Annotated in this window: 56 protein-coding genes (1 of these 56 cut by a window edge); 31 read left to right on the top strand and 25 right to left on the bottom strand. The window is 63.9% G+C overall.

Annotation, left to right across the window (positions count from 1 at the left end; genetic code table 11):
• A protein-coding gene (locus tag R3X27_RS18705) for an aldehyde dehydrogenase family protein (RefSeq protein ID WP_317710404.1) crosses the window boundary here: on the top strand, positions 1-622 show its end. Its footprint begins 818 nt before the window's first position; 622 of the gene's 1440 nt are visible here — the last part of the coding sequence; the start codon falls outside the window, past its left edge; it ends in the stop codon at positions 620-622.
• 75 nt (positions 623-697) lie between these two features.
• Here R3X27_RS18705 and folE2 read toward each other — a convergent pair whose 3' ends face one another.
• The 3 genes from folE2 to R3X27_RS18690 all read right to left on the bottom strand — a co-directional run bounded on the left by folE2 (position 698) and on the right by R3X27_RS18690 (position 3560).
• Entirely contained in the window at positions 698-1804 is a 1107-nt protein-coding gene (gene folE2 / locus R3X27_RS18700; RefSeq protein ID WP_317710403.1) for a GTP cyclohydrolase FolE2, read from the bottom strand.
• 109 nt (positions 1805-1913) lie between these two features.
• Positions 1914-2654 carry a glutamine amidotransferase gene (locus R3X27_RS18695; protein ID WP_317710402.1) on the bottom strand — a complete coding sequence of 247 codons (741 nt, stop codon included), beginning with the start codon at positions 2652-2654 and terminating at the stop codon, positions 1914-1916.
• 51 nt (positions 2655-2705) lie between these two features.
• On the bottom strand, positions 2706-3560 hold the full coding sequence (locus R3X27_RS18690; RefSeq protein ID WP_317710401.1) for a helix-turn-helix transcriptional regulator: 855 nt from the start codon (positions 3558-3560) through the stop codon (positions 2706-2708).
• A 123-nt stretch (positions 3561-3683) separates the two neighbouring features.
• On the opposite strand from R3X27_RS18690, the gene R3X27_RS18685 reads away from it, so the two are divergent.
• Complete coding sequence (locus R3X27_RS18685) at positions 3684-3893, top strand: DUF2061 domain-containing protein (RefSeq protein ID WP_317710400.1); 210 nt, start codon at positions 3684-3686, stop codon at positions 3891-3893.
• A 116-nt stretch (positions 3894-4009) separates the two neighbouring features.
• On the opposite strand, the gene R3X27_RS18680 is transcribed toward R3X27_RS18685, so the two are convergent.
• Both R3X27_RS18680 and pheT read right to left on the bottom strand, forming a co-directional pair.
• Complete coding sequence (locus R3X27_RS18680) at positions 4010-5776, bottom strand: trypsin-like peptidase domain-containing protein (protein ID WP_317710399.1); 1767 nt, start codon at positions 5774-5776, stop codon at positions 4010-4012.
• 273 nt (positions 5777-6049) lie between these two features.
• On the bottom strand, positions 6050-8458 hold the full coding sequence (gene pheT / locus R3X27_RS18675) for a phenylalanine--tRNA ligase subunit beta (protein WP_317710398.1): 2409 nt from the start codon (positions 8456-8458) through the stop codon (positions 6050-6052).
• A gap of 153 nt (positions 8459-8611) precedes the next feature.
• Here pheT and R3X27_RS18670 point away from each other — a divergent pair, with 153 nt between their 5' ends.
• Both R3X27_RS18670 and R3X27_RS18665 read left to right on the top strand, forming a co-directional pair.
• Positions 8612-8911 carry a hypothetical protein gene (locus R3X27_RS18670; protein WP_317710397.1) on the top strand — a complete coding sequence of 100 codons (300 nt, stop codon included), beginning with the start codon at positions 8612-8614 and terminating at the stop codon, positions 8909-8911.
• Between the two features lie 132 nt (positions 8912-9043).
• Entirely contained in the window at positions 9044-9307 is a 264-nt protein-coding gene (locus tag R3X27_RS18665; RefSeq protein ID WP_317710396.1) for a hypothetical protein, read from the top strand.
• A gap of 148 nt (positions 9308-9455) precedes the next feature.
• On the opposite strand, the gene R3X27_RS18660 is transcribed toward R3X27_RS18665, so the two are convergent.
• Positions 9456-10232 (bottom strand): 3'(2'),5'-bisphosphate nucleotidase CysQ, encoded by a 777-nt coding sequence (locus tag R3X27_RS18660; RefSeq protein WP_317710395.1) that lies wholly within the window; start codon positions 10230-10232, stop codon positions 9456-9458.
• On the bottom strand, positions 10219-11565 hold the full coding sequence (locus tag R3X27_RS18655) for a TldD/PmbA family protein (RefSeq protein ID WP_317710424.1): 1347 nt from the start codon (positions 11563-11565) through the stop codon (positions 10219-10221). Before R3X27_RS18655 ends, R3X27_RS18660 begins: the two co-directional genes overlap by 14 nt.
• A 140-nt stretch (positions 11566-11705) precedes the next feature.
• Between R3X27_RS18655 and R3X27_RS18650 the strand changes: the two genes are divergently transcribed.
• Positions 11706-13088 carry a trypsin-like peptidase domain-containing protein gene (locus R3X27_RS18650; protein WP_317710394.1) on the top strand — a complete coding sequence of 461 codons (1383 nt, stop codon included), beginning with the start codon at positions 11706-11708 and terminating at the stop codon, positions 13086-13088.
• 82 nt (positions 13089-13170) lie between these two features.
• Here the strand turns inward: R3X27_RS18650 and hmgA are convergent, their stop codons facing one another.
• Entirely contained in the window at positions 13171-14532 is a 1362-nt protein-coding gene (gene hmgA, locus R3X27_RS18645) for a homogentisate 1,2-dioxygenase (RefSeq protein ID WP_317710393.1), read from the bottom strand.
• A gap of 190 nt (positions 14533-14722) precedes the next feature.
• On the opposite strand from hmgA, the gene R3X27_RS18640 reads away from it, so the two are divergent.
• The 3 genes from R3X27_RS18640 to bktB all read left to right on the top strand — a co-directional run bounded on the left by R3X27_RS18640 (position 14723) and on the right by bktB (position 17463).
• Positions 14723-15559 (top strand): amino acid ABC transporter substrate-binding protein, encoded by an 837-nt coding sequence (locus R3X27_RS18640; protein WP_317710392.1) that lies wholly within the window; start codon positions 14723-14725, stop codon positions 15557-15559.
• 221 nt (positions 15560-15780) lie between these two features.
• A complete protein-coding gene (locus R3X27_RS18635; protein WP_317710391.1) occupies positions 15781-16212 on the top strand; it encodes a MarR family winged helix-turn-helix transcriptional regulator in 432 nt (143 codons plus the stop codon).
• A gap of 75 nt (positions 16213-16287) precedes the next feature.
• Positions 16288-17463 (top strand): beta-ketothiolase BktB, encoded by a 1176-nt coding sequence (gene bktB, locus R3X27_RS18630; protein ID WP_317710390.1) that lies wholly within the window; start codon positions 16288-16290, stop codon positions 17461-17463.
• A 247-nt stretch (positions 17464-17710) separates the two neighbouring features.
• On the opposite strand, the gene R3X27_RS18625 is transcribed toward bktB, so the two are convergent.
• The gene (locus R3X27_RS18625) at positions 17711-18397 is read right to left on the bottom strand and encodes a response regulator transcription factor (RefSeq protein ID WP_317710389.1); all 687 of its coding nucleotides are present in this window, start codon (positions 18395-18397) and stop codon (positions 17711-17713) included.
• 164 nt (positions 18398-18561) lie between these two features.
• On the opposite strand from R3X27_RS18625, the gene ribA reads away from it, so the two are divergent.
• From ribA to R3X27_RS18610, 3 genes are all read left to right on the top strand, one after another.
• Entirely contained in the window at positions 18562-19644 is a 1083-nt protein-coding gene (ribA, locus tag R3X27_RS18620; protein WP_317710388.1) for a GTP cyclohydrolase II, read from the top strand.
• Positions 19641-20135 carry a L,D-transpeptidase gene (locus R3X27_RS18615; RefSeq protein WP_317710387.1) on the top strand — a complete coding sequence of 165 codons (495 nt, stop codon included), beginning with the start codon at positions 19641-19643 and terminating at the stop codon, positions 20133-20135. The genes ribA and R3X27_RS18615 overlap by 4 nt, the downstream gene beginning before the upstream one ends.
• Before the next feature lie 270 nt (positions 20136-20405).
• A complete protein-coding gene (locus R3X27_RS18610; protein WP_411572513.1) occupies positions 20406-22001 on the top strand; it encodes a Ppx/GppA family phosphatase in 1596 nt (531 codons plus the stop codon).
• 71 nt (positions 22002-22072) lie between these two features.
• Here the strand turns inward: R3X27_RS18610 and R3X27_RS18605 are convergent, their stop codons facing one another.
• The 3 genes from R3X27_RS18605 to R3X27_RS18595 all read right to left on the bottom strand — a co-directional run bounded on the left by R3X27_RS18605 (position 22073) and on the right by R3X27_RS18595 (position 25438).
• Positions 22073-22726, bottom strand: coding sequence for a YggS family pyridoxal phosphate-dependent enzyme (locus R3X27_RS18605; protein WP_317710386.1), 654 nt, complete (start codon positions 22724-22726; stop codon positions 22073-22075).
• Between the two features lies 1 nt (position 22727).
• The gene (locus R3X27_RS18600; protein ID WP_317710385.1) at positions 22728-24200 is read right to left on the bottom strand and encodes a tetratricopeptide repeat-containing sulfotransferase family protein; all 1473 of its coding nucleotides are present in this window, start codon (positions 24198-24200) and stop codon (positions 22728-22730) included.
• A gap of 104 nt (positions 24201-24304) precedes the next feature.
• Entirely contained in the window at positions 24305-25438 is a 1134-nt protein-coding gene (locus R3X27_RS18595; RefSeq protein ID WP_317710384.1) for a porin, read from the bottom strand.
• A gap of 237 nt (positions 25439-25675) precedes the next feature.
• Between R3X27_RS18595 and R3X27_RS18590 the strand changes: the two genes are divergently transcribed.
• The 7 genes from R3X27_RS18590 to R3X27_RS18560 all read left to right on the top strand — a co-directional run bounded on the left by R3X27_RS18590 (position 25676) and on the right by R3X27_RS18560 (position 32921).
• A complete protein-coding gene (locus tag R3X27_RS18590) occupies positions 25676-26173 on the top strand; it encodes a DUF3576 domain-containing protein (RefSeq protein ID WP_317710383.1) in 498 nt (165 codons plus the stop codon).
• 80 nt (positions 26174-26253) lie between these two features.
• Complete coding sequence (gene leuS, locus R3X27_RS18585; RefSeq protein ID WP_317710382.1) at positions 26254-28845, top strand: leucine--tRNA ligase; 2592 nt, start codon at positions 26254-26256, stop codon at positions 28843-28845.
• The gene (gene lptE, locus R3X27_RS18580) at positions 28832-29329 is read left to right on the top strand and encodes an LPS assembly lipoprotein LptE (protein WP_317710381.1); all 498 of its coding nucleotides are present in this window, start codon (positions 28832-28834) and stop codon (positions 29327-29329) included. Before leuS ends, lptE begins: the two co-directional genes overlap by 14 nt.
• A complete protein-coding gene (holA, locus tag R3X27_RS18575) occupies positions 29326-30357 on the top strand; it encodes a DNA polymerase III subunit delta (RefSeq protein WP_317710380.1) in 1032 nt (343 codons plus the stop codon). The genes lptE and holA overlap by 4 nt, the downstream gene beginning before the upstream one ends.
• Positions 30358-30437: 80 nt before the next feature.
• Positions 30438-31043, top strand: a complete 606-nt coding sequence (locus R3X27_RS18570; RefSeq protein ID WP_317710379.1) for a glutathione S-transferase family protein — start codon at positions 30438-30440, stop codon at positions 31041-31043.
• A 46-nt stretch (positions 31044-31089) separates the two neighbouring features.
• Positions 31090-31719 carry a ribonuclease HII gene (locus tag R3X27_RS18565; protein WP_317710378.1) on the top strand — a complete coding sequence of 210 codons (630 nt, stop codon included), beginning with the start codon at positions 31090-31092 and terminating at the stop codon, positions 31717-31719.
• 89 nt (positions 31720-31808) lie between these two features.
• The gene (locus tag R3X27_RS18560) at positions 31809-32921 is read left to right on the top strand and encodes a site-specific DNA-methyltransferase (RefSeq protein ID WP_317710377.1); all 1113 of its coding nucleotides are present in this window, start codon (positions 31809-31811) and stop codon (positions 32919-32921) included.
• Between the two features lie 170 nt (positions 32922-33091).
• Here the strand turns inward: R3X27_RS18560 and R3X27_RS18555 are convergent, their stop codons facing one another.
• Positions 33092-34231 carry an alkane 1-monooxygenase gene (locus R3X27_RS18555; RefSeq protein WP_317710376.1) on the bottom strand — a complete coding sequence of 380 codons (1140 nt, stop codon included), beginning with the start codon at positions 34229-34231 and terminating at the stop codon, positions 33092-33094.
• 56 nt (positions 34232-34287) lie between these two features.
• Complete coding sequence (mutY, locus tag R3X27_RS18550) at positions 34288-35355, bottom strand: A/G-specific adenine glycosylase (RefSeq protein WP_317710375.1); 1068 nt, start codon at positions 35353-35355, stop codon at positions 34288-34290.
• Positions 35356-35437: 82 nt separating this feature from the next.
• On the opposite strand from mutY, the gene R3X27_RS18545 reads away from it, so the two are divergent.
• Positions 35438-35968, top strand: a complete 531-nt coding sequence (locus tag R3X27_RS18545) for a DUF721 domain-containing protein (protein ID WP_317710374.1) — start codon at positions 35438-35440, stop codon at positions 35966-35968.
• A gap of 14 nt (positions 35969-35982) precedes the next feature.
• The gene (locus R3X27_RS18540) at positions 35983-36639 is read left to right on the top strand and encodes a DsbA family protein (protein ID WP_317710373.1); all 657 of its coding nucleotides are present in this window, start codon (positions 35983-35985) and stop codon (positions 36637-36639) included.
• 3 nt (positions 36640-36642) lie between these two features.
• Here R3X27_RS18540 and lpxK read toward each other — a convergent pair whose 3' ends face one another.
• From lpxK to pyk, 9 genes are all read right to left on the bottom strand, one after another.
• Positions 36643-37632 (bottom strand): tetraacyldisaccharide 4'-kinase, encoded by a 990-nt coding sequence (gene lpxK / locus R3X27_RS18535; RefSeq protein ID WP_317710372.1) that lies wholly within the window; start codon positions 37630-37632, stop codon positions 36643-36645.
• Positions 37632-38885, bottom strand: coding sequence for a 3-deoxy-D-manno-octulosonic acid transferase (locus R3X27_RS18530; RefSeq protein ID WP_317710371.1), 1254 nt, complete (start codon positions 38883-38885; stop codon positions 37632-37634). Before R3X27_RS18530 ends, lpxK begins: the two co-directional genes overlap by 1 nt.
• A gap of 17 nt (positions 38886-38902) precedes the next feature.
• A complete protein-coding gene (locus R3X27_RS18525; RefSeq protein ID WP_317710370.1) occupies positions 38903-39145 on the bottom strand; it encodes a DUF4170 domain-containing protein in 243 nt (80 codons plus the stop codon).
• A 158-nt stretch (positions 39146-39303) separates the two neighbouring features.
• Complete coding sequence (gene pheS, locus R3X27_RS18520; protein WP_317710369.1) at positions 39304-40377, bottom strand: phenylalanine--tRNA ligase subunit alpha; 1074 nt, start codon at positions 40375-40377, stop codon at positions 39304-39306.
• Positions 40378-40476: 99 nt separating this feature from the next.
• Positions 40477-41547 (bottom strand): Hint domain-containing protein, encoded by a 1071-nt coding sequence (locus R3X27_RS18515; RefSeq protein WP_317710368.1) that lies wholly within the window; start codon positions 41545-41547, stop codon positions 40477-40479.
• 220 nt (positions 41548-41767) lie between these two features.
• Positions 41768-42130 carry a 50S ribosomal protein L20 gene (gene rplT, locus R3X27_RS18510; protein ID WP_317710367.1) on the bottom strand — a complete coding sequence of 121 codons (363 nt, stop codon included), beginning with the start codon at positions 42128-42130 and terminating at the stop codon, positions 41768-41770.
• A gap of 12 nt (positions 42131-42142) precedes the next feature.
• Entirely contained in the window at positions 42143-42343 is a 201-nt protein-coding gene (rpmI, locus tag R3X27_RS18505; protein ID WP_317710366.1) for a 50S ribosomal protein L35, read from the bottom strand.
• A gap of 309 nt (positions 42344-42652) precedes the next feature.
• The gene (locus tag R3X27_RS18500) at positions 42653-42886 is read right to left on the bottom strand and encodes a hypothetical protein (protein WP_317710365.1); all 234 of its coding nucleotides are present in this window, start codon (positions 42884-42886) and stop codon (positions 42653-42655) included.
• 46 nt (positions 42887-42932) lie between these two features.
• On the bottom strand, positions 42933-44381 hold the full coding sequence (pyk, locus tag R3X27_RS18495; RefSeq protein ID WP_317710364.1) for a pyruvate kinase: 1449 nt from the start codon (positions 44379-44381) through the stop codon (positions 42933-42935).
• Positions 44382-44513: 132 nt separating this feature from the next.
• Here pyk and R3X27_RS18490 point away from each other — a divergent pair, with 132 nt between their 5' ends.
• The 7 genes from R3X27_RS18490 (at position 44514) to R3X27_RS18460 (ending at position 49575) form a co-directional block, all read left to right on the top strand.
• Positions 44514-45257 (top strand): N-formylglutamate amidohydrolase, encoded by a 744-nt coding sequence (locus tag R3X27_RS18490; RefSeq protein WP_317710363.1) that lies wholly within the window; start codon positions 44514-44516, stop codon positions 45255-45257.
• A gap of 11 nt (positions 45258-45268) precedes the next feature.
• Complete coding sequence (locus R3X27_RS18485; protein WP_317710362.1) at positions 45269-45589, top strand: DUF1244 domain-containing protein; 321 nt, start codon at positions 45269-45271, stop codon at positions 45587-45589.
• Positions 45590-45820: 231 nt separating this feature from the next.
• On the top strand, positions 45821-46924 hold the full coding sequence (aroC, locus tag R3X27_RS18480; RefSeq protein ID WP_317710361.1) for a chorismate synthase: 1104 nt from the start codon (positions 45821-45823) through the stop codon (positions 46922-46924).
• A gap of 4 nt (positions 46925-46928) precedes the next feature.
• Positions 46929-47870, top strand: a complete 942-nt coding sequence (locus R3X27_RS18475) for an AEC family transporter (RefSeq protein ID WP_317710360.1) — start codon at positions 46929-46931, stop codon at positions 47868-47870.
• Between the two features lie 257 nt (positions 47871-48127).
• On the top strand, positions 48128-48268 hold the full coding sequence (locus R3X27_RS18470) for an aa3-type cytochrome c oxidase subunit IV (RefSeq protein ID WP_317710359.1): 141 nt from the start codon (positions 48128-48130) through the stop codon (positions 48266-48268).
• 41 nt (positions 48269-48309) lie between these two features.
• A complete protein-coding gene (locus R3X27_RS18465) occupies positions 48310-48969 on the top strand; it encodes a hypothetical protein (RefSeq protein WP_317710358.1) in 660 nt (219 codons plus the stop codon).
• Positions 48970-48993: 24 nt separating this feature from the next.
• Entirely contained in the window at positions 48994-49575 is a 582-nt protein-coding gene (locus R3X27_RS18460; protein WP_317710357.1) for a GNAT family N-acetyltransferase, read from the top strand.
• Positions 49576-49692: 117 nt separating this feature from the next.
• On the opposite strand, the gene R3X27_RS18455 is transcribed toward R3X27_RS18460, so the two are convergent.
• Positions 49693-50739, bottom strand: coding sequence for a hypothetical protein (locus R3X27_RS18455; protein WP_317710356.1), 1047 nt, complete (start codon positions 50737-50739; stop codon positions 49693-49695).
• A gap of 18 nt (positions 50740-50757) precedes the next feature.
• Positions 50758-51228, bottom strand: a complete 471-nt coding sequence (gene greA, locus R3X27_RS18450; RefSeq protein ID WP_317710355.1) for a transcription elongation factor GreA — start codon at positions 51226-51228, stop codon at positions 50758-50760.
• Between the two features lie 202 nt (positions 51229-51430).
• Between greA and R3X27_RS18445 the strand changes: the two genes are divergently transcribed.
• The 4 genes from R3X27_RS18445 to R3X27_RS18430 all read left to right on the top strand — a co-directional run bounded on the left by R3X27_RS18445 (position 51431) and on the right by R3X27_RS18430 (position 55728).
• Positions 51431-52312, top strand: a complete 882-nt coding sequence (locus tag R3X27_RS18445) for an NAD(P)-dependent oxidoreductase (protein WP_317710354.1) — start codon at positions 51431-51433, stop codon at positions 52310-52312.
• A 219-nt stretch (positions 52313-52531) separates the two neighbouring features.
• The gene (locus R3X27_RS18440) at positions 52532-52930 is read left to right on the top strand and encodes a DUF4345 domain-containing protein (protein ID WP_317710353.1); all 399 of its coding nucleotides are present in this window, start codon (positions 52532-52534) and stop codon (positions 52928-52930) included.
• Positions 52931-53046: 116 nt separating this feature from the next.
• Positions 53047-53871, top strand: a complete 825-nt coding sequence (locus R3X27_RS18435) for an ATP-binding protein (RefSeq protein ID WP_317710352.1) — start codon at positions 53047-53049, stop codon at positions 53869-53871.
• A 204-nt stretch (positions 53872-54075) separates the two neighbouring features.
• Positions 54076-55728 (top strand): electron transfer flavoprotein-ubiquinone oxidoreductase, encoded by a 1653-nt coding sequence (locus tag R3X27_RS18430; protein WP_317710351.1) that lies wholly within the window; start codon positions 54076-54078, stop codon positions 55726-55728.
• Positions 55729-56020 lie beyond the last annotated feature (292 nt).

Genomic DNA, 56020 nt, shown 5'->3' with positions numbered 1-56020 from the left:
CATGATGCAGAACACCGGCCAGTCCTGTAACGCACCCTCGCGGATGCTGGTCCAGCGCGAGGTCTACGACCAGGTCGTCGAGACCGCGCGCGAGACTGCCGAGAAGACCGCCGTTGCCTCGGCGCATGAGGATGGCCGCCATATCGGGCCGCTGGTCAGCCAGATGCAGTGGGACAAGGTCCAGGGCCTGATCGAGAAGGGCATCGCGGAAGGCGCGCGGCTTGTCGCGGGTGGTCCTGGTCGTCCCGACGGGCTGAACCGGGGGTATTTCGCCCGCCCGACCGTTTTCGCAGACGTGACCAATGACATGACGATAGCGCGCGAGGAGATCTTCGGACCGGTGCTGTCGATCATCCCCTTCGAGACCGAGGAAGAAGCCGTCGCCATCGCCAATGACACCGACTATGGCCTGACCAACTACGCCCAGACGCAGGATCCAGCGCGCCAGCGCCGTATGGCCTTCGCGCTCAAGGCCGGCATGGTCGAGATCAACGGCAAGAGCCGCGCCAAGACTGCGCCCTTCGGCGGGATCAAGCAGTCCGGCAACGGTCGCGAAGGCGGCGCATTCGGGCTGGAGGATTTCCTCGAAGTGAAAGCTGTCGGCGGTTTTCCGTCGGAGTGATTGAGATCGGCTGCGCCGCCGATGTGGCGCAGCCCCCTTGATGGGCGTGACGCGTGGCGCGCGCGCCCGATTTCCTCACCCCCGGTGAAACATGCTCTCGAAGAGGTGCGGCTCAAGGCTTTGCCCTGCAAAGGTCTCGCCTTCGACCAGCACCGAAACCGCATCATGGCTGTGCAGGCTCTCCTGATGGCTCGCCACCACCCGGAAATCACCGACCCGCGGATCCATCTCCAGCTGCTCGGCAAAGAGCCGCGCGGCGTCCTCGACGAAGATCGGGTTGGCAGCGTTGAGTTCGGCAAAGGCCTGCTCGTCTTCGCGCTTGACCATGACCTGAGTCTCCGTCGGCACCGCGCGCCGACACATCTCGACCAGATCCTCGAACCACAGGCATTGCGTCTCGGGTTCCACCACGAGCGACAGACGCGCCACGGACCGCTGCGAATGCGGCGTCGCAAGCTGCCCACGAGAGGAGCGCGCATGTTCGGAGAGTTCCAGCGAACAGGGGCAGGTCGAGGAGTAGACATAGTCCAGATGCATGACCTTGAGCGCGCCATGCACCCCGTGATCGACCACTTCCAGCGCCATGTCGTAATACTGATACCCCTGCAGCCCCGATCGCAGCGAGGCAACACGCATCGGGAAAGAGAAACGCATCATGATCCGGGCGTCGAAACTGTCGAGATCGCACTTGTAGCGCTCCAGCGCATCCTCGATCACCTCGAAGCTGAAGGTCCGCTCGGCCGAGGCATAGAAGCTGCGCATGATGCGCGACATGTTGATGCCCTTCTTAGCCGCATCGAGGCTGACCGTTCCGACCACGGAGGTGTCCAGCGCCAGATCCACGCCTTCGCGCCGGTGAAACCGGATCGGCAGGCGGAAATTGGAGATGCCGACATGTGCGATCTGCCGTTTCGCGCCCTTGATCAGGCTTTCCGGCCCGTTCTGAAGATCAGGCAGCGTCGCCTTGTAGGCGTCATCCACCGAAAACTCTGCCGGATAGCGACGGCTCAGGACCGGCCCGGTATTTCCGCCGCCCTGCGGCAGCAGGCGCGCCACCGCCGGATCGAGATCGGTGATCTCCTCCGCCGTCGCCCGCTCGGCCCAGTCGCGCAGAATCTCCAGCGCCCGTTCGGCGTCCTGGCGGTCGGGATCTTGCGTGAAGTCTGCCATATGGGTGTTCATCAAAACCTCACCGGGACCTAACGCGTCCGGCGGGTCCCAACCTCGCCGTCACGCCGCCCCTTGTCCAGCATGCATTTGCATAAGACTACGTGGGACTTGGTGCATTGGATCACAAGTCGCGATACCGTTTGACGAAATTCCGCAAGATACGCGGCGCGATATCTGTCTTCGAGGCCATCACAGCCTCGGTGAGAGCCGCGGCCTCTTCCGGCGGGAAATAGCCCTTGTCCTTGTAGATTTCGATCCGCAGCGCGAAGACCGCGCCATCGGCTTCCGGGTGGAACTGCGTCGCGTAGACATTGCGCCCGTAGCGGATCATCTGGAACGGACAGGGCTCCGAGGCCAGCAATTGCACGCAGCCCGGCGGCAGCGCCTGCACCGCCTCCTTGTGTCCGACCAGCGCTTCAAACCGATCTGGCAACCCGGCCAGCAACGGGTCGGCCCGCCCGGCCTCGGTCACGTCGCAGGGCACCGGCCCCACGGGTTCGCCATATCGCGCCTTGGAAACCTCGCCGCCGAGGTGATGTGCGAGGATCCCGATGCCATAGCAGCAGCCCATGAAGGGGATGTCCTGCTGGGTGATCGCGGGCATCAGCCCGAGGATCTCCTCCTCGATATGCTTCTCGACCGGCGGCTTGCCCGCGTCTGGATCGGACACGCAGCCCGGACCGCCGCCGACGATCACCCCGGCGAACTCCGCCGGATCCAGCCCCTCCGGAATCTCCTCCCGCTCCAGCCGAATCCGACGCACCTCGTCCGGCGCCAGTCCACCCTTGGCGAGAAAGGCCTCGAACTCGTTGTCCGACGCCTCGGGCTCCGGGCGCAGTTGCAGGATCAGGAATGGTTTCATCGGCAGGTCTCCCCTCGCTTCGGCGCATCTGCCGCAAGGCAGGGCGCCGGGTCAAGCCTCCGGCAACTCCGCCCGCAACGCTTCCAGCCAGACAGGCACATCGCGGGCGTCCACATCCGCCTCCCGGATGAGGTTGTCGAAATGCTCGGTCAACGACCGAACCCGGTCGCGCGATCGGAAGGCGAGGTAGAAACGACCGACATAAACCACGCCGAGAAAGGATCCGAACACCGTGACCGGGGCGCTGAAGACGCGACGGGCATCGAAGAGGAAGAGGCGCAGCGACGGGAAGAGGTCCCGGGCGGTCGTGATCAGGTAATCGAGCTGTGCGCGTCGGATCTCGGCGGACAAGCCCTGATAGTATCCCGCTCCGGCGGCGAAAGCCCGCAACTCGCCGATGGAGATGGCGATCTCGTAATCCGACATCTGTCCGCCCAGCAGCCCGAGCCGGTCCTGAGAGGCGCCGATGGCCTGTTCCGGTGTCCTGCCGAGAAATTTGCTGTATTCCCAGTTCATCAGCGGCTCGGTCTTCAAAACATCCGGCAGCGTCGCGGGGACATGCCGGATCTTGTACCCCGCCGCTTCCCGGTGCCAATCGTGGAGCTGTGCATCGGCCGAAGAGCGGGCGGCTTCCGTCACGGTCATCGCCGCCGCGAACACGTCGCCCGGACGCTCTGGCCAATCCGACAGCCCCAGCAACCAGTCCGACGAGACGCCGAGCACACGCGCGCATTCCGCCGCGAGATGCGCGTTTGGCAAGCGGGCCGCGTCCGCGGCCAGAAGTTGCGCGACGGTCGAGCGGTCCACCCCGGTTGCCCGGGCGAGCGCCGACCGGGTGAGTCCTGTCGCGGCCATCTGCGCGGAAAGCCTGTCCCGAAAGATCTCCGCGCGGTCACGTTTGTCCATTATTTTCATGTCTGGAGACTTTTCTCTACATTGTTGAAAAAAACAAGACTATTCCCAGAATTCTCTCAGGCTTCGATCCGGGCGACAAGGAGACGAAGACGCAAGACGATTCAGAGAGATGACATGACCGACAGCCCCCGGCGTAGTATCACGAAGGCCCTGACATGGCAGGCGATGGGATTGCTGGTGATGACCGCGATCAGCTGGTGCGTGACCGGTTCGGTCTCCGCCGGCGGCGCCATCGCGGTGCTCGGCGCGGCAACGGGATTGATCACCTATGTCCTGCATGAGCGCCTCTGGGCGCGGATCGGATGGGGGCGCGTTCCGGAATGAACCCACAGGAGACATCACGGCCGAGCCGTTGAAGCCACCAGGTCCCCGCGAAGCCGCCATGCCAGCGACGAAAGCCCGTTCTCCGGGCAGCTCTGCTCTTCAGCAACCGCTCCGGCTCAGTTCCAACAGCTGATCCGCACCGTTACATCCCCAGCCAGCGTCGTCAGGTCTTCCGGGGCCAGCACCGCCGCGCCTTCAGAGGCACGCGGAGAGAGGCCCGCCTCGCCAAGGAACGCCGCAATCGCCGCCACATCCACCGCGAAATTCACATCCGACGGCAATTGCCGCGCGCCCGCATCGGGCCGAGCCTTGAGCATCCCGAGCACGGCACCGGTCGTATCGAAGACCGGTCCGCCCGCATCCCCCGGCAGGCTCGACAGGGCAAGGCGATCAACGGCCTCCTCGCCCTGCAGTCCCCGGATATCGGCCAGCGTGCCATAGGTCAGGATCGGCAGGTCGAGGATATCCTCGTAGGAGAAGCCGGCCAGCGCCACTTCGGAATTCAGACGCGGCACGGAGGCCTGGAACTCAGCCACGGCCAACGGGGCGAGGGTCTGGCGCGGGGCCAGCAGGGCGAGCCCCAACGCGTCGTCCCGCGCCGCAATTTCCGCCTCGATTTCTTCGCCAATGGTCACGCGGCTGCACTGCCCCAGCACGTCGGTCGTCGTCAGAACCCGTCCGGACCCGTCAACGAAGAAACCGCTGCGCGAGCGGTCCGGGCGCCGGATTTCCAACCCCGAAAGCAGGTCAATCCGTTGCTCCGAGCCGTCACTGCTCAGTGCGGTGTCCGGCAGCACGACCCCCTCGATCGGCGTGAAGCTCTGCTGCATCGTCTCGGTGACGCGCTTCATGACCCGCTCCTCGCCGGCGGTCCAGGCCAGCGTGAAGCCTTTGACGGAGCCATTTGAGAGCACGGCATAGGTGTAGGAGCTCAACTCCGGCGACTGTCCCGTCAACACGAAGCTGCGCTTCTTGCGCTCGCGGAACCCCTCGGTCGGAACAATCTCCAGCGTCTGCAAGATGTCGTAGAGGCCGAACAGCGTTGCCTCGTCGCCGGTCTGGCTGATGAGAACCACGCGCAGCCCGTCCTCATCCACACTGTCATATTGCACGAAGGGTGCCTCGGTCTCGCCCTCCCTGATCTTGCCTTGCGGCAAAATCATCTCGATCCCGGCCGCCGTGTTGCGCGTCATCTGCAAGTCGAAATCGGCAAAGGCGGACTGATAATCCTCGACGAGGTCAACGCGCTGATTGGTGGTCAGGATCCCGGTCGCATCATAGCCCTTCGCCGCCTGCCAGGCTCGCATCGCAGCGCGTGTGCCGCGCCCGAACGCGCCATCGATGGTGGAGCTGTAGAACCCTTCCCACTGAAGGCTCTCCTGAAGCAGCATGCGCTCTTCCCGCGTCAGGGACTGTTCGCTGGCGCGTGCCTGACGGGGCGTCTCGTCCGGGATATAGGCCGGCGCAGGCGGAACTTCGGGCGCAGGCGGAATTCCGGGGGCGGGCTGGACCGCGACAATGCCTGACCCGGATTGCGGAGTTTGCAGCAGGGAATTCACCCCGACGGGCCAGAATTGCTGACCGTATTGCAGGCTGGACTCCAGGTAGCTGTCCTGCGGAACAAGCCGCCGCGACTTCAGCGCCCGCAATTCCGCAGCCGCGGCAACCTCCGTATAAGGACCGAGGGCAACGGCGTACCAGCCTCCCCCCACCCGGAAGCCGGCCACATTGGAGAAGGCTCCGGAATAGGTCCGGGCGCGATCCTGCGCCTGCGCAAGCGTACGGAGCGCCTCGATCTGGATCCAGGCGCTTTCCTGCGCCCGCGCCGTCGGCGCGGCTCCCAGCATGAAAATCGAGACAAACAGAACGAAAAGGGTCTTCACTGCAGATACCTCGGCATACGGCCCCTGAGCGAGGCACGAATAAAATCTTTCCGCGAAGGATACCAAAGCCGGCACCACGTGCACATCAATTCTGCCGGAAAGCCCCGGGCGTGGCTCGGTTGCATCGAACAGGAGCGGAGGAAATCGCTTGCTGCCAACGATTGGGGCGACATCCCCCTGTCCCGCAGCATCAGATCCGGTGGTCAGCAGGTCAGGATAAGGGCGCCCGCGAGCCATCACCCGGGGCGACCATCCAGATCGGTTCACCTTTATCTAGGTGCGCAGCGTGCCGCCGGTGGCCTTGGCGACCTTCTCGATGACCTTTTTGCTGACAGCTTCGATGTCGGCTTCCTTCAGCGTCTTGTCCTTGGGCTGCAACCGCACGGTGATGGCGAGGGACTTCTTGCCCGCCCCCATTTGCGCTTCGGCCTTCACGCCATGGAACTCGTCGAAGACACGCACGTCCTCGATCAGCGCCTTGTCGGCGCCAGCGGCCGCGTTGATCACCGTCAGTGCTTCAACCTGCGCGTCCAACACGAAAGCGAAGTCGCGCTCGACCGCCTGCAGGTCAGCCAGTTCGAGAGCCCCGCGGTTGGTACCCTTCGCCTTCGGGAAGGGAACCGCGGCGAGGTCGATGGAGAAGGCCACGGCCGGCCCTTTCACGTCCAGCGCGTCCAGCACCTTGGGGTGCAGCTCGCCGAAATAGCCCAGAACCTTCTTCGGCCCGAGGCAAATTGCGCCCGAGCGCCCCGGATGCAGCCAGTCTGGCACATCGCGGCGGATCTGCGCCTTCGCCGGCGCACCGATCGCCGCCAGAACGGCCTCGATATCGGCCTTGGCGTCGAAGAGATCGACCGCGCGGCGCGCGCCGTGGACATCCTTCGGCCCGGAATGGCCAACCAGTACCCCGCAAGCGAGCTGCTGCTGGTCCTCCGGTTCACCGCCGAGGAAGCCGGGACCGACTTCGAACAGCGCCAGGTCCGCGAAGCCACGCGCCTGGTTGCGGGCGGCCGCCTGCAGCAGGCCCGGCAACGGGGTCGGCCGCATATGGCTCATCTCCGAAGAGATTGGGTTGTCCAGTTCGGTGGTTTCCGTATCGCCGCCAAAGAGATCGGAGGCGGCGCTATCAACGAAGGAATAGGTCACGCATTCATTGTAGCCCAGCGTCGCGATGGTCCGCCGCGCGGTGGACTCGCGGCGCTGCATCGGCGTCAGCACCGCCTTGGGCACACCGGCAGAGGCGCGGCGCATCGGCTTGCCGACGAGCTTGGTCAGCGAGGCAATCCGCGCCACTTCTTCAACCAGATCCGCCTCGCCCTGAACGTCCGGGCGCCAGGACGGCACATGGGCCATGTCGCCCTCAAGGCTGAAGCCGAGCGCCTCCAGCGTGGCGCGCTGCGTCTCGGCGGGGATCTCCATGCCGACCAGGCTCACCACGCGATCCGTGTCCAGCCTGTAGGCGCGCGCGACATCCGGGATCGCGCCGGCCACGACAACCTCGGAGGCCTCGCCACCGCAGAGGTCGAGGATCATCCGGGTCGCGTGTTCGATGCCGTCGGGCGTCCAGCAGGGATCGATGCCACGCTCGAAACGATAGCGGGCGTCCGAGTTGATCTTCAGCGCGCGGCCGGTATAGGCGGTGCGGATAGGATCGAAATAGGCGGCTTCGAGGAAGACATTGGTGGTCTGCTCGGTGCAGCCCGTCGGCAGACCGCCCATGACACCGGCGATGCTCTCCACGCCCTCATCATCCGAGATCAGCGTCATGCCCGCGTCGAAGGTGTATTCCTTCTCGTCCAGCCCAACGAGAGTCTCGCCGCCCTTGGCGAGATGCACACGCAGGTTCCCCTTCACCTTGTCGGCGTCGAAGACATGCAGCGGGCGGTTGCGGTCATAGGTGAAGAAATTGGTGATATCGACCAGCGCCGAGATCGGCCGCAGCCCGATGGCCCGCAGCGCATCCTGCAGCCATTTCGGCGAGGGGCCGTTCTTCACACCCTTGATCACACGGCCATAGAAGACCGGCGCCTGTTCCAACGTGTCCTCGTCGATGGTGACAGAGATCGGCGAAGGGAAGCTGCCGGGAACGGGATCCGTGTCGCGCGGTTTCATCGAGCCGAGCCCGCGCGCGGCCAGATCCATCGCCACGCCGCGCACGCCGAGCGCATCGGGGCGGTTCGGCGTGATGGCGATCTCGATCACCGGGTCGACCCGCTCGGGCTGGTTCGCGGCCAGCCAGTCGGTGAAGCTCTGCCCGACCTCACCGAAGGGAAGCTCGATGATGCCGTCATGCTCGTCCGACATCTCCATCTCGCGCTCCGAGCACATCATGCCGTAGCTCTCGATGCCGCGGATCTTGCCGACGCCGATGGTCGTATCAATGCCCGGCACATAGACACCCGGCTTGGCGACCACGACGGTGATCCCCTCGCGAGCATTCGGTGCGCCACAGATGATCTGCAACTCGCCCTCATCGGTCTCGACCTTGCAGACTCGCAGCTTGTCCGCATCGGGATGTTTCTCGGCGTGGGTCACCTTGCCGATGGTAAAGGCCGAGAGCCGCTCCACCGGATTTTCGACGCCTTCGACTTCGAGCCCGAGATCGGTCAGCGCATAGACGATCTCGTCCAGCGTCGCGGTGGTCTCGAGGTGATCCTTGAGCCAGGATAAGGTGAATTTCATCGGGAATGCCCCATGCATCTTGAGAAGTCGCGTGTCCTTAGCCCAAACGCGCGCGGGGGTGAAGGGCAGAGACGGCAATCTCTCCGCCTCGCTTTCGTCGTGCTTTTGACATATAATCGACCTGTTTCAGATTCTGCGCAGATGGTGAGTGCTATGGGAACTGTTGTTCATATTATCGGCGGCTATGGGCGGCCTCTTTTCCTCGGGATCGCGATTCTCGTGATACTGGGTATGCTTGGTGACGAAACCGGCAAGGGAACGGTCGGAAGCAATGGGTTCGAGTGCCGGGGCTTCACCACCAATGCCGAGTTGAACCGAGTGATGTGTCGCTACCACCCGGCCAAGATCTGGAATATGCCGCTTGGCGACATCTTTCCATTTCTGAAGCCGAACGCGCCCGCTGGCAATGACCTGCCCGCCGGCCAGACTGTCGCGCCCCAGACCGCAGGCTGACCACTTTCCTATCCGCATCATACCTTTACGTCGGGGCAGAACCTTTTCCTGCCAACGCCGTGCACCGGTTTTTCAAATTTTTGGCATATTTTAGAGATAGCTTTTGGATCACGACAATCCGAAAGACGACTCATGCCCTCCGGACACAGCTCCCTGAGCCCAAATCTTTTCCTCGCAGGCGCCATCATCCTGTGTGGTGTGGCCGTGTCCGGTTCATGGGAAGCGGTTCAGCAGAAGGAGGCGAAGGGGCAGCCGCACAAGGTTGTCACGCTTGGCCAGTCCATGGGCCACTGCAGCTCGAAAAACCTGAAATCCGGTCTGAACATGGTCTCTTGCACCGAGGGCAAGCGCGGTGAGAAGCGCGGGGGCGGCTTTTTCATGAAGCCGCCGCAATAAACACGCGGCAGCTCGACGGCGCGGGCATGATTCCGGACGCTGGGTTGAGATTTTCAGGAACGTCCCGGGGGCGCGGTGTGCCGGGCTCTTTCAAGACCACCGCACAGAGCCGCCACTCTCGGGAAGCCCTGGTTCCCGGCAGCCCGTTTCATTGTTCCAGCCGTCCCAGGATCTCCGCATGTACGCCTGGCGTTGCACAGACGATCCCCGTCGCCTTGCGCGACAGCGTGTTGAATCGCAACGCGTTGCCAAGCCGATCTGTCACGCGGGCGCCGGATTCCGCCGCGATCAGGGCGCCGGCGGCGATGTCCCATTCCCAACTGTCACGCAATGTGAGCATGCCATCGAAACGCCCCTCCCCAACCAGCGCCAGCCGATAGGCCAACGAAGAGCGGAAATGCCGTTTCACATCCGGCGCACCGCCCTTCCAGTACCGGGCATTGAAGGTCGGATGCGCAGCGAGAATGTCCGCCCCCTGAAAACCCTGCCGGGGACTCGCGGCGACAATCTCTCCGTTGAACCGCGCGCCCTTGCCATCCTCCGCAGTGTAGAGCTTGCCCAGCATCGGCAGATAGACCACCGCCGCCACAGGCCGCCCGTTCTCAACGATGGCCAGTGAATGCGCCCAGGTCCGGCTGCCTTCGGTGAAGGCGCGGGTGCCGTCGATCGGGTCGACAACGAAGACCCTCGCGCAGGCGAGGCGCGAGGCATTGTCCTCGCTTTCCTCCGAGAGCCAGCCATAGTCAGGCCGCGCGCCCGTCAGGCGCGCATGCAGCATGGCATCGACCTCAAGGTCAGCCTCGGTGACAGGCCCCTGCCCGCCATCTTTCTCCCAGACCCGGTGGTCAGAGGTGAAATGTCGCCGGGCAATATCGCCGGCCGCTTCGGCAGCCTCGATCAGGAGAGAAAGGTCACTGCCCGGCAAGCGTCAGCCCTTCGACCAGCAGCGAGGGCACGACCCGGCTCAGATGTGTCCGCGCGTCATTCGCCGGCACAAGGCCCTTCAGCATCCCTCGCAAATTGCCGGCAATCGTGCATTCATTGACCGGATAGGCGATCTCGCCGTTTTCGACCCAGAAGCCGGAGGCCCCGCGCGAGTAATCGCCCGTGGTCGGGTTGATCGTGGCGCCGATCATGGAGGTGACGAGCAGCCCCGTCCCCATCTGCGCCAGCAATTCCGCGCGGCTCGCATCGCCTTGGGTCAGCGCGACATTGGTGACCGAGGGCGAGGGTGGCGCGGAGGTGCCGCGCGCGGCATTGGCAGTGCTTTCCAGCCCAAGCTTGCGCGCGGTGGCGAGGTCCAGCACCCAGCGCTCCAGCATCCCATCGCGAACAATATCGCGGCTGCGCGTGGCAAGGCCCTCGGCATCGAACGGGCGCGAAGCCTGGCAGCGCGGACGCAGCGGCTGCTCGGTCAGCGAGAGGCCGATGGGCAGTACCTGCTCCCCCATCGCGTCCCGCAGCCAGGAGGCGCCACGCACGATGGCGTTGCCGTTGATCGCCACCAGCAGATGCGCCATCAGCGAAGACGATATCCGCTCGTCAAAGAGCACCGGAAAGGAACCGGTCGGCGGCTTGATGGCGCCGCGCCGGGCAATCGTGCGCTCGGCGGCGGTCCGTCCGACCGTCTCGGCGCTGTCCAGATCCGCCCGGAAGACACGAGAATCGCCGTAATAGTCGCGCTCCATATCCGTGCCCTCGCCGGTGATCGCCACCGCGTAGAGGCTCGATTCGGAGCGCGCATAGCCGCCTGCAAACCCGGCCGAAGTCGCAATATGGACCCGTCGGCGGCCATAGCCCGAGCCCACCGTGTCGACGCGGCTGATTCCCTCCACGCCAAGCGCGGCGGCTTCCGCTTCCCGCGCCGCCTGTTCCAGCTCAGCAGGCGCAGGCTCGCTGGACGCATCGACCAGTTCGAGCCCATCCACGTCCCATTCGCTCGCGAACTCCCCCGGAGCGGCCTGTGCCACGCCGGGATCTTCCGGCGCCTCGCGCGCCATCGCCACCGCCCGCTCCGCCATCTCGGTGAAGGTCTGGGGCGAAAGGTCGGAGGCCGAGACGCAGGCTTGGCGCTGCCCCAGCATGACCCGCAGCCCGACATCGACCCCTTCCGAGCGCTCCGCCTGTTCCAACGCTCCGCCCCGGACCTCGATATTGAGCGAGGTGCCGTCCACGGCCATCGCGTCTGCGGCGTCAGCGCCCGCCTTGGCAGCGGCGTCCAGGAGTGCCTGGGTCAGGGTTTCGAGCGGTTGGTCCATCTCTTGCCTCATCTGCTTGTCCATCCCAATGCAGCTAGGGCGGATTGTCCGGCGGTGCAAGCGCCGAGACCTCTTGAAGATCCCCCGCCCGCGCGCATATCTGATCGCATTGTCCGAAGCCCGAAAGAGGAGCCCGTTTCATGCGCGCTTTCGTTCTTCTCTCGCTCTGCGCGAGCCTTGCCCTGACCGGTCCCACCCCGGCACAACAGGTTCCCGCCAGCGACACCGAGATCAAGCTGTCTTACGCCCCGGTCGTGCGCCAGAGCGCGCCAGCCGTGGTCAATATCTACGCGAGCTGGGTCACCGAACGCCATGCCAGCCCCTTCGCCAACGACCCGTTCTTCTCGCAATTCTTCGAAGGGTTCGGGCAGACCATGCCAAGGGTCGAGAACTCGCTCGGCTCCGGCGTCATCGTCGATCCCGCCGGTATCGTCGTCTCCAACTACCATGTCGTGCAGGAAGCGACGGATATCCGCGTCGTGCTCGCGGACCGGCGCGAGTTTGACGGCGAGGTGCTGCTCAGCGATCGCGAGGCCGATATCGCCGTCATCCGTCTTGACCAGGCCGAGGACCTGCCCGCGCTTGCCTTTGCCGATTCCGAGGCCGCCGAGGTCGGCGATCTCGTGCTCGCCATCGGCAACCCGTTCGGGGTCGGGCAGACGGTCTCCTCCGGCATCGTCTCGGCGACCGCCCGCACCGGGGCGGCCACCCGGCAACGTTCGGGGTACTTCATCCAGACCGATGCGCCGATCAACCCCGGCAATTCCGGCGGCGCGCTGGTCGATATGTCCGGGCAACTGCTCGGGCTGAACACCTCGATCCTGACCCGCTCCGGCGGGTCGAACGGGATCGGCTTCGCCATCCCCGCCAATCTGGTGGCGCAATATGTCGAGCAGGCCAAGGCCGGGCGGGACAGCTTCGCGCGTGTCTGGTCGGGGATTTCGGTGCAGCAAGTTGATGCCGGGTTGGCGCAGGCGCTCGGACAGGCGGTGCCCGCCGGTGTGCTTGTGAGCGAGATGCATCCCGAAAGCCCCTTTGCCGCGGCCGGGCTACAAGCCGGCGACGTGATCCTGTCAGTGGACGGCCTTCCGGTGCATGCCGGGGACGCACTGGAATACCGCCTGCTGACATTGGGAGCCGGGGCCGTGGCGACCATCGAGCTGCTGCGTGACGGCAAGAGCGAAACGGTTTCGGTCGCACTGTCCGAAGCGCCGGGCGACGAGGCCGAGCCGGTCCGGATCGAGGGCCGTTCGCCGCTCGCCGGGCTGATCGTGGCCGACATCACCCCGCAACTGATCGACCAGCTGGACCTGTCGGTTGGCGCTTCCGGCCTGATCGTGCTGCGCGCGGGCGGGGCGTCGGCGCGGCTCGGGCTCCGGACGGGCGATATCGTCGTCCGTCTCAATGGCCAGGACATCACGGACTCCGTGCAATTCAAGGCCATGATAGATCGCGGCGCGCGGGCCTGGGACATGCAACTGGCGCGCTCGGGCCGGCTGTTGCGCCTAAGGGTCCGGAACTGAGGCGGCCCTCGACTGCATGCCGGGCAGTGCGCGCCCTCGCCCGGCATGAGGCCGGGCGGGAGCTGATGATCGGGTGCCTCCGCTATTTCTTTCCCGGCGTCCCGTCGAACTTCTTCTCCAGATCCGCCCAGCAATCGATGTAGTCGTCCTGAAGCGGCGCTTCCTTGCCGGCGAATTCCGTGAGGTGTTGGGGGAAGCGGGTCTCGAACATGAAGGACATCGTGTTGTCGAGTTTTTCCGGCTTCAGATCCGCATTCGACGCGCCCTCGAACGCGTTCTTGTCCGGCCCATGCGGGATCATCATGTTGTGGAGCGATACGCCGCCAGGCACGAAACCTTCCGGTTTGGCGTCATACTGGCCGTAGATATTGCCCATCAGCTCGGACATGATGTTCTTGTGGTACCAGGGCGGGCGGAACGTATCCTCCATCACCATCCAGCGCTCGCGGAACAGCACGAAGTCGATATTGGCGGTGCCGGGCACGCCGGAGGGTGCGGTGAGCACCGTGAAGATCGACGGGTCGGGATGATCGAACAGGATCGCGCCGACCGGGCAATAGGTGCGCAGGTCGTATTTCACCGGCGCGTAATTGCCGTGCCAGGCAACGACATCCAGCGGCGAATGGCCGATTTCGCAACGATGGAACTGGCCGCACCATTTGATCGTGACCGTGGACGGCGTCTCGCGATCCTCGAAGGCGGCGACGGGGGATTTGAAATCGCGGCGGTTCGCCATGCAGTTGGCGCCGATGGGTCCGCGCCCCGGCAACTCGAATTTCTGGCCGTAATTCTCGCAGACAAAGCCACGGGCCGGACCGTCCAGCACCTCGACCCGGTAGAGCAGCCCGCGAGGGATGATGGCGATTTCCTGTGGCGCGAGGTCGATGATGCCAAGCTCGGTGGCAAAGCGCAGCCGGCCTTCCTGCGGCACGATCAGCAGCTCGCTGTCGGCGGAGAAAAAGTAGTCGTCCACCATCGACTCGTTGACGAGATAGACATGGGTCGCCATGCCGACCTGCGTGTTCACATCCCCGGCCGTCGTCATCGTCCGCATGCCGGTGATCCAGGTGAGCGGCGCGTCGGAATGCGGCACCGGATCCCAGCGATATTGCCCGAGAGAGAGCACGTCCTCGACCACGTTCGGCGCCGACTTCCAGTAGGGAAGCTCGATCCGTTCATACCGGCTCGAATGCTTGACCGAGGGCCGGATCCGGTAACACCAGGTGCGCTCGTTCTGGTGCTGCGGCGCGGTGAAGGCGGTGCCGGTGAGCTGCTCTCCATAGAGACCATAATTGCATTTCTGCGGGCTGTTCATGCCTTGCGGCAGCGCGCCGGGCAGCGCCTCGGTCTCGAAATCGTTGCCGAAACCGGGCATGTAGCCCGCGTGGGGGCCAGCTTGGCAAGCGGCTCGGATCATGCCCTCGGGCAGCTCATGTCGGGTCATTCGAGTGTCCTCCTCTCGGCGCCTGTTCGCATCTCGCGCCGCCGGCACCAAATATCGTTGCACTCGCAACGATGTCAAGCCCCGGGCGCCATCCCGCCGGGCCGGTGCGATGCCGGGGATTTGTGTGGTGCTCTCCCCGGGGCACCGTTACTCTGCGGCCAACAGCAAATCACCAAGGCAGATCGAGCCCATGCGCGTCCTCACACTCTTCCTGACCCTCGCCCTCGGCGTGGCGAGCCAGACCTCCGCCCAGACCATTGAACGCATCCGCGAGACAGGCGAATTGAAGCTCGGCTATCGCACCGATGCCGCTCCGATTTCCTATGCCAACGAGGAAGGCAACGCGGCCGGCTATTCGGCCCTGCTCTGCGTTGGCGTCGCGCAAGCCGTGGCCAACAGCCTCGACATGGAAGACCTCGCGGTCAGCTTCCACCAGGTCAGCGCCCTGGACCGGTTCGACAAGATCGCCTCGGGCGAGATCGATCTGCTCTGCGGCGCCTCGACGATCACGCTGGAACGCCGCAACATTGTCGATTTTTCTATCCCGACCTTTGTCGATGGCGCGGTCGTGCTGTTGCCGCGCAATGGCAAGCCGGCCTTCGCCGCGCTGGACGGAAAGCGGATCGGTGTGCGCGTCGGTACGACCACTCAAAAGGCGCTTGAGGCGTCCATCAAGAAAGCCGGGATCACCGCCGAACAAGTTCCGTTTGAAAGCCACGATGAGGGTGTTGACGCCCTGAGCGCCGGCGAAATCGATGCCTATTTCGGTGACCAGTCCATCCTTGCGTACCAGATGATGACGAAGGATCTGGGAAGCGACCTCCGGATCACCGATCAACTGCTGAGCATCGAGAAACAAGGGCTCGCCATGACCCGCGGCGACACGGATTTCCGCCTCCTGATCGATGCGATCCTGTCGACACTCTATCGCAACGGCGCGATGCAGCGCATCTATCAGGAAACCCTGGTTGGCAAGCCGGGCCAGGCGATCCGTGCGTTGCACATGATCGCACCCGAGATGCCCTGAGCTATCCCTTCGCAGCGGCATTCAGACTCGGTCAAGCGCACTCTCCTTGACGCGCCATCCCGTCTTCCGATTGGGTGGCCTGGCCGTCATGAGGGTCTCAGGTTGGAGCCTCTCCAGGATGGTGCCAAAATCATACGCAGGCCTGTGTCCGAACCTATCCCGACTTGACGATATCGTGCCGGTGAGCAAGCAATAGGCGAGCAGGAAAAAGGCCTCCCCACGTGAGCGATTTCGACCTCGACAGCTTCATCCCCTACCGTCTCGCCGTGCTCGCCGGAAAGGTCAGCCGCGAATTTTCCAACCACTACAGCGAACGCTTCGGCATCTCGCGCGCCGAGTGGCGCGTGGTGGCGCATCTCTCCGCCTCCGGACCGGCCAGTGTCGGCGAAATCCACCAGCGGGTCGACATGGACAAGAGCCGCGTCTCCCGCGCCGCGACCCGGCTGGAAAAGGACGGGCTGCTGACAAAGGAGGAGCACCCGGTGGACGGGCGGCTGGTCAAGCTCTCCCTGACCGCGTTGGGCGAAGCGATGATGCTGGAACTCGAAGGGGTGGCCAATGCCTACCAAACCGAGCTGCTGGCGCGCCTCGGATCCGACGGCGAGGAGACCTTTGCAGCCGTCGAGCGGCTCGGAAAAGCGGCGGACGCTTGAACCGACGCCACGTTTGCCGCGCGGCCCCGGCCATGCTCTGCTAGGACAAAGGCCAACGGGACCTCGGAGGAACAGATGCAGGATATCGTCATTCTCGGCGGCAAGCGCACCGCCATCGGCACCTTTGGCGGTGCATTCGCCGGAACCACCCCCATCGCGCTCGGCGCCGCAGTCGCGCGGGCCGCGCTGGACGACAGCGCCGTGGCGCCGGAGCAGATCGGCACCGTGGTCTATGGCCACATCATCAACACCGAGCCGCGCGACATGTATCTCTCCCGCGTTGCGGCTATGGAGGCGGGTATTCCGGAGACAGTGCCGGCGATGAACGTCAACCGGCTCTGCGGTTCCGGCCTTCAGGCGATTGTCTCGGCCGCGCAGGCTCTGTCACTGGGGGATGCCGATTTTGCGCTGGCCGGCGGCGCCGAATGCATGTCGCGCTCGCCCTACATCGTGCCGCAGGCCCGCTGGGGCGCGAAAATGGGCGATGTTGTCGGCCAGGACATGATGCTCGGGGCGCTAAACTGTCCTTTCGGGACCGGCCATATGGGCGTGACGGCGGAGAATGTTGCCGCTGAACATGGCGTGAGCCGCGAAGACCAGGATGCGTTCGCGCTGGAGAGCCAGGAGCGGGCCGCCCGCGCTATCGAAGCCGGGTTTTTCGACCGCGAAATCGTCCCGGTCGACGTGAAGATCAAGCGTGACATGGTCCCCTTCACCCGCGACGAGCACCCGAAATCCACCTCGCTGGAAAAACTCGCCAGCCTGCGCCCGGCCTTCCAGAAAGGCGGCACGGTCACCGCCGGCAACGCCTCGGGCATCAATGACGGCGCCGCGGCCCTTGTGCTCGCGCGCGCGGACACGGCACAGGCCGCGGGCCTCACCCCGCGCGCACGCATCCTCGGCCATGCCGTCGCCGGTGTCCGCCCGGATGTGATGGGCATCGGCCCGGTGCCGGCGGTCGAAAAGCTCTGCGCCCGAACCGGGTTGTCCGTCTCCGATTTCGATGTGGTCGAGAGCAACGAGGCCTTCGCCGCCCAGGCCATCGCGGTCAACCGCGCGCTCGGGTTGGACCCAGTCAGGGTGAACCCGAATGGCGGTGCGATCGCGCTCGGCCACCCGGTCGGCGCCAGCGGCGCGATCATTGCCATCAAGGCGCTGCATGAGTTGGAGCGGACAGGCGGGTCGAAGGCGCTGGTCACCATGTGCATCGGCGGCGGTCAGGGGATCGCGGTCGCCTTCGAACGGGTCTGACGGACGACGACGGCACCTTTCGGGTTCCCATCCGTGATGCGGACGGTGCGGCTGTCCGCTTCGATTGCGCTTTTCGCCCCAGGCGGGCGCGCCATCTTTCCTTGACGCGACGCATAAAAAAAGCCCGGGCGCGAAGCCCGGGCCAGTCCAACAGGGAGGTTGCCACGCCATAACCCCGACGCGACAAGGGGATTGTTACCCAGCAATGGTTAATACATTCCTTAAGGTCAGGCTGCTTCGATCATTTTCATGCAACGAGCCGATATCCGCCGGACTCCGTCACCAGCAGGCTGGCATTGGAAGGGTCGGGCTCGATCTTCTGCCGCAGTCGATAGATATGCGTCTCCAGCGTGTGGGTCGTCACGCCGGCATTGTAGCCCCAAACCTCGTGCAGCAGCACGTCGCGTGCCACGACACCTTCGGTCGCCCGGTAGAGGAATTTCAGGATGTTGGTTTCCTTTTCCGTCAACCGGATCTTGCGGTCTTCCTCGGTGATCAGCATCTTCATCGCCGGCTTGAACGTGTAGGGGCCAAGCTGGAAGATGGCGTCTTCGGACTGTTCGTGCTGGCGCAGCTGGGCGCGGATTCGGGCCAGAAGAACGGGGAATTTGAACGGCTTGGTGACATAGTCATTGGCACCGGCATCCAGTCCGAGAATCGTGTCGGCATCGCTGTCATGCGCCGTCAGCATCAGCACCGGGCATTTCACACCCTGCTTGCGCATCAGTCGACACAGCTCGCGTCCGTCGGTATCCGGCAGGCCGACATCCAGGATCACGAGATCATAGAGTCCGGCGCGCGCCTTCTCCATCGCTTCCTGACCATTGCCGGCTTCGAAAACATCGAAATCCTCGGTCATCACGAGCTGCTCGCTCAGCGCCTCGCGCAGGTCCTCGTCGTCATCGACGAGCAGGATCTTCTTCAGATTTGCCATGCGATTTCCTCTTCATTTCTTCAGCCGAAATGCGGGCGACACACGGTTTCGACAAGGATTGCTGCAATCCCTTCACGCCGATGTGTGCCGATTGCGGGGTTTGTTTCAACTTCCGGTATGATTTGTTACATGGTATCGCTCCGCCGCCAAGGATCGGAACCCCCATGACGCTATCTCCCAGCCCCGCCGAACGCCGCGCCCGCGCGCGGGCCGACCTGCGCATGGGCTTGCCGGTTTGCCTCACGGCCGGATCGGATGCGGCCCTCGTTGTCGCCATCGAAACTCTGGGCAGGGCGCGTTTCGACGGCATGGCGACCGGCGGAACAGCCGTCCTCGCGGTCACGGCGCGCCGGGCGGAGACGCTGAAGGCGCGTGCCTATGACGGCGATCTGGCCCGGATTGCCCTGCCCTCAGACGTCTCCCTTGACTGGGCGCAAGCCGTTGCGGATCCGGCCGACGATCTCTCCGCCCCCATGAAAGGTCCGTTCCGGACTGAGCGGGACGGCAGCGCGGCGCTGCACCGCGCCGGCATCGCGCTGGCCAAGGAGGCGCGGCTTCTGCCCGCCGTGCTGGTGCGCCCCTGCGCCGGGCCGGAGCGCGCGCGAGACGAGAATCTAACGGTCCTGGATCTCGCCACGGACCTTCCGCCGGAAGGTGGCGCGCAATATGACGAGGTGGTCTCGGCGCGTTTGCCCATGGCGCTCGCACGGGCCGGGCGGCTGCATATCTTCCGCCCGGATGACGGCGGCGAGGAGCATTACGCGGTCGAAATCGGCCAGCCGGATCGCCATGCCCCGGTGCTTGCGCGACTGCATTCGGCCTGTTTCACCGGCGACCTGCTCGGCTCGTTGAAATGCGATTGCGGCCCCCAGCTGCGTGGCGCGCTTGCTGCGATGGGCGAGGAAGGCAGCGGTATCCTGCTCTATCTCAACCAGGAAGGGCGCGGGATCGGCCTGGCCAACAAGATGCGCGCCTATGCGCTCCAGGACCAGGGCTTTGACACGGTGGAAGCCAATCACCGGCTCGGCTTCGAGGATGACGAGCGCGACTTCCGCATCGGTGCGGCGCTGCTGCGCGAGATGGGGTTCTCCGCTGTCCGGCTGATGACAAACAACCCGGCCAAGATCGCGATGATGCGCGCGCAAGGGATAGACGTCACCGAACGCGTGCCGCTGAAAGTCGGCCATACCGACGAGAACGCAGCCTACCTGGCGACGAAGGCCACGAAATCGGGACATCTTCTGTGAGCCCGGAAGATCTTGTCCTGACCTCGCGCGGGCTGCGCTTCCTTGGGCGAACCTACCCTGCCGCGATCGGGCGCGGCGGCCTCAGCGGTAACAAGCGAGAAGGCGATGGCGCCACGCCGCGCGGCTGGCACAGGATCACCGGCCTGCTCTACCGCCCCGACCGTCTGCCCGCCCCCGCGCCCTGGGCTGAGCCGATCTTGCCAGGGGACCTGTGGTCCGACGATCCGACCGATCCGGCCTATAACCATTTCACCCGCGCGCCCTATGCGGCGAGCCATGAGAAACTGCGCCGGGCGGATCACCTCTACGATGTCGTCCTCACGACGGATTGGAACTGGCCGGACGCGCGCCCCGGCAAGGGCTCGGCGATCTTCCTGCATGTCTGGCGCAAGCCACGTCACCCCACGGAAGGCTGCATCGCGCTCCGGCGCGATCACCTCCGGCAGATCCTGCCTTTGATACCACCGGGCACCCGCCTCTTCGTTCCCTGACCTTCCGGATCGCTGGCCTGCACAGATGTCCCCCGCGACCGGTCCGTCTGACATCGCCGCGCCGGTTGCTGCGAGAGAGAATCGGTTTCTATCTGGCCACGGCGAATAGCCGTCATGTGCCCGGGGAGGACAGGCAAGACAGGCCGCGCCAAGCGATTGTAACAACCCGCAGAAAGGGTGCCGCCTCGATTTTCCTGCAGGTCGCAGGTCTTCAGGGGGTCGGCGCAACCTTCCTTCCGCGTCATTGACCTGACCTGCCGAAAGTGAGCAATGTCGGGACATTGGCAGACGGAGACCGATATGGACGAAGCGATGGCCGAGGCCCAAAGCGACTGGGGCCCCTTCGGAAGGCCGATCTTCGAGGACCCGGCCGCGCGGGCGCTGGCCCGTGTCGGAGTGATCGATATCGGGTCCAACTCGATCCGACTTGTCGTCTTCGACGGCGCGGCGCGCAGCCCGGCCTATTTTTTCAACGAGAAGGTGATGGCCGGGCTTGGCGCCGGCATGGACCAGACCGGTCGGCTCAACCCGGAGGGACGAGACCGGGCACTGGCCTCGATCCGGCGTTTCGTGGCCCTCGCGCGCGGCATGGGCATTCCACCTTTGACGGCGGTGGCCACGGCAGCGGTGCGCGTGGCCGAGGACGGCGCGGATTTCTGCGCCGAGGTCGAGCGCGAGACAGGCCAGGCAATCCACGTGATCGATGGCGAGGAGGAGGCACGGCTCTCGGCACAGGGCGTGCTGCTGGGCTGGCCGTCGGCCGAGGGGTTGGTCTGCGATATCGGTGGATCCTCGATGGAACTGGCCCGGGTCGAGGGCGGACGCGTCTGGGAACGGGCGACGTCACCGCTCGGCCCGCTGCGGCTGGAAACGATGAAGGGCGGCCGGAAACGCCGCGACCGCGAGATCAAGCAGGTCCTCGACGAGTTGGCCGAGAAGATAGAGCGGCATGACCGGCTCTATCTCGTTGGCGGCTCCTGGCGGGCGATAGCACGGCTCGACATGATCCGGCAGGATTACCCGCTCTCGGTGCTGCATGACTACCGAATGACACCGAAGTCCGTTCGCGCGACGCTGGAGTGGATTGAGGGGCAGGATCTCGAGGAGCTGCGCAAAAGCGCCCGCCTCTCCATGGCCCGGATCTCGCTGGTGCCGATGGCGGGGGAGGTCTTGCGCCGGCTGATGGCGCGGTTCAGGATCCGCGAAATCGTCACCTCCGGCTACGGTATCCGCGAGGGATTGCTCTACGAACAGATGCCGCAGCGCATCCGCTGCCGCGACCCGCTGATCGAGGCCGCGCGCCACTCCCAGGACACCTCCGCACGCATCCCCGGCTTCGGCCGGATCATGTTCGACTTCATCGCGCCGCTTTTCAAGAAACCGGTCGGCAACCCGCGCTGGATCAAGGCGGCCTGCCTGCTGCATGACGTCAACTGGCGTGCCCATCCCGATTACCGCGCCGAGGTCTGTTTCGACAGCGCTACGCGTGGCAATCTTGGTGGGATCGACCATCCTGGCCGGATCTATCTCGGCCTTGCCTTGGCCCATCGCTACCGCAACGCCCGCCCCGACGACCGCTTCGCCCCGCTCCTCGGCCTTCTGAGCGAGAAGCAGATCAAGGAAGCGGAGGTGCTGGGCAAGGCGCTGCGTTTCGGCGCGATGTTCTCCTTCGCCAATCCGGACGGGATGGGCACGCTGAACTACCGCCCGAAGAAGCGCACGCTGGAACTGCGCCTGCCGCCGGACAGCGCGGCGCTCTTCGGCGAGGTTGCCGCCGCGCGTTTTGCCTCGCTGGCCCGCTCGCTCGAGGCGGAGAAGACCGTGACGGTCACAAATGGAACACGCGCCGTTCGGAAACTGGGATAGGCAATCTCACACCACGACCAGAACGGGGCCCCGATCAACCGGGCTCCGGTCTCGGACTGTCGATGCCGGCACTAGCTGTAATCGCGCGCGCCAAAGATGGCCGAACCGATCCGCACATGCGTCGCGCCCTGCGCAATCGCGCGCTCGAAATCGCTGCTCATCCCCATGGAGAGCCCTTCGAGCCCGTTCCGCGCCGCCATCTTCGCCAGCAAGGCAAAATGCAGCGTCGGCTCTTCCTCGACCGGCGGGATGCACATCAGCCCCCGGATGGGCAGATCCATCCCCCGCGATTCCGCGACAAAACCGTCGAGATCGGCGGGCAGCACACCCGCTTTCTGCGGTTCCTCGCCGGTGTTGACTTGAATGAAGAGCGGCGGGCATTTCCCCAGTTCCTGCGCCAGACGGGCCAGCGCGGATGCCAGCTTGGGCCGGTCCAGGCTGTGGATCACGTCGAAAAGATCCAGCGCGGCGCGGGCCTTGTTGGTCTGAAGCGGTCCGATCAGGTGCAGGTCGACCCCGTCAAACCGTTCCTTGAAACCAGGCCACTTGCCCTGCGCCTCCTGAACGCGATTCTCGCCAAAGACCCGGTGGCCCTCCTCCAGAACCGCCTCGACCCGTTCCAGCGGCTGCACCTTCGACACGGCTATGAGCTTGACCGACCCATCCGGCCGACCGGACGCATTCTCCGCCGTCGCAATCTTCCCGCGTATCTCGCCCAGACTCATCCTACAGGCATCCTTCTCGTTCAAGCGCTTCGATCAATGGCTGAAGATCCTTCTCATAGCGACGCCAGGCCGCCGCCGAACTGCGGTAGATCGGCTGTCGGACCTGCTGCATCGAGAGCGTCGAGACCGCCCCCTTCGACTCATGCGACCTGAGGCACGCATCTTCCCAATCGAGGCCGGCCGCCGCGATCAGGGCCCGCGTCTGCGGCGCCGGATCGGCGACCAGATCCTCGTATTGGACCTCATGGAATCCTCCCGGCATCGCCTCCCGCCAGAAATCAAGGATCTTCAGAAAAGTGGCGTAGTAGGAGGCAAGATCTTCGAAATCATAGGCATATCTGTGCGTACCATGGGCGAACATGTTCTTGTAAATCGAGTAGAGGCCGTCGCGCGGATCGCGGCGCACGACTATGAAGCGCGCGCCGGGAATGGCCTGCTTCAGGAGCCCCATCGCCAGATGCGCCTGGATAGCCTTGTCGGTCACGATCCTGTCGAACTGTACCGATTTGCGGACAAGACCCTCATATGTCGTTCCGATCCGGTCCAGCTCAGCCGGGGTGATCTGGGACATCGGTTTGAACGTCGCTGTCGCCGTCCGTGTCACCTGATAGGTGCTGCGCAGGGCAAAGGGCATCTCGCCGCCCGCGCTGACCTCGGAATGGCTTGCGAGGATGCGCTCGACAAGCGTTGTGCCCGAACGTGGAAGGCCGGTGACAAAGATCGGCGCGAAACCGTCTTCCGACGCCGGCGGCGGCGTGAAATCGAAGCCCCGGAAGGAGTCGATCAGCGCCTCGACCTCGTCCCATCGCTCCTGCACTCGGTAAGCATAGCGCGTCTTCATCGCCTCGTTTGCAGGGCGCAGATAGCGAAACACCTTGTCATACTGCTTGCTGTCTTCCATCGCCTTGGCCATGGCGAACTGGATCTCCTCGCGCGCGCCCGGCCGCAGCTTCTTCTGCTCCAGCGCCTTGCGCATTTTCGAGATCAACGGGTCCCCGGCCTCGATCTTGCGATTGCGCGCCAGCATCCGGTAGGGCTCGCCGCGCGTGGGATCGAGCTTGATCGCCATCCAGAGTTCGGATTCCGCCGCGTCGAACTCTCCGAGCAACTGAAGTTTGAATGCCTTATCGATCCGCAGGCCGGCATCGCGCGGCGCGGTCTCGATCATGGCCGTGTCGATCTCCAACGCCTCGCGCGATTCTCCCAGATCGAAAAGCCGGTCCGACAGCGCCTTGAGAATGCGCGGCTCGTCCGGGCGCAGGCTGTGCGCCTTTCGTAGAAGCTCAATGGCATGGGATTCGTTGCCTTGCTGCCAGGCGATGACGGCAAGCTGGAACGGAATCTCGACCCGCGCCGGCGCAATCCGCATGAGCTTTTCATAGAGCGCCTTTGCCTCGCCGAGGCGGCCGGCTGCCTGCAGCTTGCGGGCTTTCTGCACCTGTTCCGGGAGTTTGGCGGGATTGAGTGGCAGCATCCTGGTTCGTCCCCTTGGTCGTCACCCCCTGCTATCACCCGGACCCACAAAAAGAAAAGAGCGGGCCGAAGCCCGCTCTTTCCTAAACTGTATCTGATCGGAGATCAGAAGGACATGGACAGGCCGAGCGACCAGGTGTCGAAGTCGTCGGAAGCGTCGACGTCGCCAACCTTGATGTCGTACTCGGATTTGCCGTAGCCGCCGAGGATCGACAGACCGCCACCGAGGTCATAGCCGAGAGCAACACCGTAACCGTCGGTGTCGAGCTCACCACCGGAGTCACCCTCGAAGGAGTGCTCGCCGTAGTTGGCGTGGATCGTGAAGGCATCGAAGGTGTAACCGGCGCCGATGGCCCAGTGATCGCCTTCAACATTGTCGCCGTCCCACTGCGAGTAGACAGCACCGACCGAGAAGCCGTTGTCCATCTCGTAAGCAGCGGAGAGACCCCAAACTTTGGTGTTCTCGCCGAGAGCAACCGTCAGTTCGTCAGCTTCGTCGCTGTTGGCGCGGAAGCCGAAGATGGCGGACAGAGCGTCCTGGTCTTCTTCGGAAGCGTCAGCAACGATTTCGGACAGGTCGTCGACCATCTGGTCGGTCAGGCCGAAGCCGACTTCGCCGAAGTCACCTTCCTGGTAACCAATGCCCAGCTTGAGCAGGCCAGCGCCGAGTTCCGGCGACCACTTGGCACCGATGGCCCAGAGGTAGTCGTAGGCGTCGCGGTCTTGTTCGTCGAGCGCGTAGTCGGACGTGTCGTCCTGCTCGATGGAGATCGCGAACCCGAAGTCCTCATAGGAGTAGTCGTAGCGGAGGATCTGGCCGTCATACGAACCGTCCAGGTAGGTGTCTTGACGACCCCAGTGAGCGGTTTCGTCATCAGCGATCGTGCCGGGGCTGCCAACGCCTGCCGGATCGGTCAGGGCCCAGTCCAGAGCGCCGTCGGTGTCGCCCAGGGTCACGGTGCCGAACTCGCCGGACACGAACACGTCGATGCCCATATCGTCGGTCTCGTTGCCGAGGTTGTCACCGGCTTCGTCGAGATCGACGTTGGCGCCGAAGGTCAGGCCGCCATCGGTTTCACCGGAGAGGGTGAAGTCGACGTCGACGTCGTTGAAGAACTGGCTGGTGATGTCCGAACCACCAATGACACCCATCTCGGCCCAGCCGGAGAGCGAAACTTCAGCAGCAGCGGCGCCAGCAAAGGCGACCAGAGCGGTCGAAGTGAGAAGAACCTTTTTCATCGTTTTCCCTCGTGTATCTCAAGAGTTCACCTCAACTCGGGAATCCGAATTGGGTATGAAGGATGTCTCGCTCCGCAGCGCCTCGATTGCAAGCTGGGGTTGGCGCGGCGAATTGCGGTTCTGCAATTTGGTGCAGCTTTGCCACAGTGGCGAAAGCTCGCCGATCCTCTAAGGACTTGTGAGGCCGTGTAGGCTCGGCTAGACACAGCCGAAACGTTGTTTTTGGGGGCAAAGGGCATGACCTTCGCACGTGGAACTCGCATCGCGTCGGTGCTGGCCTTGGTTGCTGTTCTTTCGAGTTGCGGCTGGGGAGGCGGGATCTCGACAGATGTTGACCCGAACGACCTGCCCGACGAGTTCAATCCGTATGTCGATAATGATGGGAACGACCGGGAGACCATCTGGGACCTGTTCACCAATCTCGACGACCCCAATACCAGCCTCGAGGTCAACCGCTACCTCTGGGCCGCCTCGCTGGACATCCTGAACTTCCTGCCCGTCGAGCGCATCGACGCCTTCTCCGGCGTCTTCGTGACCGGCTATGGCACGCCGCCGGGCGGCGGACGGTCCTATCGTGCGACTGTCTATATAACGGACCCCGCGCTGGACGCGCGCTCGCTCAAGGTCTCGCTCAACACCCGCTCCGGCCCGGCCGATCCCGACACGGTCCGCGCGGTGGAAGACGCGATTCTTTCTCGCGCGCGGCAACTGCGGATCAAGCACACCGCGCTCTGAGACCGCAAAGCCGCACTGGACGCTGGACGGGCACAGGCTTATCAAGCCGCGGAAAGAACACTCCGTGAGCCGAGGTAAGCATGTCCCGCCTGGACCCATCCGTCATCGAACCGAAATGGCAAGCCGCATGGGATGATGCCGGCGTCTTCAAGGCCGTTCGCGACCCCGCAAAGCCGAAATACTACGTGCTGGAGATGTTCCCCTATCCCTCGGGACGCATCCATATCGGCCATGTGCGCAACTACACCATGGGCGATGTCATCGCGCGCTATAAATCGTCCTGTGGCTTCAGCGTGTTGCACCCGATGGGCTGGGATGCCTTCGGGATGCCGGCGGAAAATGCAGCAATGGCCTCTGGTGGCCACCCGAAGGACTGGACCTACGGCAATATCGCCGACATGCGCGGCCAGATGAAACCGCTCGGCCTGTCCATCGACTGGAGCCGTGAATTCGCCACTTGCGACCCGGAATACTACGCCCAGCAGCAACGCATGTTCATCGACATGCTGGAAGCGGACCTGATTTATCGCAAGAACGCGGTGGTCAACTGGGACCCGGTCGACATGACGGTGCTCGCCAATGAGCAGGTCGAACAGGGGCGCGGCTGGCGCTCCGGCGCGCTGGTCGAGCGCAAGGAACTGACGCAATGGTTCTTCAAGATCTCGGATTTCTCCGAAGAGCTGCTCGACGCGCTGGACGGGCTGGAGGACTGGCCCGAAAAGGTGCGCCTGATGCAGGCCAACTGGATCGGCAAGAGCCGCGGGCTGCAATTCGCCTTCGACATGGTGGATGCCCCTGAAGGCTTTGAAAAGGTTGAAGTCTACACGACCCGCCCAGACACGCTGATGGGCGCGAGCTTCGTCGGCATCTCGCCCGATCACCCGTTGGCGAGGGAACTGGAAACGGACAACGCGGGAATCGCCGAGTTCTGCGCCGAGTGCCGCCGCATGGGCACCTCGGAAGAAGAACTGGAAAAGGCCGAGAAGCGTGGCTTCGACACCGGCCTGACGGTCCGCCACCCGCTGGATCCGAGCTGGGAGCTGCCGATATATGTCGCCAATTTCATCCTGATGGATTACGGCACCGGCGCCATTTTCGGCTGCCCGGCTCATGACGCGCGCGACCTCGAATTCGCCCGCAAGTATAACCTGCCCGTCGTCTCGACCTACGCGCCGCTGGACCCGGCGGCCGATTTCGAGTCCCCCGAGGATGGCGGCGAGGCCTATGTGCCACTGAAGTCGGAGAAGGTGAATTACGTCAAAGGCTTCGCCGGGGCTTCCGAGCAGACCGGCGAGGCGGGAATCGCCTCCGCCATCGATCTCTTCGACGGGAAGGGGTTGGGCGAGGGCGTGACCAAGTTCCGTCTGCGCGACTGGGGCCTCTCTCGCCAGCGCTACTGGGGTTGCCCGATTCCGGTCGTGCATTGCGAAGATTGCGGCGTGGTGCCGGAGAAGCGCGAGAACCTGCCCGTCGAGTTGCCCTATGACGAGGGCGGCACGCCGATCGACTTCTCCGTGCCCGGCAACCCGCTGGACCGCCACCCCACCTGGCGCGACACGCCTTGCCCGTCCTGCGGCAAGCCTGCCAAGCGCGAGACGGACACGATGGACACCTTTGTCGATTCGTCCTGGTATTTCGCCCGCTTCACCGCGCCGCGCGCCGAAACGCCGACCGTGGCCGAGGAAGCCTCCTACTGGATGAATGTCGACCAGTATATCGGCGGCATCGAACACGCGATCCTGCATCTGCTCTATTCGCGCTTCTACGCCCGCGCGATGCACCTGACCGGGCACCTGCCCGAGAAATGCAAGGAGCCGTTCAATGCGCTTTTCACGCAAGGGATGGTGACGCATGAGATCTACCTGACCCGCGATGAGAATGACCGCCCGGTCTATCACCTGCCCGAAGATGTCGAGCGGGGCGAGACCGGCGTGACCGTGACCGCAACGGGCGAGGCGGTGGAGGTGATTCCCTCTGCCAAGATGTCGAAATCCAAGAAGAACGTGGTCGACCCGGTCGATATTGTCACCAAATACGGCGCCGATACCGCGCGCTGGTTCGTGATGTCCGACAGCCCGCCGGAACGGGACGTGGAATGGACCGCGTCCGGCGCAGAGGCGGCCTACAAGCATCTCGGCCGCGTCTTCCGGATCGCTTTTGAGCTGGCCGAGGCCGGTGTGCCCGAAGGCGGCACGGAGGATGTCGCGCTTGAGAAGGCAACGCATCGCGCCATCGCCGATGTGACTGACGGAATCGAAGGCTTCGCCTTCAACACCTCCATCGCCAAGCTCTATGGCTTCACCAACACGGTCGCCAAATCCAAGGCCAGCGCCGGCGCCAAGGCGCAGGCAATGCGGGTCATGGCGCAGCTCATGTCGCCGATGACCCCGCACCTGGCCGAAGAGATCTGGTCGCTGCTCGGCGGCGAAGGGCTGGTCGCCCGCGCGCCCTGGCCAAAAGCTGATCCCGCAATGCTGGTCGAGGACACGATCACCCTTCCGATCCAGATCAACGGCAAGAGGCGCGGCGAACTGGAGGTTGCCAAGGATGCGGACAAACCGTCCGTTGAAGCGCTGGTGCTGGCGCATGAGGCCGTCGTGAAGGCGCTGAATGGTGGTCAGCCGAAAAAACTGATCGTCGTGCCCGGGCGGATCGTCAATGTCGTGGTCTGACCGCCGGCAGATCCTGGCAGGTCTTGCCGCCGTCGGCTTGCTGGCCGGCTGCGGCTTCCAGCCAGCCTATGCGCCCGGCCAGTCCGGTGACAGCTTGCGCGGCCAGATACTGCCCAAAGCCGCCTCCAACAAGCAAAGCTTTATCTTTGTAGACCGTATCGAAGACCGTCTCGGACGCAACGACGCCGCACCTTATCAGCTGAATTACAGCATGAATCTGAGTTCGGAGGGCCTCGCCAAGACGCCGAGCAACTCCACCTATCGGTACCACCTGAAAGGCCGGCTGACCTACAGCGTTGTCGACCGAAACACGAATGAGGTGCTGACCAGCGGCATGGTGCGCAATTTCACCGGCTATTCCGCGATCGGCACCACCGTCGCCACCCGGGCCTCGCAGACCGACGCCCGGGAGCGGCTGATGATCCTGATGGCGGACGAGGTGGTCAGCCGCCTCTATGCCACCGCGCCGAGTTGGCTTCCGTGAAACTCTCCCCGCGCGACGCCACGGCCTTCTTCGCAAAACCCGACCCCAAACGTGCCGGGGTCCTGATCTACGGCGCCGACGCGATGCGGGTTTCGCTCAAACGGCAGGACCTCGTCGCGGCGCTGATCGGGCCCAATGGCGATGACGAGATGCGGCTCACACGGATGAACGGCGCCGAGCTGCGCCGCGACGGGGCCGCGCTGCTCGACGCGGTCAAGGCGACGGGGTTCTTCCCCGGTCAACGCGCCGTGCTGGTCGAGGATATGACTGACAGCCAGACCCCGGCGATGAAATCCGCGCTGGAGGAATGGCACCCCGGCGACGCGATGATCGTTGCCACGGCCGGGCAGCTCAAGGCCAGCTCCAAGCTGCGCAAGCTCTTCGAAGCCCACAAGAACGCGCTCTGCGCGGCGATCTATGACGACCCGCCAAGCCGCGCCGAGATCGAGACGGAACTGAAACGGGCCGGCATGAAAGAGATCGACCCGACAGCCATGGCCGATCTCGAAGCCCTCGCCCGTGCGCTTGATCCGGGCGATTTTCGCCAGACCCTGGAAAAGCTCGCGCTCTACAAGATCGGTGACGCAACGCCCCTGGTGAGCGCAGAGATCGCCGATCTCGCCCCGGCCACCATCGAAGCCGCCGTGGATGACCTGCTGCGCGCCGTGGCCGAGGGACGCCACCGCGAGATCGGCCCGCTGATGCAGAAGCTCGACGGTCAGGGCGAGAATCCCACCACGCTGGTCATCTTCGCGACCCGCCATTTCCGCGCGCTGCATGCCGCGAGCGCCGACCCCAAGGGCCCCGCCGCCGGCATTGCCCGCCAGCGTCCGCCAATCTTCGGCCCGCGCCGCGACCGCATGATCCGGCAGGCCCAGGATTGGGGGCTGCGCAAGCTGGAAACCGCCTTGACGATCCTTGTCGATACCGATCTTTCGCTGCGCTCAGGCGGGCAGACCGCACCGCAAATGGCGCTGGTCGAACGAATGTTCCTCCGCCTCGCCATGCTCAAATCCCACGGCCGCTGACGCGCCGCCCCTGCGACATTTCGGCCTTTACCCTCCGCACGCCCCGTGCCAGCTTGGTCCGAACGCGGGAGGATCAGGAAATGTACAAGGTTATCGGCAGCGTCAAGAGCCGTACGCTTCGGGTACTCTGGGCGCTTGAGGAACTCGGGCTCGACTATGAACATGTCGCGGCGGCCCCGCGCTCTGCCGATGTCGTTGCCCTGAACCCGACCGGCAAGGTCCCTGTTCTTGTTGCCGAAAACACACCGATCACCGATTCCACCGCCATCCTCGCTTTCCTCGCCGACCGGCATGGCGCCCTGACCTTTCCCGCCGGCAGCCTCGACCGCGCCCGACAGGACAGCCTTACGCAATTCCTGCTCGACGAGTTCGACGCCGCTCTCTGGATGGCGGCACGCCACAGTTTCGTCCTTCCCGAGGAGCTACGCGAAAGCGCGATCAAGAAAAGCCTGAAATGGGAATTCGAGCGCAGCCAGACGACGCTTGTCTCCCGTATGGCCGACGGCCCCTACCTGATGGGCGAGACCATGACGGTCCCGGACATCATCCTCACCCATTGCGGGATCTGGGCGCAGGTCGCCCGTTTCGCCATCGTCGAGCCGCAGCTTGCGGACTACTTCGCGCGGATGCGCGCCCGCCCTGCCCTACGGCGCGCCATGGAGGCCGGTCAGAGCGGCGCCGCCTGACCCCTTCGCCCTTGCATCCGGCCGCGTCCTGCGGTCACTGGCATCCATGACACCCGATCTTTCCTATGAAGAAACCGCCTGGGCCGAGGCGCATGGCATCGTCGCCGGTGTCGATGAGGTCGGCCGTGGCCCGCTGGCGGGACCGGTGACAGCCGCCGCCGTGGTACTCGACCGCGCCAACATTCCCGAGGGATTGAACGATTCCAAGAAGCTGTCCCAGGCGAAGCGCGAGGCGCTGGCCGAGGCGATCCACACCTCCGCTCAGGTTGCAATCATCCATGTCTCGGTCGAGGAGATCGACGCGCTGAACATCCTGCGCGCCTCTCATCTCGCGATGGAGCGTGCGCTGGCCCAGCTCCCCGCCTTGCCCGGAATGGCGCTGATCGATGGCAACAGAATGCCGGTCGAATTGCCCTGCGCCGGGCGAACAATCGTCAAGGGCGACGGCAAGAGCCTGTCGATTGCCGCCGCCTCGATCGTGGCCAAAGTGGCGCGCGATCGCCTCATGGTGGATTTGGCGCAACAGCATCCCGGCTACGGCTGGGAGACCAATGCGGGCTACCCGACAGCTGTGCACAAAAAGGCACTCCGAGATCTTGGGGTGACCCCACATCATAGACGTTCCTTCGCGCCCGTCCGCAACATCTTGTATCAAGGGAATTCGACAAGCCTTTGATTCAATAAAGAATTTGACGGCGAATCGCCTTTGACTCATTCTGTCCACAACATGACGCCCATCTCAACAGGGCGCGGGACGAGGCAGAAATGACAAAGATGAAGACCAAGGTGGCGCAGAAAGCGCTGCCGCTGAACACGATCCTTGCCGGCGACTGTATCGCGGAGATGAAGAAGCTCCCTGACGCTTCGATTGACCTCATCTTCGCCGATCCGCCTTATAATCTCCAGCTCAAGGGCAATCTTCACCGCCCGGACAATTCACTTGTCGACGCGGTGGATGACGAATGGGACAGCTTCTCGTCCTTCGGCGCCTATGATCGCTTTACCGAAGCCTGGCTGGCCGAGGCGCGACGCCTCCTGAAACCCAATGGTGCGATCTGGGTGATCGGTTCCTATCACAACATCTTCCGGGTCGGCTCCAAGCTTCAGGACGCGGGCTTCTGGATCCTCAACGACGTGGTCTGGCGCAAGTCCAATCCGATGCCGAATTTCCGCGGTATGCGGTTGACCAATGCCCATGAGACGATGATCTGGGCCGGCAAGTCGGAAGACAGCAAATACACCTTCAACTACGAGGCGCTGAAGGCGCTGAATGAAGGCATCCAGATGCGCTCCGACTGGGTGATCCCGATCTGCAATGGCGGCGAGCGCCTCAAGGATTCCAAGGGCGACAAGGCCCACCCGACCCAGAAGCCCGAAGCGCTGCTGCACCGCGTTCTGATCGGCTCGACCAACCCCGGCGATGTGGTCCTCGACCCGTTCTTCGGCACGGGGACAACCGGCGCCGTCGCCAAGATGCTTGGTCGCGACTTCATCGGCATCGAACGCGAGGAGAGCTATCGCAAGGTCGCGACGGCCCGCATCGACAATGTACGTATGCTTGACAGCGACGCCCTCAAGGTCACGACATCCAAGCGCGCCGAACCGCGCGTGCCCTTTGGCCAACTGGTCGAGCGCGGCATGCTGCGCCCCGGCGAGATGCTGACCTCGGCCAATGGCAAGGCGGCGAAAGTCCGCGCCGATGGCACGCTGATCTCCAAGGACACGAAGGGCTCGATCCACCAGGTCGGTGCTGCACTGGAAGGCGCCCCCTCCTGCAACGGCTGGACCTACTGGCATTTCAAGCGCGACGGCAAGCCGGTGTCGATCGACGTTCTGCGGCAGCAGATCCGCGCCGAGATGCAAGCCCGTCCCAGCTGAGCTTCAACGACTTACCGCCGGTGCCTGTGGCCTGACACAGCGACACCAGACTTGCCCCGCCTCGAAAGATGGCGGGGCTTTTTTTGAGACGCGTGGTGAGGCGGTAGGCAACGTCGGGGCCGGGCTCTGAAGTGCGAGAAATCAGGCTGACGCGCCCATGCCGCCCCATCTCAGCTCTTTCGCGGCATCGGGTTGGTCGCGAATTTGTAAGGCGTCCAGTCCTCGATCTCCGGATAGAACTGCTTGCGCCAGGCGCGCACTTTCGGGTTCATGCGGCGGCGCCAGAGCGGTGGGATCATCGCCGAAAAGGTCATCACCGGATAGCCATAGGGCAGCTGCGGCGCCTCGTCAGTGCTGTAGCTTTGAAGCAGCGGGAAGCGGCGCATGGGCTTGTAATGATGATCCGAGTGGCGCTGCAGGTTGATCAGCAGCCAATTGGTCGCCCGGTGCGAGGAATTCCAGCTATGGCGCGGCAGCACGTGCTCGTAGCGCCCTTCGCCGAGATGTTTCCGCGTCAGCCCGTAATGCTCGACATAGTTGACGATCTCCAACTGCCAGATCGCCACCAGCGCCTGCCAGCAAAACAGCAGCAACCCGCCCCAGCCGCCGATCAGAAACGCCAGCACAAGAAACAGTGTTTGCAGGGTCCAGTAACGCCAGAACGGATTGGAACGGTGGTGCCAGGGCAGCCCCTTGCGGGCCAGCATCGCCATCTCCGCGCGGAAGGCCGACCGCCAGCAGGCCGGCAGGACGCGAAAGAAGAAGCGGTGAAAGCCCTCGTTGTAACGCGCGGTCACAGCGTCCCGCGGGGTTCCCACCCAAAGATGATGAACCAGCAGATGTTCGGTGCGGAAATGACCGTAGAGCACCGAGCACATCAACAGATCGCCCAGCCAGCGTTCGAGCTTGTTGGTCTGGTGGAAGAGCTCATGGGCATAGACGATGCCGGTCGTGCCGGAGACGACGCCCATGCCGAAGAAGACCATGAGCTTCTCGCCCCAGCCGAGATGCGCCGCGCCGGGCACGTACCAGAGCAACCAGAGCAGCGTTCCGAACTGGATCGGAAACCAGATCATTGTGATCAGGCGATACCAGACGAGCTGATCGTCCGTGGTGGCCAGATCTGCGTTCTCCGCGTAGAGCCCGGTGATCTGGTCGATGATCGAGAACATCCCCCAGGAGAAAAGCGGCAGCACAAAGACCCAGACACCGCCGCGAGTGGCCGCGAGCAGGGCCAGTGGCACCATGAGGAGCGAAAGCCAGAACGGCAGCGCATTCCGGAGACGGGCAACTTCGGCAGAGGGGATCATCGTCGGACCTGCAGGCAGAAAAAGGTGCCGCGAGGTTACGCCTTTTTCCTGCCGGATCAAAGAGCTGGCAGGGTGGATTCCGCCATCGCCCAGACCTTTCGCATCACGGTCGGCAACGCCTCCGGGCGGAAAACCCTTTTGTCCACGAAATCGCCCCGTCCGACCCGGGCGTCATGGCTGACCCCCGCGACTCGCAGGGACAGGCGCAGGTGGAAATGAGTAAAGGTGTGGCGGACCTCGCCGGGAACGGCTTGCCACGCCGCCTCCAGCGGGGGCGCCTCCTCGGGCGAGTCGCCCCAATCGGAGCAGGGCCAGGCCAGCATTCCGCCCAACAACCCACGCGGCGGGCGGCGCTCCAGAAGCAACGCCCCGTCGTCGCGACGAACGATATAGGCGAAGCCATGACGCACCGGTTTGGGCGTTTTCGGCGCCTTGCGTGGCAGCTCCGGCGCAAGCCCGGACGCGCGCGCGACGCAAGGGCCGACCAGTGGACAGATGCCGCAGGCCGGCTGACCCGGCGTACAAATCGTCGCGCCAAGATCCATCATTGCCTGCGCATGATCGCCGGGGCGCGCCCCCGGTGTCAGCCGTGCGGCCAGTTCGGTCAGCTCCGACTTGGCCGTCGGCAGGGGCGTCTCGACCGAGAAGAGCCGCGACACGACCCGTTCGACATTGCCATCCACGACCGTATCCGCGCGATCAAAGGCAATCGAGGCGATGGCGGCTGCCGTATAGGGGCCGATTCCGGGAAGCTTGAGCAGCGCCTCCCGGTTGTCGGGAAAATGCCCGCCCAGTTCCTGCGAAACCACACGGGCGCATTTGTGCAGGTTGCGGGCGCGGGCGTAGTAGCCAAGTCCGGCCCATTCGGCCATGACGGCCTCTTCGTCGGCTGCTGCCAGCGCATGGACATCCGGCCAGAGGAACGTGAAGCGCAGGAACTTGGCGCGCACGGCGGCCACGGTGGTCTGCTGCAACATGACTTCGGACAGCCAGACGCGATACGGGTCCGGCTGGACACCTGCTTGCCGCGCTGCCGGCCCGACCCGCCAGGGCATCTCGCGGGCATGGGCGTCATACCAGTCCAGGAGCGCCCCGCCGGCCGCCGTCAATTCCGTGTCACGCAATATTTATACCCCCACGCAGCGTAGCGCTGGTCCCTGTCGCACAAGCAGGTAAGATAGGCCGGAATGAAAGGATTGTCAGGCTATGGCCGTTCAAAAGGGCAACATAGAGAAGTCACCGCGCCGCAAGCGCGGATTCGAGCGCACGTCTTCGCTGCTCTCGCAACGGATTCGCAAGGCGACAGAGACCCGTGGCTTCGCCGAGACCCGCCTGCTGACCCATTGGGCCGAGATCGTTGGCGAAGAAACCGCCGCTGTCGCCCGGCCTGTTGCCGTGAGCTATTCCAAGGGCGGTTTCGGCGCGACGCTGACCGTCCTGACGACCGGCGCGCAAGGCCCCATGCTGCAAATGCAAGAGCCCCGGCTGCGCGAAAAGATCAACGCGGTCTACGGCTACAACGCCATTGCCCGCCTGCGATTCACCCAGACCGCGCCGACCGGCTTCGCCGACGGCCAGGCGCAGTTCGCCGCCGCTGAGAAGCCGAAGCCCAAGCGCCCCGATCCGGCCAGCGTGAAACAGGCCGAGAGCCTCGCTGATGGCGTCGCCGACGACGGGCTGCGCCGTGCGCTCGAAGCCCTCGGGGCGGAAGTGATCAACAAGAACAGGAAGACCTAACCGGAGACCCGCGAATGAAGCGTTACCTGACCATGGCGGCCCTTGCCGCCGTTACTGCCACAGGCGTCGGCTACTGGATGAGCCAGCAGGCCTCCTCCACGCAGTCCCACCTGCCGTCGCTGGTCGGCGCGGCCATCGCAGAAGGCAGCCACGACGTCGTCGAGATGTCGCTGGGCGATCCCGATGCCAAGGTGCATGTCATCGAATATGCCTCCTTCACCTGCGGCCATTGCGCGAATTTCGAGCAGACCGTCTTCAAGGAGCTGCGCGAAAACTATATCGACCCCGGCAAGATTAAGTTCACCTTCCGCGATGTCTACTTCGACCGGTTTGGCCTCTGGGCCTCGATGGTCGCGCGGTGTGATCCGATGCGCTATTTCGGTGTGCAGGAGCTGATTTTCGAGGACATCTCGGCCTGGGCGAGCGGCGAGCCGGCGCAAATCGCCGACAACCTGCGCAAGATCGGCCGCAAGGCCGGGCTCACCGATGAAAAGGTGAATGCCTGCTTGCAGGATGCCGACATGGCACAGGATCTCGTCGCCTGGTGGGAAGCCAATTCGAAGGAGCATGACATCAACTCCACGCCGAGCTTCATCATCAATGGCGAGAAATACTCGAACATGTCCTACAAGGAGTTTTCCGAGATTCTCGACGAGAAGCTCGCCGAATAAGCCTCAGCGAAGGGGCGCCAGCAGGGTTTCCAGCGGCGCCCAGTCCTCCAGTTCCAGACGCACCGGGACGGTCAGCACCGTCCGCCTGAAGGATGCCGGCATACGCACGGCATCCTTTTCCGTCGTGACGAGCTGTGCGCCGAGCAGCTTCGCCTCGTTCTCGAGCCGGGTGATCAGCGCCGGCGTCAACGGTTGGTGATCTTCCAGCGCCTCGGCCCGCAGAACCTCCGCGCCTAACCCGCGCAGCGTTGCGAAGAACTTTTCCGGATAGCCGATCCCGGCAAAGGCCAACACCCGCAGCCCCGGCCAGTCCATGCCGGTCTGGAGCGGCTGAAGCGCGGCGCGCGCCAGTGGCACGCCCGCCTCGGAGACCTCCGCGCCCCAGGCCGCGTCGAACCGCGTCTGCATCTCCGGCGCACCGATGGAAAGCAGCAGATCCGCCCGGGCCAACCCCGCCTCGACCGGCTCACGTAACGGCCCGGCAGGAATGCAGCGCCCGTTGCCGAAGCCCCGTGCCGCATCCACCACGACGATGGAGAGCGTCTTCTCGACCGACGGATTCTGAAACCCATCATCGAGCAGGACCCAGCGTGCTCCAGCCGCTTCCGCAGCCCGCAAGCCGGCCGCACGGTCCTTCGCGACCCAGGCGGTGGCAAATGCTGCGATGAGCAACGGCTCATCGCCGACATCCCCGGCGTCATGGGTCGCCGGATCAACCCGAACCGGCCCCTCCAGCTTTCCGCCATATCCGCGCGAGACGACATGCACGCCTTCGCCCAGCCGCTGCGCCAGCGCCAGCACGGTCGGTGTCTTGCCGGTCCCGCCGGCGCTCAGATTGCCGATGCAGATCACTGGTACGGTAGCGCGATAGCCCTGCCCTCCACGCAACCTGCGGGCGGTCGCGGCGGCATAGAGCGCACCCAGCGGCGCCAGCAAACGGGCAACCGCACCCGGCGCGTCGGCGGGCATGTTCCAGAAAGACGGCGCGCGCATCACGTATTCCCCGCTTGCAGCACCGGCAGAAGGACGGAGACCAGCCGGTCGAGCACCGGACTGCCATCCGAGGCGATATCCCAGGCATTGAGCGCCAGCAAAGCAGCTTTTTCCGGCGCCATCAGCTCGGCCAATGCGGGCCCGAGACGTCCGCCATCGGCAATCATCCGGCACGCCCCGCCGCGCCGCAATCGTCGCAACGTCTCCGCCTGACTGCCGGAGAACGGCCCGGCGAGAATCGCGGAGCCGAGTGTCGCCGGATGTACCGCCTCCGGCACTTCGGAGTTGGACAGGGTCCCGCCCAGGAACGTGATCGGGGCGAGCCGATAGTAGAGGCCCAACTCGTCCGCGAAATCGCCGATGAAGATGTCCGTCGCCTCGTCCGGCTCCTCGTCGGCATCGCGCCGGGCAACATTCCAGCCGTCGGCCCGCAGCTTCGCGGCCAGCACCGGCGCCTCTTCCTCATGCCGGGGAACGAGGATGAGAAGCAGCCTGTGGGCAACGCGACGTGCCGTCCTGTGCGCTGTCAGGATATCCGGCAGCTCCGCTGGATCGGGACAGGCCGCGAGCCAGACAGGGCGTCCACGCAGCGCCTCGGCAAGGTCCGCGCGCTCGGCTTCAAGGCAGAAGGGCGGATGTGCAATCCGTGTCAGGCGTCCGGTCACCTCGACCCGCGCCGGCACCGCGCCAAGTCCCCGGATTCCCTCGAATTCCGTTGGGTCGAGCGCGAACACGCGCTGGAACAGTCCAAATCGCCGCCTCTCCTGATTCCGGCGACCGACAGTGCTGCAGACCGGCGCCACCGCATTTTGCAGAAAGAGGGGCACACCTCGCTGGGCACATGCCTCCAGCAGCAACGGATCCCGGGCCTGCTCGAACCAGAGCGCCGCGTCGGGCTGCCAGTGATCAAGGAAGAGTTGCGCGACCCGCGTGGAATCGAGCGGCTGGTAGTGACAGATCAACCCCTCCGCCTCGGCCTGCTCTCGGCACCGGTCCACATCTGGCGTGGTCACCAGGAGCGTGATCCGGACAAGGTCCTCCTCCAGCCGCTCCCGCAGCGAACCAAGCGCACCGGGTTCGACCATTCCGGGCACATGGCACCAGAGCAACGGCCCCGGCGGCCGCGTCTGTTCGCTGCGGCCGAGCCTTTCGGCCGCAGCGCGCCCCGCCTCGCCACCGCGCTGCGCCACGAGGGCGAGCTTGCGGGCTTCAGCCGTGCTGCGCAGGCGCGCCCGGAGGTTTGGAAGGGTCATCGCTGCCAAGGTTGGCCTCAGCCAAGTTCCTCGGTGGTCGAAGCTTCCTGTTCCTCGTCCTGGAGGCGATGGATATGGGCGAGGAAGTACCGCATATGGGCGTTGTCGACGGTTTTCTGCGCGTTTTCCTTCCACGCGTCATGCGCCGTGGCATAGTCGGGGAACATGCCGACGATATGGATATCGTCGACATTCTTGAAAACGTTTTTCGACGGATCGACGAGTTCGCCGCCGAAGACGAGATGCAGACGCTGCGGCATGAGGATCTCCCTGTCCTTATTGCGATTTTCCGGCACCCTAGCGGGATGCGACCGCGCGTCAAGACACGGGGCGCTAACAGACAGATCGCAAAGACGGGCGAAGCGCAGGGCAGGTGTCGGGGCGAGCGCCGATGGCCTGCCCCGGATTCTGTCAGTCCCTACCGGCTGATACCCGCATGAATCGACGGCACATCCAGCGCCGAGAAGCCATAGTGGCGCAACCAGCGCAGGTCGCTGTCAAAGAAGGCGCGCAGGTCCGGGATGCCGTATTTCAGCATCGCGATCCGGTCGATCCCGAGGCCAAAGGCAAAACCCTGCCACTTCGCAGGGTCGATCCCGCCAGACTCGAGCACTTTCGGATGCACCATGCCGGAGCCGAGGATCTCGAGCCAGTCATCGCCCTCGCCGAGCTTCAGCGTGCCGCCTTCCCAGGAACAGCGGATATCGACCTCGGCAGAGGGTTCCGTGAAGGGGAAATGCGAGGCGCGGAAGCGCAGCTCGACATTGTCGACCTCGAAGAAAGCGCGGCAGAACTCCTCCAGCACCCATTTCAGGTTCGCCATGGAGATGTCCTCGCCAATGGCGAGCCCCTCGACCTGGTGGAACATCGGCGTGTGGGTCTGGTCGTAATCAGCGCGGTAGACGCGGCCCGGAGCGATGATGCGGATCGGCGCACCCTGCTTGAGCATCGAGCGGATCTGAACCGGCGAGGTATGGGTCCGCAACACATGCGGCGGACGATTGTCGCCCTCCTTGCGGGACATGTAGAACGTGTCCATCTCGGCGCGGGCCGGGTGGTGGCCCGGGATGTTCAGCGCGTCGAAATTGTGCCAGTCATCCTCGATCTGCGGACCTTCGGCCACGGCGAAGCCCATATCGGCGAATATCGCGGTGACCTCCTCGGTGACCTGGCTGATCGGGTGGATCGTGCCGGTACGCCCGGGGCGAGCGGGCAGCGTCACGTCGAGCCATTCCGCCTTCAGACGTTCGTCCAGCGCGGCATCGGCCAGCGCGGACTTCTTCGCGGCGAGGGCGGAGTTGATCTCGTCCTTGAGCGCGTTCAGCGCCGGCCCCGCGACCTGCCGTTCCTCGGGCGTCATCTTGCCCAGCTCGCGCATCTTCAGGCTGACTTCGCCTTTCTTGCCCACGGCCTGGACCCTGAGCGCTTCAAGCGCAGCCTCGTCGGCGGCGGCGGAAATGGCGGCAATGTACTTCTGCCTCAGCTCTTTCATGGCTGACTCCCCGTGTTCGGAGAGCGCGGCTCCCCGGCGTCAAAGATTTGGCGAGGGGGTATCACACCGGCCCCCGAAGGCAAGGGCAGGCGCCTCCGATCAGTGCAGAACGTTCAGCCCCCTGGCTTCCCAACCTCTCAGGATCGGGCGGGCGGCCTCGCCAAACTCACCCGCGTCGGTGACCAACTCCGGGAAGATCGCGGAGAATTCTTCGCGCATTGGCGTCGGCATGGCCTTCAGGCTGTGCTCGGAGACGAAGAAGCTTTCGGCAACCGCGCCATTTGCCCAGACCAGCTCATGCCCATCGAACATGAAGTGAAAATAGGTGACCGTTCCGCCGGGCTCCCGGGTCACTGTCCTGCCATCGACAAGATGTGTCGCCGCAACAAGCGCCTCGCGATTGCCGGTTTTCAGCTCCACTTCCGGGGTATCGATGAGGATCCGGTGCTGCGGAGAAACGCGCAGATCCTGTTGACACCCGAGCGTTCCCGCCGCGATCCGGACCGGCGCCAGCTTGCCTTCGGCCGGAACCCGCCTTGCCCCGGTCCAGCGAATGGCGCGGGCACCGCTGTCCACGGTCAGCACCTTTGCACCGACAGCAAGCGTCTCGACCGGGCGTTCGCCATCCGGCGTCTTGATCAACGTCCCCTCGGCAAAGCAGATCGTGCCGCTGGATCCGGCAGAGACGGCCTCATAAACGGGAGTCGTTGGATTCGGCTGGTTGAACTGAAGCGTGTAGGTCGCCGCGTTCGGGCCGGTCGGGACAGCGACGGTCTCTGAGACCGCGCCGGCGGCAAGACCATCCGTTGCGATGATGTTCTGTGTTCCGCCACCGATATCGTAGAAGTCGAGTACGGTTCCGTCCGAGACATCGACCAGCGCCGCCGCTTCATAATTGTTGCTCGCGTTGGAATCCGGGTCGGTCAGCAGGAAGTCGTAGTCATCCGCCGAAAGGACCCAGACCCATTCCTGAGACGCCGCATCCCAACTCGGTGTCAGGCCGGAACTGCCAAGATTGATCGTCAGTCCCGCATTGCCGTCTTGATTATAGAAAACAACCGAAAAGTCGCTCGCATCCTCCGTCGCCGACAGGGATACTTCGAGAAACTCGGAAACGCCTGAGCTTCGCGCATAGGCGTTGGAGTAGTGCAGTTCGCTGATTCTGGCCATTGCCCCACGCACCCAGAAAACTCGTAAAAAACCGAAACAGTCGAAAAAGTTAGCAATAATTATCCAGAAATTAGAGCTAATTTGAGGCGAATCTGGGCAGCATTATAGCACCGGGTTCGAGACATCCAGAGCAGAGCGAGCGGGCCAAGCCTTCGCGAAGGCATAAAAAAACCGCGGGCCAAACGGCCCGCGGTCGATTTTCTTTCCGATCCAAACAGGATCAGGCCAGCGCGGCCTTCGCCTTGTCGACGATCGCGGTGAATGCATCGGGCTCGTTCACGGCCAGGTCGGCCAGCACCTTGCGGTCCACCTCGATACCGGCAAGCGCCAGACCGTTGATGAAACGCGAATAGGTCAGCGCCTCGTCGTGCGAACGCACGGCGGCGTTGATCCGCTGGATCCACAGCGCACGGAACTGGCGCTTACGGGCCTTGCGGTCACGCGTGGCGTATTGGTTGGCCTTGTCGACAGCCTGCGTGGCTGTCTTGAAGTTGCGCGAACGCGAGCCGTAATAGCCCTTCGCGGCCTTCAGGACCTTCTTGTGACGAGCGTGGGTGACGGTTCCGCCTTTAACTCGGGACATTTCTCAAGCTCCTCAGCGCGCGTACGGCATGTATTTTTTGACGATCTTGGTATCCGCCGCGCAAAGTACCGTGGTACCGCGCGCTGTCCGGATAAACTTGGTCGTCCGTTTGATCATGCCATGCCGTTTGCCGGCCTGGGCGGATTTGATCTTGCCGGTCGCAGTTACCTTGAACCGCTTCTTGGCCCCGGACTTGGTCTTCATCTTGGGCATTTGCCAGCTCCTTTATTGGATTTGGTCGTTCCGTCCCGACAGGCATGCCACTTTCGGCCCGCCGCAACGGCTGAAGACGGGCGTATAGGCCGCGCCGGCCTTCCTGGCAAGGGGAAATCGCCGTGCAGGTCGTTCCGCCCGGGCGGACATGGCCGCAAAGCGATGTTCCGCATGATCACCCAGGAAAAACCGAGCCTGCTCCGGACGAAAACGCCGTCGCGGAGCGTCGCCTTGCGAATCGGCGGCGGACGCTGGCGACGGCGCCACGCACCGCTCCAGGCGAAGCGTGGCGGCCAAACCGACGCCCAATCAGCGCAGTATGTCGCCGATCACCTTGGTAAAAACTTCCGGGATCTTGCCGATGGAATAGCTTCCTTCCGGCTTCTGGAGCACCGCAGTGGCGATCAAACCGGCACAGATCATGATCATGATGGCGGCCGCACGCGGCGACCTCCCTTCGGAAAAGGCCGAGAGAAGCGCTGGAAAGGCCAGCACCCCAATAACCAGACCGATCACGAAAATCAGGTCAGCACCCAGTGTCACACCAGCCATCCTATCCATCCGCCTTGAAACACGTCACGTCTCGCGCCTACTCCGGATCGGTATTGAAGATCAATCTCTCGTCGCAGGGTGCCACCCGGAGGATATTTGTCGAGCCCGGAATGTTGAAGGGAACGCCGGCGACGACAACGATATTGTCCTCGGAATTGGCGAACTGCCCGGCCCGCGCAGCGCGCGCCGCCGAGACCACGGCCATCTTGAACCGGCTGACATCGCCATTGGTCATGAAGCAGTTCACGCCCCAGCTCAGGCACATCCGCCGCGCCGTCCCGGTGAAGGGGGTCAGCGCGAGGATCGGCACGCGCGGCCGCTCGCGGGCGGTCTTTAGCGCCGTGGTGCCGGAATGGGTGAAGCAGCAGATCGCTTTCACGCCGGTATTCTCCGCGATCTCGCGGGCCGAGGCGACGATCGAATCGGCCGTGGTCTTGCGATCGACATGGCGCGCCGACTCGATGATGTCGCGATAAACCTGCCCGTTCTCGACCTCGACGGCGACGGCATCCATCGTGCTCACCGCTTCGAAGGGGAACTGACCGGCGGCGGATTCGGCCGAGAGCATGACCGCGTCGGCGCCCTCATAGATCGCGTTGGCCACGTCTGAGACCTCGGCGCGGGTCGGAATCGGGCTTTCGATCATCGATTCCAGCATCTGGGTGGCAACGATGACCGGCTTGGCAGCCTTCCGAGCGCCCCGGATCAGGCGTTTCTGGATCGGCGGAACAGCCTGGACCGGAAGTTCGACCCCGAGATCGCCGCGCGCGACCATGATCCCGTCGGAGACCTCGAGGATCTCGTCATAAGCTTCAACGGCGGAGGGTTTCTCGATCTTGGAGAGAACTGCCGCGCGTCCGGCGACCAACTCCTTGGTGTAGATCACGTCCTCGGGCCGCTGCACGAAGGACAGGGCAACCCAGTCGACACCGAGCTCACAGACGAATTCGAGGTCCCGCTTGTCTTTTGCCGACAGTGCGGCCACGGGCAGGACCACGTCCGGCACGTTGACGCCCTTGCGGTTGGAGATCGTGCCACCGGTAACGACCACGCAATCGGCATAATCTTCGCCGCATTGCTCGACCCGCAGGCGGATCTTGCCGTCATTGATCAGAAGCGTCGCGCCCGGCTTGAGCGCCTGGAAGATCTCCGGATGGGGCAGGCGCACGCGGCTCGACGTGCCCTCGGCCTCGTCGAGATCCATGCGGAACTTGTCGCCATCGACCAGCACCTCGCTGTCGCCGGCAAAGACGCCGACGCGCAGTTTCGGACCCTGAAGGTCCGCGAGGATGGCGATCGGACGGCCGATTTCCTGTTCGATATTACGGATGATCCCGTGCCACTCGCGGATCTCGTCATGGCTCCCGTGGCTCATGTTGAGCCGGAAGACATCCGCGCCGAGTTCGAAGAGCCTCCGGATCGTATCATAGTCATCCGAAGCAGGGCCTAGTGTGGCCACGATCTTCACATTGCGCATCCGTCGCATTGGGTTCCTTTCCTTCGAGCGGCTTTCGGTGCGAGGGTTAGCGATAAAATGGCCGAAGTTCCACCCCTCGGATGGCTCTGGCGCTCCGCCCCCTGACGCAATACACCCTTGCGGGGAAAACATCACGCACTCATGACATATCACGCTTTCCATACTCATGGCGAACCCCGCCAAAGCCGCTGGCTGATCACGGTCGACCATGCGACCAATACCGTTCCCCCTCAGGTCAACGGCGGCACGCTGGGCTTGCCGCAATCGGAGATGTCCCGCCACATCGCCTATGATCCAGGCGCGGCAGGGGTTGCCCACGCGCTGGCCGATGCGCTGGAAGCGCCACTGATCACCTCCAACTTCTCGCGTCTCGTGATCGATCCGAACCGAGGCGAGGACGACCCGACCCTGTTGATGAAGCTCTATGACGGCACCATCATCCCCGGCAATCGCCATGCCGGGCGGGAAGAGCTGGAGCGTCGCAAGGAGCTCTGCTACCGGCCCTATCACGCCGAACTTGGTCGGCTCGCAGCCTCACGCCGCGACCCGGTGATTGTTGCCGTTCACAGCTTCACGCCCCAGCTGATGGGGCGGCCGCCGCGCCCCTGGCATGTGGCGCTGCTCCACACGGCGCCGCGAAACGCGCTCTCGCTGGCGATAATCGCGCGACTTCAGGCTGAAGACGACCTCTGTGTCGGCGACAACGAACCTTATGCCGGGCACCAGCCCGGCGATTCCATTCACCGCCACGCCTTGAGCCATGACCGGCCGCATGTTCTGATCGAGGTCCGGCAGGACCTGATCCGGACCGTCGAGGAGCAACAAGGTTGGGGACGACGACTGGCGCCGCTGCTGGTCGGCGCGCTCGCCGATTGCGGCGCATGAGGGAGAGAGAGATGGACGAGCAGACACGTATCGAGATCGAAGCCGCCGCCTTCCGGAGGTTGCAGAAGCACCTGATGGAGGACCGTCCGGAGGTGCAGAATATCGACATGATGAACCTTGCGGGATTCTGCCGGAACTGCCTGTCGCGCTGGTATCAAGAGGCCGCCAGTGAGCGCGGCATCGAGATGGACAAGGCGGCTGGGCGGGAGGCTTTCTACGGCATGCCCTATGACGACTGGCGGGCACAGAACCAGACTGAGGCGAGCCCGGACAAGCAGGCCGCCTTCGAGGTCGCCTTCCGGGAGAATGTGGGCGAAGCCGACAAGGACTGACCCCGACTGGCGACCGCTGCCATGCAGGCAGGGGAATATCGCGTCCCGTGTCGCAATTTGACCAGCGCTTCTGCGCCGCTCCGGCAAGGAGACGGTATGAAAGCGCGTCTTGTCGCTTCGATTGCCGCTGCTTTCTTCTTCGGCCTGCTTTCCGCCTTTGGCACGCGCGGTCTCGCCTCTTGAGCCCGTCGCCCGCGCCCTCTAAACCCGTCGCGAAAAGGAGCCCGCCCCATGAGCCTCAATACTTTCGGTCACCTGTTCCGCGTCACCACCTGGGGCGAGAGCCATGGGCCCGCGCTTGGCGCCACGATCGATGGCTGCCCGCCGGGCGTTCCGATTGAGGCGGAAGCGTTGCAGGTCTGGCTCGACAAGCGCAAGCCGGGGCAGAATCGCTTTATGACCCAACGGCGCGAACCCGATCAGGTCGAGATCCTGTCCGGGGTCTTCGAGGGCGTCTCCACCGGCACACCGATCCAGTTGATGATCAGGAATACCGATCAGCGTTCCAAGGATTACAGCGAGATCGCGGAGAAGTTCCGCCCCGGCCACGCCGACATCACCTATTGGCAGAAATACGGAATCCGCGACTATCGCGGCGGCGGGCGCTCCTCGGCGCGCGAGACGGCGGCGCGTGTGGCAGCAGGCGGAGTCGCGCGGGCGGCGCTGGCCAAGCTGGCGCCGGAGCTGAAGATCACCGGCTACATGGTACAGATGGGCACGCAGACCATCGACCGCGCCCGGTTCGATCTCGACGAAATCCCAAACAACGCCTTCTGGCTGCCCGATGCGGGCGCGGTCGAGGATTGGAGCACCTATCTCGACGGGCTGCGCAAGGCCGGCTCCTCGGTCGGCGCGATGATCGAGCTTTGTGCCTCGGGCGTGCCGGCCGGGCTGGGCGCGCCGGTCTATGGCAAGCTGGATACGGATCTTGCTGCGGCCATGATGTCGATCAATGCCGTCAAGGGCGTAGAGATCGGCGAGGGCATGGCGGCGGCGATGCTGACCGGCGAGGCAAATGCCGACGAGATCACCATGGGCAATGACGGACCGCGCTTCGGCTCCAACCATTCGGGCGGCATCCTTGGAGGCATCTCGACCGGGCAGGACGTGGTCGTCCGCTTTGCCGTGAAGCCGACCTCCTCCATCCTCACCCCGCGCCGGACGATAACCCGGTCGGGCGAGAATACCGAGATCGTCACCAAGGGCCGGCACGACCCCTGCGTCGGCATCCGCGCCGTGCCGGTGGGCGAGACGATGATGGCCTGCGTGCTGCTGGATCACCTCCTGCTGCATCGTGGACAGGTTGGCGAGGGACTGCCCGGCAAGATCGGCTGAGCCGGTGCTGGCCGTCCTCGAGATCATCTTCCCGATCTACGCGCTGATCGGGCTCTCCTTCTTCCTTACGCGCCGGGGCTTTTTCTCGGCGGAGGACCTGCGCGCCTTTGGGAAGTTCATGATCACGCTCGGTTTTCCAGCGTTGATGTTTACCGCCATCGCCCGACGTCCGCTCGCCGAGACGATCCAGATGTCCTACATGCTGCCCTACGCGCTCGGCACACTGGCGCTCATGGCACTGCTCTACCCGGCCTTCCGCCGCAGCTTCGACCACAAGACCACCACGCTGGCCACCATGGGCAGCACCTGTCCCAATAGCGGCTTCATCGGCTATCCGATCCTGCTGCTGGCCATGCCGGAAATCGCCGACAAGGTGCTGGCGCAGAATCTCGTGGTCGAGAACATGATCTTCCTTCCGTTGATCTTCACCCTACTGGAGCTTGGCAATGGTGGCGAAGGGAGCCGCTTGCAGATCGCCGGGCGTGTCTTCTGGCGCGTGCTGACCGGGCCGCTTGTGCTCGCCATGCTGGCCGGTGTCGCTGTCTCTGCCTCGGGCCTCACCCTGCCGGGCGCGCTGCTCCGGCCCCTGGACATGCTGGCGGCGGCGAGTGGCGCCCTCGCGCTCATCGTCATCGGTGGCAATCTCGCGCTGCTCAAGCCGAAGGGGGTGCGTGCGCTGGCCGGATATATCGTTGCGGGCAAGCTGTTGCTGCACCCGCTGGCGATTTTCGTCGCGGTCACGCTGGCCGCCATGACCGGCCTGTTACCGTTGGACGGCGAGATGCGGGCGGCGCTGATCCTGACCGGCGCCCTGCCCACCTTCGGCATGTTCCCCGTCGTCGCGCAGGCGCATGGCCGTGAAGGCTTTGCCTCCGCGGCGCAGTTCGGCACCACACTGGGCGCGCTCTTCACACTCACAGCCCTGCTTCTCGTGCTTGGCGGCTAGGGAATCGTCAAACGGGCGCGGGCTGCCAAAGCGCATGTGGCGCGACGGCGCTCCAGCGAAGCGTGGACTGTCGAGAGTACGTAACAGGGTGGAGACAGAGACCATTCGCGGATTTATGGGGCTGCGGTTGCACATCCGAGCGCGTCAAACGAGCGGACGAAACGCAACCCTTCACATTCGCGTCCGGCAGACTTAACACAAAGCGAAACATGGGCTAAGCAGATCGGGCGACAGGACAGTGACAGGGAGAGAAACGCATGTCGGACGAGACGCACAAGCCGGGCAGCATGGATATATCCGTGCAGGAAAAGACCTTCGACGGTTTTATCAACTTCGCGACCAAGGGGGCGATCTTCTGCATCCTGCTGCTGTTGTTCATCGGCCTGGTCAACGGCTGACACCCACAAACATCATTCGGTATTTGATAGGGGAGCGCCCCATGAGATCCTTCCTGCTGGCGCTCTGCCTGCCATTTCTGCTGGCCGCATGCAGCGAACCTGGCCCCTGGGCCAGCGACGAAACTGTGTCCAGGGCGGCCTATCGTGCCGACGAGCCACCGACCGTGACGCTCTTCACCATGGTCAACAACCGTTCCAACGAAGGCGCGCACAGCGCGCTGATGGTCAACGCTTCGCAGCGCGTGATCTTCAACCCGGCCGGCACGTTCCACCATCCCTACGCACCGCAGCGAGCGGATGTGCATTACGGCATCACCGACAACATGGTCGATTTCTTCATCGACTATCATGCGCGTGAAACCTACCGCGTCATCCGCCACGATGTCCCCGTCTCCGCGGCAAATGCCGAGCGAATCCTGCAAAGGATCGAAAGCCGCGGTACGGTCTCCAATGCGCTTTGCACCACATCGATCAACAATATCCTGCGTGATATTCCCGGCTTCGAATCCGTTCCGCGCTCGCCCTTCCCCAAGGCCACGATGCGGGCTTTCGACAAGATGCCAAACGCCACGATCCGCCGATACTATGATGACAGCCTCGACAACCGCTCCGACATCGTCGACTCGCCGGCAGCGCGGGCCGACATCCAGGTCGGGTACGGGCCGGATCCGGGACATTTCGTTCTGCCCGGAGAGAGCTGAGTCGTTCACAGGAACCAGAACGCCATGAGGATCGAGGCGGGGTTTCCGGAAACACATCGCGCGCAGGTCGCCGCGCTTTTCTGGGAAGCCTTTTCCGGCAAGCTCGGCCGGGTCCTGGCGCCGGAACGCAAGGCGCTGGTCTTCATCGAGGCCACTCTGACACCGGATCATGCCTTGTCGGCCTGGTCCGACAGGGGCGAGTTGCTCGGGATTGCCGGGGTCAAAACGCGGCATGGCGGGCTTATTTCGGCAGAGTTCCGGGACATGGCGCGGGTCTATGGCGCTATCGGCGCGGCCTGGCGCGGGCCGTTGTTGGACCTGATGGAACGACCGCTGCAGGACGGACAACTCCTGATGGATGGGATCTTCGTCACGCGCGCGGCGCGGGGACAGGGGGTTGGCAGCGCCTTGATCGACGGGGTACTCGCGGAGGCCCGCACACGCGGGATGTCCGAGGTGCGGCTTGACGTGATCGACATCAACCTGCGGGCACGGGCGCTCTATGAGAGCTACGGATTCGCGGCGACGGATCGGGTCGAGTTGGGGATCTTCTCGCGGCTCTTCGGTTTCCACCACGCCACGACAATGTGCTTGCGGTTGGGATAGCAGGCAGGGTGTGTTGCGAGCCGGCCTTCAGGCTCTGAGACAGCAGTTCCACGCTTGTTCCGGCACATCGAACGGCTGAGATGTCCACAAGAAGCCCGCTTGCGTGAACCGCTGGCCTTAGTCGAAGGTTCCGGAAACGCGACCGATCAGCATGAACGCGCGCGCGCTCCGCGTGTCGGCGAATGCCGCGATCTCGGCATCGCTGGCCTCCTTCTCGAACGCCGCGAAGGTGGTGTCGAACTTGCGCAGGAAGTGATGTGCGCAGTCACGGAAGACCGGGTCCTGCCGCATCCGCCCGGCGGTCAGCGCAAGCGAGGAGCGGTCGCGCACGCCGCCAAGCCCGGCGATGGTCCGTCCGCGCTCGCCTTCGGCAAAGCGACGCCAGATCTCCGGCTTGGCCCGGTCCGGCGCCAGGTCGTCCATGTAGATCCCATCCTCGGCCAGCAGGGTCAGGATGTCCTGCGCCGAGCGGACAAGACGCGACGCGTTGCGATCCTTCAATGCCATCCGCAGAGACCGGAACCCCTGGGCATCACGTTCGTCTTCGGGAAAGTTCAGCGCCCGAATGAAGTCTTCCGCCGAGATCGGCTCGGCCAGCGCCTCCGCCGGGGTGCCGAGCGCAAGCGCCGGCTGCGTGGACTCTTCGGTCGCTTCGTCTGTCCTCTTGGGCCCCGACAGCGCGGGGCGCTCGGGCTCTTTCGCGGCCACCACTGCGGCGCGGGAATTCACCGAGGTCAGATGTGCCAGCGCGGCCTCGGTCTTCTTCTGGGCATGCGCGATCTCGTCGAGCTTCTGTTCGAGCGGCAGGCGCACCCCGGAGGCCCCCTGCGGCGCCTGGCTGACATAGGCCTGGCGCATCGCGTCAATGGCAGCCTGAAGCCGCTTGCTTTCCTCGCGCATCAGCCGCGCACTCTTGGCCGCCGTGGCGCCAACCCAGATCAGCGCCACGGGCAACAGGATCGCCAACAGGATCATCGCAAACCGGGCCGGGTCCACCCCGGCCTCGCCCGTGCCCGCAGGCAGAAGGAAGAAGAAAACCGCCGCACCGCCGAGCCACAGAACGCTCAGGATCAAGGCGATCCAGTCCGCCGCGACCATGCCGCCGCGTTGCGCAGGCGGACGGGTGGCGTCTCCGATATGTGGTTTGCGTGGTGCCTGGCTCATCTGCAAGCGATCCTCGACTCAGACGAATTTGACGCTGAGAACCTCATAGCTCTTTTCGCCGCCCGGTGTACGGACTTCGATCGAGTCGCCCTCTTCCTTGCCGATCAACGCTCGCGCAATCGGCGAGGCAACGTTCAGCAAACCCTTCGTCAGGTCCGCTTCCTGTTCGCCAACGATCTGGAAGGTCTTTTCCTGGTCGGTTTCCTCGTCGACAATTGTCACCGTTGCGCCGAACTTGATGGCGCCGGAAAGCGACGTTGGATCGATGACATTGGCGAGTGAAATCAGCCCGGAGAGTTCCTTGATCCGGCCCTCGATAAAGCTCTGTTTCTCGCGCGCGGAATGGTACTCGGCATTCTCCGAAAGGTCGCCGTGTTCGCGCGCCTCGGAAATCGCCTTGATGATCTCGGGGCGGTCCTTGGACTTGAGGATCTTCAGCTCTTCATCCAGCGCGGCATAGCCCGCGCGGGTCATCGGTATCTTTTCCATTCGGTCCCTGCACGGCTGGATTGTGGGGAATAGGTTGAACGCTCTTAACCCAAGCGTGCGACGGAATGTCAAGGGAAAGGCAGGCCGGTGGCAGCGGCTTGCGCAAACTTGGTGCCGGGACGGCATGGAGGTTCTGGAAACTGGTCGGTAACTAGCATAGCAGTAGAGGCAATTCACACAGTTCACGTCTTGGGAGAAGAAAATGGCCAAACCAACAATCGGTTTCATCGGTCTGGGTCTCATGGGTTCGGCAATGGTCGAATGCCTACAGGCCAACGGATACCCTCTTGTGGTCATTGCGAACCGCTCGCGGGGCAATGTCGATGCTGCGATCGCCCGTGGTGCGACGGAAGCGACAACGTCGGCCGAGCTGGCCGCGGCAAGCGATATCGTGATGCTCTGCATCGACACCTCGGCCAATGTCGAGGCCCGGATCTATGGCGATGACGGCGTTCTGGCCGGTATCCGAGCCGGATCCATCGTGATCGATTTCGGCACCTCCATCCCGGCGTCCACGCTGCGCATCGGCGCGGATCTGGCCGCGAAGGGCGCCGGCTATCTCGACGCGCCGCTCGGCCGCACACCGGCTCATGCCAAGGACGGGCTGCTCAACATCATGTGTTCGGGCAAGTTGGAGACATTCGAGACGGCGAAGCCCGTTCTCGACGTTCTAGGCGAAAACGTGTTCCACCTCGGCGAACTCGGCACCGGCCACACGATCAAGCTGATCAACAATTTCTTCGCAATGACAACGGCCTGCGCCATGTCGGAAGCCTTTGCCATGGCCGACAGCGCCGGCATCGAGCGGCAGGCGGTCTATGACGTGATGTCGGCCGGTCCGCTGCGCTCCGGGATGATGGATTTCGTCAAGGCCTATGCCATTGATGGCGGCATCGACCTCGCCTTCTCGGTCAATAACGCCAAGAAGGACCTCGGATACTACAACCAGATGACCGAGGATCTGGGGACGCCCTCCCGGATGGTCGGGGCCGCGAAAGGTGTGCTGGAAGCGGCAGCCGAGGCCGGGCGCGGCGACACGATGGTGCCGGAAATGGTAGACTTCCTGACCGCGAAGAAGAGCTGACGGCGCGCTGACGTCTCGTACAGCCAGATCAACGATTGACGAAGAAGACAACGCGACGCGTCTCGCCGGAGTCCGGGCGGGGCGCGTTCACGCGAGGTCGGATATCGGGACGGGGCATCTTCGCGGTTAGAAATTGAAAACGCCCCCGCAAGTCCCGTCACACGGTCATGCACTACCGTTTTTGATTTTCTTTTTCGCTTCGCATCTTATGGTTGCCCCATGCGTACGAAATACTTCCTGATCTTTTGCTCGGTTGGCCTCGTTCCGATCGCACTTGGCTACGGCGCCAATCCATCGGCGAGCCTGGGGGCTGTCTTCGGCATCACGGTCGATACAGTCAATCTCACACACATCATGCGGGCGGTGATGGGGCTCTACCTCGCCGTTGTCGCCCTTTGGCTATGGGGCGCGTTCGACAAATCCATGGAACGACCGGCGCTCATTGCCTGTGCGGTGTTCATGTTCGGACTGGCGGCCGGTCGTGTTCTGAGCATCGTCCTGGACGGATGGCCGCACTGGCTGCTGATCGTCTATGCGATCCTCGAAATCGTGCTCGGTGTGATCGCGGTTTCGCTACTTCGGCAGACTGCTGAGGAGAGATCCACCGAAAGTGGTTGACCGGCAGGCCAGCGACTCCTGACTGAGCATGCAGGATGCGAGACATCCGGCGCGGTTGCACAGCCTCGTCCGTGGGCGTACGGCAGGTCCGACGTGTTTGCACTGCAGGACCGATCATGACTCTCGACGCCAGACAAAGCCTCCACCCGGTGACAGGAAACCCCCTTGCCTTTGTCGGCCTGTTCATGCTGGCCGGTGCGCTGGGCGGCTTCTTCGTCCTGAACCCGTTGGTCGCGTCTTTGTTCTGGCTCGAGTTTTCCGGGTTGGCGGGCATACCCGGGCAATACGGCGAGTTCATCATCGGCCGCATGGGACAAATGCTCGATCCAGGCCAGCTTCGGTTTGGCTCGATATTCGCCTGCATCGGTGCGGCCATGGGCGCTGGTTTTGGTCTCTTCGCCTGGATCCTGATGCGGCGCTCGACAGATATCCGCACGCTCACGGACACGCTCGCCCAATCCATCCCCGACCTCATCGCCGGCGGCGAGAGCAATAGAGTCGAGTTCAAATCCACGCTGCGCTGGGACGTGGTGAAGGACAGCCCCAACAAGGCGCTGGAGACAGTCATCGCCAAGACCATCGTCGGCTTTCTCAACCGCAGTGGCGGCAATCTGCTGATTGGCGTCGAGGATGACGGCGCGATCTACGGGCTGGAGAAAGACTATCAAAGCCTGCGCCGCAAGGATCGAGACGGGTTCGAACAAGCCTTGATGGATGTGGTCAAACGCTTTGCCGGCGGCGAGACCTGCGCCCTGGTCCATGTGCTTTTTTCGAAGCTCGAGAATAAGGATGTCGCGCTGGTTATCGTCGAACCCGCACATCGACCGGTCTATCTCACCCATGGCGGCAAGGCCGAATTCTACCTGCGCACAGGGAACTCCACCCGTGCGCTCGATGCCCGCGAAACGATGGACTACGCCGAAAAGCACTGGGCCAAATAACGTCTGTTTTTAAATCTATTCTGTTGCGCATATTGTAATCACATTGCATAGCGGCGGTGCGCCCGGCCCCGGAACTGCCCGCAAACTGCGACGCTGCGCTGCGTCATTATGATGCTGCGTTACGATTGACCTCGCAGCACAGCCTCCGTTACGCATTCTGAGTGCCGAAAAAATGATCAGCCAGAGCCAGGACCAGGAAGAGCCATGAGCGAAATCGAACGCGAAGCGATGGACTATGATGTCGTCATCGTCGGAGCAGGCCCCTCGGGATTGTCGGCGGCCATCCGCCTCAAGCAGTTGGACCCCGATCTCGAAGTCGTGGTGTTGGAAAAGGGCTCCGAAGTCGGCGCCCATATCGTCTCCGGCGCGGTCATGGACCCGGGCGGGCTGGACGCGCTGATCCCCGACTGGAAAGAGAAGAACGCGCCGATCAGTACCAAGGTGAAGAAGGACGAGTTCTACATGCTCGGCGAGGCGGGTGGCATCAAGCTGCCCAACATGATGATGCCGCCGCTGATGAACAACCATCACTGCTATATCGTCTCCCTCGCCAATGTCTGTCGCTGGATGGCGGAGCAGGCCGAAGAGATGGGCGTCGAGATATTCCCCGGCATGGCTGCTTCCGAGCTGGTCTATGGCGAAGACGGCGCGCTGAAGGGTGTGGTCGCGGGCGAGTTCGGCAAGGAAGCCGACGGAACACCGGGTCCGGCTTACGAGCCCGGGATGATCCTCAACGGCAAGTATGTCTTCATCTCGGAAGGTGTGCGCGGCTCGCTCGCCAAGGAGCTGATCGCCAAATACGAGCTCGACAAGGACTGTGACGTCGCCAAGTTCGGCCTCGGCATGAAGGAAATCTGGGAGATCGACCCCGCCAAGCACCGCGAGGGCACGGTCACCCACACGATGGGATGGCCGCTGGGCTCCAATGCGGGCGGCGGGTCGTTCATCTACCACATGGAAAACAACCAGGTCTGCGTCGGTTTCGTCGTCCACCTGAACTATTCCAACCCGAATCTCTTCCCCTACATGGAATTCCAGCGCTTCAAGCATCACCCGATGCTCAAGGACCTGCTGGAAGGCGGCAAGCGCGTGGCCTATGGCGCCCGCGCCATCTCCGAGGGCGGCTACCAGTCGATCCCGAAGAGCTGCTTCCCCGGCGGGGCGCTGCTGGGCTGTTCTTCCGGCCTGATCAACGTGCCGCGGATCAAGGGCATTCATAACGCGATGTATTCGGGCAAAGAGGCCGCCGAGGCCGCACATGCCGCCATCGCGGCGGGGCGTGCCAGCGACGAGCTGACCGATTACAACGAAGGTCTGCGCACCGGACCGGTCGGCAAGGACCTCAAGCCCGTGCGCAACGTCAAGCCGCTCTGGTCGAAATTCGGCCTGATGGGGGGGCTGACCCTCGGCGGGCTGGACATGTGGCTCGGCTCGATGACCGGCTGGAACCCGTTCGGAACGATGAAACACGGCAAGACGGATGCGAAATCCACCAAGGATTCGCGCGAGTGCCGGCCAATCGACTATCCCAAGCCCGACGGCAAGCTTTCCTTCGACCGGCTGACCAATGTCTCCTTCGCGATGACGAACCACGAGGAGAGCCAGCCCTGCCACCTCAAGCTCGCCGATGAAGGGCTGGCGCTGACCGAGGATCTCGGCCGCTATGCCGGGATCTCCGGGCGCTATTGCCCGGCCGGTGTCTACGAGTTCGTCGAGGAAGAGGGCGCAGATCCACGCTTCGTCGTCAATTTCGCCAACTGCGTCCACTGCAAGACCTGCGATATCAAGGACCCGGCCCAAAACATCACCTGGACCGTGCCGCAGGGAGGCGACGGGCCGAACTACCCGAACATGTAACAGACCTGCCCGCAGACCCCGTTTGGAGGTCTGCGGGCCCATTTGCCCGTTCGCCGCACTTGAAAGAGTGAAGCAAGAACCTTGCCAGCGCGACAGCGTCCGAGCCCTGCGCCCTATCCTGGCAAATTCCGGAGAAGGTGCTGGGTCAGAGCCTGCATAGCTTGCTCCGTGGCAATGGTCGGCTGCCTGGGATTTTCATCCATTCCCGTTTTCAGAACGCTTCGCAGGCGCGGCACTATTGGGTTGCCCGGAAGCTGCCCTTCATGGTCTTCGCAGCGAAAGCCCGCTACGA

Source organism: Tropicimonas sp. TH_r6 (assembly GCF_033101155.1).
Lineage (GTDB): Bacteria > Pseudomonadota > Alphaproteobacteria > Rhodobacterales > Rhodobacteraceae > Tropicimonas.
This window is presented reverse-complemented; position numbering and strand designations above follow the sequence as displayed.

What these genes read in the sequence shown, in the direction of transcription:
- folE2 (WP_317710403.1), bottom strand. Translation starts at nt 1,804, where the DNA reads ATGAACACCCATATGGCAGACTTCACGCAAGATCCCGACCGCCAGGAC.
- R3X27_RS18695 (WP_317710402.1), bottom strand. Translation starts at nt 2,654, where the DNA reads ATGAAACCATTCCTGATCCTGCAACTGCGCCCGGAGCCCGAGGCGTCG.
- R3X27_RS18690 (WP_317710401.1), bottom strand. Translation starts at nt 3,560, where the DNA reads ATGGACAAACGTGACCGCGCGGAGATCTTTCGGGACAGGCTTTCCGCG.
- R3X27_RS18685 (WP_317710400.1), top strand. Translation starts at nt 3,684, where the DNA reads ATGACCGACAGCCCCCGGCGTAGTATCACGAAGGCCCTGACATGGCAG.
- pheT (WP_317710398.1), bottom strand. Translation starts at nt 8,458, where the DNA reads ATGAAATTCACCTTATCCTGGCTCAAGGATCACCTCGAGACCACCGCG.
- R3X27_RS18670 (WP_317710397.1), top strand. Translation starts at nt 8,612, where the DNA reads ATGGGAACTGTTGTTCATATTATCGGCGGCTATGGGCGGCCTCTTTTC.
- R3X27_RS18665 (WP_317710396.1), top strand. Translation starts at nt 9,044, where the DNA reads ATGCCCTCCGGACACAGCTCCCTGAGCCCAAATCTTTTCCTCGCAGGC.
- R3X27_RS18655 (WP_317710424.1), bottom strand. Translation starts at nt 11,565, where the DNA reads ATGGACCAACCGCTCGAAACCCTGACCCAGGCACTCCTGGACGCCGCT.
- R3X27_RS18650 (WP_317710394.1), top strand. Translation starts at nt 11,706, where the DNA reads ATGCGCGCTTTCGTTCTTCTCTCGCTCTGCGCGAGCCTTGCCCTGACC.
- hmgA (WP_317710393.1), bottom strand. Translation starts at nt 14,532, where the DNA reads ATGACCCGACATGAGCTGCCCGAGGGCATGATCCGAGCCGCTTGCCAA.
- R3X27_RS18640 (WP_317710392.1), top strand. Translation starts at nt 14,723, where the DNA reads ATGCGCGTCCTCACACTCTTCCTGACCCTCGCCCTCGGCGTGGCGAGC.
- bktB (WP_317710390.1), top strand. Translation starts at nt 16,288, where the DNA reads ATGCAGGATATCGTCATTCTCGGCGGCAAGCGCACCGCCATCGGCACC.
- R3X27_RS18625 (WP_317710389.1), bottom strand. Translation starts at nt 18,397, where the DNA reads ATGGCAAATCTGAAGAAGATCCTGCTCGTCGATGACGACGAGGACCTG.
- ribA (WP_317710388.1), top strand. Translation starts at nt 18,562, where the DNA reads ATGACGCTATCTCCCAGCCCCGCCGAACGCCGCGCCCGCGCGCGGGCC.
- R3X27_RS18610 (WP_411572513.1), top strand. Translation starts at nt 20,406, where the DNA reads ATGTCGGGACATTGGCAGACGGAGACCGATATGGACGAAGCGATGGCC.
- R3X27_RS18605 (WP_317710386.1), bottom strand. Translation starts at nt 22,726, where the DNA reads ATGAGTCTGGGCGAGATACGCGGGAAGATTGCGACGGCGGAGAATGCG.
- R3X27_RS18600 (WP_317710385.1), bottom strand. Translation starts at nt 24,200, where the DNA reads ATGCTGCCACTCAATCCCGCCAAACTCCCGGAACAGGTGCAGAAAGCC.
- R3X27_RS18595 (WP_317710384.1), bottom strand. Translation starts at nt 25,438, where the DNA reads ATGAAAAAGGTTCTTCTCACTTCGACCGCTCTGGTCGCCTTTGCTGGC.
- R3X27_RS18590 (WP_317710383.1), top strand. Translation starts at nt 25,676, where the DNA reads ATGACCTTCGCACGTGGAACTCGCATCGCGTCGGTGCTGGCCTTGGTT.
- leuS (WP_317710382.1), top strand. Translation starts at nt 26,254, where the DNA reads ATGTCCCGCCTGGACCCATCCGTCATCGAACCGAAATGGCAAGCCGCA.
- lptE (WP_317710381.1), top strand. Translation starts at nt 28,832, where the DNA reads ATGTCGTGGTCTGACCGCCGGCAGATCCTGGCAGGTCTTGCCGCCGTC.
- R3X27_RS18570 (WP_317710379.1), top strand. Translation starts at nt 30,438, where the DNA reads ATGTACAAGGTTATCGGCAGCGTCAAGAGCCGTACGCTTCGGGTACTC.
- R3X27_RS18565 (WP_317710378.1), top strand. Translation starts at nt 31,090, where the DNA reads ATGACACCCGATCTTTCCTATGAAGAAACCGCCTGGGCCGAGGCGCAT.
- R3X27_RS18560 (WP_317710377.1), top strand. Translation starts at nt 31,809, where the DNA reads ATGACAAAGATGAAGACCAAGGTGGCGCAGAAAGCGCTGCCGCTGAAC.
- R3X27_RS18555 (WP_317710376.1), bottom strand. Translation starts at nt 34,231, where the DNA reads ATGATCCCCTCTGCCGAAGTTGCCCGTCTCCGGAATGCGCTGCCGTTC.
- R3X27_RS18545 (WP_317710374.1), top strand. Translation starts at nt 35,438, where the DNA reads ATGGCCGTTCAAAAGGGCAACATAGAGAAGTCACCGCGCCGCAAGCGC.
- R3X27_RS18540 (WP_317710373.1), top strand. Translation starts at nt 35,983, where the DNA reads ATGAAGCGTTACCTGACCATGGCGGCCCTTGCCGCCGTTACTGCCACA.
- lpxK (WP_317710372.1), bottom strand. Translation starts at nt 37,632, where the DNA reads ATGCGCGCGCCGTCTTTCTGGAACATGCCCGCCGACGCGCCGGGTGCG.
- R3X27_RS18530 (WP_317710371.1), bottom strand. Translation starts at nt 38,885, where the DNA reads ATGACCCTTCCAAACCTCCGGGCGCGCCTGCGCAGCACGGCTGAAGCC.
- R3X27_RS18525 (WP_317710370.1), bottom strand. Translation starts at nt 39,145, where the DNA reads ATGCCGCAGCGTCTGCATCTCGTCTTCGGCGGCGAACTCGTCGATCCG.
- pheS (WP_317710369.1), bottom strand. Translation starts at nt 40,377, where the DNA reads ATGAAAGAGCTGAGGCAGAAGTACATTGCCGCCATTTCCGCCGCCGCC.
- R3X27_RS18515 (WP_317710368.1), bottom strand. Translation starts at nt 41,547, where the DNA reads ATGGCCAGAATCAGCGAACTGCACTACTCCAACGCCTATGCGCGAAGC.
- rplT (WP_317710367.1), bottom strand. Translation starts at nt 42,130, where the DNA reads ATGTCCCGAGTTAAAGGCGGAACCGTCACCCACGCTCGTCACAAGAAG.
- rpmI (WP_317710366.1), bottom strand. Translation starts at nt 42,343, where the DNA reads ATGCCCAAGATGAAGACCAAGTCCGGGGCCAAGAAGCGGTTCAAGGTA.
- pyk (WP_317710364.1), bottom strand. Translation starts at nt 44,381, where the DNA reads ATGCGACGGATGCGCAATGTGAAGATCGTGGCCACACTAGGCCCTGCT.
- R3X27_RS18490 (WP_317710363.1), top strand. Translation starts at nt 44,514, where the DNA reads ATGACATATCACGCTTTCCATACTCATGGCGAACCCCGCCAAAGCCGC.
- R3X27_RS18485 (WP_317710362.1), top strand. Translation starts at nt 45,269, where the DNA reads ATGGACGAGCAGACACGTATCGAGATCGAAGCCGCCGCCTTCCGGAGG.
- aroC (WP_317710361.1), top strand. Translation starts at nt 45,821, where the DNA reads ATGAGCCTCAATACTTTCGGTCACCTGTTCCGCGTCACCACCTGGGGC.
- R3X27_RS18470 (WP_317710359.1), top strand. Translation starts at nt 48,128, where the DNA reads ATGTCGGACGAGACGCACAAGCCGGGCAGCATGGATATATCCGTGCAG.
- R3X27_RS18465 (WP_317710358.1), top strand. Translation starts at nt 48,310, where the DNA reads ATGAGATCCTTCCTGCTGGCGCTCTGCCTGCCATTTCTGCTGGCCGCA.
- R3X27_RS18460 (WP_317710357.1), top strand. Translation starts at nt 48,994, where the DNA reads ATGAGGATCGAGGCGGGGTTTCCGGAAACACATCGCGCGCAGGTCGCC.
- R3X27_RS18455 (WP_317710356.1), bottom strand. Translation starts at nt 50,739, where the DNA reads ATGAGCCAGGCACCACGCAAACCACATATCGGAGACGCCACCCGTCCG.
- greA (WP_317710355.1), bottom strand. Translation starts at nt 51,228, where the DNA reads ATGGAAAAGATACCGATGACCCGCGCGGGCTATGCCGCGCTGGATGAA.
- R3X27_RS18445 (WP_317710354.1), top strand. Translation starts at nt 51,431, where the DNA reads ATGGCCAAACCAACAATCGGTTTCATCGGTCTGGGTCTCATGGGTTCG.
- R3X27_RS18440 (WP_317710353.1), top strand. Translation starts at nt 52,532, where the DNA reads ATGCGTACGAAATACTTCCTGATCTTTTGCTCGGTTGGCCTCGTTCCG.
- R3X27_RS18435 (WP_317710352.1), top strand. Translation starts at nt 53,047, where the DNA reads ATGACTCTCGACGCCAGACAAAGCCTCCACCCGGTGACAGGAAACCCC.
- R3X27_RS18430 (WP_317710351.1), top strand. Translation starts at nt 54,076, where the DNA reads ATGAGCGAAATCGAACGCGAAGCGATGGACTATGATGTCGTCATCGTC.